Below are 57478 nucleotides of genomic sequence, written 5' to 3' on the forward strand. Positions count from 1 at the left end.
CCAGCTTATCAGATGTTTTCCGTGCCGTTCCCGGCGCTTCCTTCATCCAACTCGCTGGCGTCTTCTGCGGCTTGACGCCCCGTCCGACGTTTCAAGCTCTAGCCGATCTCCGCTCCGAAAAGCGAATCCGGCCGCAATCCCCAAAAATGCACACGCCAAATAAACCCCGTGCCGGGGAGGCGTTGGCATTTCCAGAGGATTGGCCGCTCCGGGACCGTCCGCGCCGATGCGTGTCCGGTGCTCCCTGCCGAGCGACTAGGAAACACTACGCCGGTTCTCGGCCGAAGGCAAACGCCGGGCAAACTCCCGGACACGCCGCAGGCCGGCCCGCGTACCCGCGGACCGGCCTGCGTTGCTCCGGACTCAGCTGTTGGTCGGGAAGCCGAGGTTGATGCCGCCGTGGGACGGGTCCAGCCAGCGCTGGGTGACCGCCTTGCCGCGGGTGAAGAACTGCACGCCGTCCTGGCCGTACGCGTGGGCGTCGCCGAACAGCGAGGCCTTCCAGCCGCCGAAGGAGTAGTAGGCGACCGGCACCGGGATCGGCACGTTGATGCCGACCATGCCGACCTCGACCTCGAACTGGAAGCGCCGGGCGGCGCCGCCGTCGTTGGTGAAGATGGCGGTGCCGTTGCCGTACGGGTTGGCGTTGATGAGGGCGAGGCCCTCCTCGTAGGAGGAGACGCGCACCACCGAGAGGACCGGGCCGAAGATCTCGTCCGTGTAGACGGACATGCCGGGCTTCACGTGGTCGAAGAGCGTGGGGCCGAGCCAGAAGCCGTCCGCGGTCGGCGTGCCGTCGCGGTCCTCGGCGGTGACCGGGTGCTTGCGGCCGTCGACGGCCAGCTCGGCGCCGTCGGCGAGGCCGGACTCCACGTAGGAGGTGACCTTGTCCCGGTGCTGGCCGGTGACCAGCGGACCCATCTCGGACTCGCCGTTGCAGCCGGGGCCGACGGTGAGGGTGGCCATCCGCTGCTTGATCTTCTCGACCAGCTCGTCGCCGATCGGGTCGACGGCGACCAGGACGGAGACGGCCATGCAGCGCTCGCCGGCCGCGCCGAAGCCCGCGTTGACGGCGGCGTCGGCGCTCAGGTCGAGGTCGGCGTCCGGCAGGACCAGCATGTGGTTCTTGGCACCGCCGAGGGCCTGCACGCGCTTGCCGTAGCGGGTGCCGGTCTCGTAGACGTAGCGGGCGATCGGGGTGGAGCCGACGAAGCTGACCGACTTGACGTCGGGGTGCTCCAGCAGGCGGTCCACCGCGACCTTGTCGCCGTGCACGACGTTGAAGACGCCGTCCGGCAGCCCGGCCTCCTTCCACAGCCCGGCGAGGAAGTCGGCGGCGGACGGGTCCTTCTCCGACGGCTTGACGACGACGGTGTTGCCGGCCGCGATGGCGATCGGGAAGAACCACATCGGCACCATGGCCGGGAAGTTGAACGGCGAGATGATCGCGACCGGGCCGAGCGGCTGGCGGATCGAGTAGACGTCGACACCGGTCGAGGCCTGCTCGGTGAAGCCGCCCTTGAGCAGTTGCGGGATGCCGCAGGCGTACTCGACGACCTCCAGACCGCGGGCGATCTCACCGAGCGCGTCCGAGTGCACCTTGCCGTGCTCGGAGACGATGATCGAGGCCAGCTCGTCCTTGCGGGCGTTGAGCAGCTCGCGGAAGGAGAAGAGCACCGTGGCGCGCTTGGCGACCGAGGCGGTGCGCCACTCGGTGAAGGCCGAGGCGGCGGCGGCGACCGCCTGGTCGACCTCCGCGACCTCGGCGAAGTCGACCTGGCCCGTGACCCGGCCGGTGGCCGGGTCGAAGATGTCACCGCGGCGGGGCGCGGCGCCGGCGGTGGCGACCGGCCGGCCGCCGATCCAGTGGGTGATGTGCTTGCTCAAGGTCCGTCTGCCTCCGAAGTCCGGGCGGCCTGGCGCCACCGGTCCCTGGTGTGGCGCCGCCCGTGCGGGACGGGCGGCGGGGTCACGGGGCTACCGCGCTACCCGTCCAGTCTGCTGGCCGGTCCGGGCGGTCTCAACGAACAGGCTGACGGGGATCGGCGATTCAGCCTTACAGGTCGTCGGCCGCGTCCTCCTGGTCCTCCAGATAGGGGTCGTGCAGCCCGTCGGCGGCCTCCTGGGTCTCCAGCAGGTCCAGCCGGAGGTCCTGGGCCCAGGCCAGGGCCCACCGCTTCAGCCCGTCGACCTCCTCCGCCGGCAGGCCGCGGGCCCGGAACCGGCCGTCGGCGGCCTCGGCCAGCGTCTCCAGCCGCTCGGCGAGCGCGGTGGGCTGGAACTCGGCGTCCAGCGCGGCAGCGAGGGCGAGCAGTTCGCCCTCCCGGTAGCAGGCGGTGAGGGCGTGCACGTCGATCAGGTCCCGGGGCAGGGCGCGGTCGACGAGCAGGGCGGTGGTGAGGGCGGCCGCGTCCTCCAGGGCGACCACGGTCACCGTCAGCGGGGTGCCGTCCGGCCCGTCGAGGTCGACCCGGACGGGGTGGTGGCCGAGCGGTTCCTTGCGCAGCTCGACGGTGTGCGCGCGCCCGCCGAGGAGGAGCCGGACGGAGAGCTGCTCCAGCCGGGGTGTGCCGGGCCGCTCGGCGACACCGGCGCCCGCCGCACGGTAGGCGGCCGCCAGCTCGGCGGCGGCCCGCGGCAGGTCGGTGGCCCCGGCGGCCACCAGGGTGAGTCCGTCCTGGTCGCAGGCCGGGACGCCGTGGGCGCGCAGCCCGTGCCCGCCGGCGAGGGCGAGGCCGTGCCGGTCGCCCACGGGCCGGGCCAGTTCGACGAGGCGCAGCTGGGCCGGGCCCGGGTGGAGGGAGGGGCCGACGGCGCCCGGGGCGGTGGTCACCCCTCCAGTCTGGCGCGCCGCGGACGGCGGCGCGCCCGGCGGACCGGCGCGGGCCGGCCGCTCACCAGTCGCCGAGTCCGGCGGCCGCCTCGTGCAGGGCGAGTTCCAGGAGGACCGGGTCGTTGAGCCGTCCGGTGCCGTCGGGCGGGACGAGCCAGCGCACGCCCCGGCCGCGGCGGTCGGGGTGGGGGACGACGATCCAGGTGCCCTCCCCCGCGCAGCGCACGCCGGTGCCGATCCAGCGGGCGGCGGTGCCGGCGGGCACCAGGAAGCCGATGTGCTCGTCGCCGAAGTCGGCGAGCACCGGTCCCCGGGAGGCGGTGCCGATCAGGTCGGCGGCCGGGCGGCCGAGCCGGCCGGGGACGGAGAGGACGTCCCAGTGCCGTCCGGCGGGGAGCAGCACCAGGCCGAGGCCGCTGCGTTCCCACTGCTCCCGGAAGGCCGCCGGGTCGGGTGCGGCCTGGGCGAGCCAGTCGAGTCCGGTGATCTCCATGTGGTGTCCCCGCTCTGCGCGTCGGTGCGTTCGGTGGCGGCGGGACATGCCGGGACCCGCCGTCACCAACGAGAGGGGGACGGCGGGTCTCTCTTACACGGTTCGCGCGATCGGCGTCCTCGGGGTGGTGCCGGGGTCAGCTGTCGAAGCCGAGCCCCATCCGGTCGAGGGTGCGCAGCCAGAGGTTGCGCCGGCCGCCGGTGCGGTCGGCGAGCTCCAGCGAGCGGGTGGTGATCCCGATGCCGGCCCAGCGGACCGGCTCGGGCGGGAACGGCAGCGGCTTGCGGCGGACCATCTCCAGTTCGGTGCGCTCGGTGCGCTCGCCGGCGAGCAGGTCGAGCATGACCTCGGCACCGAACCGGGTGGCGCCGACGCCGAGGCCGGTGAAGCCGGCGGCGTACGCGACCCGGCCCCGGTGGGCGGTGTCGAAGAAGGCGGAGAACCGGCTGCAGGTGTCGATCGCGCCGCCCCAGGCGTTGGTGAAGCGGAGGCCTTCCAGCTGGGGGAAGCAGTGGAAGAAGTTCCGCGCGAGGGTGCGGAAGGTCTCCGGGCGCTGGTCGTACTCGTGCCGCAGGTGTCCGCCGAAGCGGTAGACGGCGTCGTAGCCGCCCCAGAGGATCCGGTTGTCGGCGGAGAGCCGGAAGTAGTGGAACTTGTTGGCGCTGTCGCTGAGCCCCTGGCGGCCGTGCCAGCCGATGGCCGCGAGCTGCTCGGCGGTGAGCGGCTCGGTCATCAGCGCGTAGTCGTAGACCGGGACGATGTACGGGCGGACCCGTTTGAGCAGGGACGGGAAGGCGTTGGTGCCGAGTGCCACCTTGCCGGCCAGGACCCGGCCGTAGGGGGTGCGCACGGCCATGCCGGCGCCGTGTTCGCGCAGGTCGGTCGCCGGGGTGTGCTCGAAGATCCGCACGCCCTGGGCCAGGCAGGCCTCCTTGAGGCCCCAGGCCAGCTTGGCGGGGTGGACCATGGCCACGCCGTCCTTGTCCCAGATCCCGCCGAGGAAGGTGGGCGAGTCGACCTGGGCGCGCAGTTCGTCGCGGTCGAGCACGGTGACGTCGAGGCCGTACCGGCCGACGGCCTCGGCGACCTCGTGCAGTTCGTCGAGCTGGTGCGGCTGGGTGGCGATGTCGATCTCGCCGGTGCGCTCCCACTCGGCGTCGATGCCGTAGCGCTCCAGGGTGGACCCGATGGCGTCCAGGTTGGCGGCGCCGAGGCGTTCCAGCTGTCCGAGTTCGGAGGGCCAGCGCTGCAGGCCGTTGCCGAAGCCGTGGGTCAGGCTGGCCGCGCAGAATCCGCCGTTGCGCCCGGACGCGGCCCACCCCGTCTCCTTGCCCTCGACCAGGACGACGTCCAGCGAGGGGTCGCGCTCCTTGGCGACGAGGGCGGTCCAGAGGCCGGAGTAGCCGCCGCCGACGACCAGCAGGTCGCAGTCGGTGTCGCCGACCAGGACGGGCAGGGCCGCCGGCCGGCCGGGGTCCTCCAGCCAGAAGGGGGTGGGCCTGGCGTCACTGAGCGCGCGGGCGGAGTCCATGCATTATCAGCCACTTTCTGCACATTGGTGATGGTGGTCGGCCGCCTCCCGACGGTACGCCGGGCGGGCGGCCGGACGGGTCAGGCGGTGGCCTTGCGGCGGTTGCCGAGCCACTGGCCGGCGACGGTGAGGACGACGGCGGCGATGAACATCGCGGTCCCGATGACGTTGACCTGGACCGGGATGCCGCGCTGCGAGGCGCCCCAGACGAACATCGGGAAGGTGACCGTGGTCGGGCCCGAGTTGAACTGGGTGATGATGAAGTCGTCGAAGGAGAGCGCGAAGCTGAGCAGCGCGCCGGCCGCGATGCCGGGGGCGGCGAGCGGCAGGGTGACCCTCAGGAAGGTCTGGGCGGGGGTGGCGTAGAGGTCCTGGGCGGCCTGTTCGAGCCTCGGGTCCATGCTCATCACGCGGGCCTTGACCGCCGTCACCACGAAGCTGAGGCAGAACATGATGTGCGCGATGAGGATGGTGGTGAAGCCGAACGGGATGCGCATGTTGAGGAAGAGGGTGCCCAGCGAGGCGGCCATCACGACCTCGGGCATCGCCATCGGCAGGAAGATCATCGCACTGGTGGCGGCCTTGCCGCGGAAGCGGTAGCGGGCCAGCGCGAAGGCGACCATGGTGCCGAGGACGGTGGCGCCGATGGTGGCGGCGACCGCGATCTGCAGGCTGAGCGAGAGCGACTGGCACATGTCGGCCACGCCGCAGGGGTCGGTCCAGGCGTCGGTGGAGAACTCGTTCCACTCGTAGTTGAACTTGCCGACCGGCTTGTTGAAGGAGAAGGCGAGCACGACGAGGTTGGGGAGCACCAGGTAGGCGAGGGCCAGCAGGCCGGCCAGCACCACCAGGTTGCGGCGGATCCAGGCGGTCACTCGGGACATCAGACCAGTTCCTCCGTCCCGGCCTTGCGCATGTAGACCGTCACGATGCCCAGGATCAGGGCCATCAGGATGAAGCTCAGCGCGGCCGCGGTGGGGTAGTCGAGCACGTTCAGGAACTGCTTCTGGATGCCGTTGCCGACCATCTGCTCGCTCGGCGATCCCAGCAGCTGGGCGTTGATGTAGTCGCCGGAGGCGGGGATGAAGGTGAGCAGGGTGCCGGCGACCACGCCGGGCAGCGAGATCGGGAAGGTCACCTTGCGGAAGGTGGTGAACGGGCGGGCGTAGAGGTCGCCGGAGGCCTCGTGCAGGCGCGGGTCGATCCGCTCCAGCGAGGTGTACAGCGGAAGGATCATGAAGGGCAGGAAGTTGTAGGTGAGGCCGCAGACCACCGCGAGCGGGGTGGCGAGCACCCGGTCCCCCTCGGTGAGGCCGAGGGCGGCGGTGACGTCGAGGACGTGCAGGGCGTCGAGCGCGCCGACCACCGGGCCGCCGTCCGAGAGGATGGTCTTCCAGGCGAGGGTGCGGATCAGGAAGCTGGTGAAGAACGGCGCGATGACCAGGATCAGCATGACGTTGCGCCAGCGCCGGTTCACCTTGAACGCGATGGTGTAGGCGAGCGGGTAGCCGATGGCGAGGCAGAGCCCGGTGGCGGTGGCGGCGTAGCCGAACGAGCGGACGAAGTGCCACTTGTACTCGACCAGGGCGTCCCAGTAGGTGGCGAGGTGCCAGGTGACGCGGAAGCCGTCCTCCAGCGAGCCGGTCTGCAGCGAGGTGGAGGCCTGGTAGACCATCGGCACCGCGAAGAAGACGACCAGCCAGGCGATGCCGGGCAGCAGCAGCCAGTACGGGGTGAGCCGGCGCCGGGCCCGGGGGGCCGGTTCGGGGAGGGGGACGACCTGGGGTGGCGCCGCCGGGGTGGTGGTGGTCATGCCGCGGCCTCCCCGGTGCCCGCGTCGATCGCCTGGGCGGCGTCCAGGGCGAAGGAGTGGGCCGGGTTCCAGTGCAGGACGACGGGGGCGCCGGGGACGATCCGGGCGTCGCGCTCCATGTTCTGCTCGAAGACGGTGACCTCCTGGCCGCCGTCGGTGCGCACCAGGTACTGGGTGGAGACGCCGATGAAGCTGGAGTCGACGACGGTGCCGGCGAGCCGGTTGCGGCCGTCGGCGACCTCGGCGGAGCCGTGCTCGATGGTGATCTTCTCGGGCCGCACGCCGAGGTGGACCCGGGTGGCGCCGGTGGCGCAGCGGGCCCTGGGGACGGTGAGCCGGGTGCCGGCGGCGGTGAGCAGCAGGTCCTCGCCGGCGCCGCCGGTGACCTCGGCGGCCAGCAGGTTGGACTGGCCGAGGAAGTTGGCCACGAAGGTGGTGGCGGGGTGCTCGTAGAGCTCGGCGGGGGCGCCGAGCTGTTCGACCCGGCCGCCGTTCATCACCGCGATGGTGTCGGCCATGGTCATGGCCTCCTCCTGGTCGTGGGTGACGTGCACGAAGGTGATGCCGACCTCGGTCTGGATCCGCTTGAGCTCCAGCTGCATCTGCCGGCGGAGCTTGAGGTCGAGGGCGCCGAGCGGCTCGTCGAGGAGCAGCACCCGGGGGTGGTTGATGAGCGCGCGGGCGACGGCGACGCGCTGCTGCTGGCCGCCGGAGAGCTGGTGCGGCTTGCGGCGGGCGTACGGGCCGAGCTCGACCAGTTCGAGCATCTCGTCGACCTGCTTCTTGACGTCCTTCCGGCCGCGGCGGCGCAGGCCGAAGGCGACGTTCTCGAAGATGTCGAGGTGGGGGAAGAGCGCGTAGCTCTGGAAGACGGTGTTCACCGGCCGCTTGTACGGCGGGAGCCCGGTGACGTCCTGGTCGCCGATCAGGACGGTTCCGGTGCTGGGCTCCTCCAGGCCGGCGATCATCCGCAGGGTGGTGGTCTTGCCGCAGCCGGAGGCGCCGAGCAGGGCGAAGAAGGAGCCCTGGGGAACGGTCAGGTCCAGCGGGTGCACGGCGGTGAAGGAGCCGTAGGTCTTGCCGATGCCGGTGAGGCGGACGTCGCCGCCGGCGGCCGCGGAGCTCTGCTGCTCTGTCATGGGTGGGGTCTCTCTGGTTCTCTCTGCCGTCGGTGGGGGGTCAGGCGCCGATGAGCTTGGAGAACTTCTCCTCGAAGTCGCTCTCCTCGGTCTCGGTGAGGGTCCGGAAGACGTGCGCCTTGGCCGCCATCCCGGGGGTGGGGACGACCAGCGGGTTGGCCGCGCTCTCGGGGGCGAGGGCGGCCAGTTCCTCCGGCATGCCGGCGACGGCGGAGACGAAGCCGATGCCCGCGGTCAGCTGCGCCGCGATCTTCGGCCGGTAGTAGAAGTCGATCAGCTTCTCGGCGTTCGTCTTGTGCTGGGCCTTGGCCGGGACGAGCAGGTTGTCGGTGCTGCTCACGAAGCCCTTCTCGGGGATGGCGAACTCGATGTCGGGGTTGTCGGCGCGCAGCTGGATCAGGTCGCCGCCCCAGGCGACGCAGGCGGCGATGTCGCCGGAGGAGAGCTCCTGGCCGTAGTCGTTGCCGGTGAAGCGGCGGATCTGCTTGTTGTCGACGGCCTTCTGCAGCCGGGCGACGGCGGCCGCGTAGTCGTCGGCGGTGAACGTCGCCGGGTCCTTGCCCATGTCCAGCAGGGTGATGCCGATGCTGTCGCGCATCTCGGAGAGGAAGGTCACCCGCCCCTTGAGGTCGGGGTCCTCCAGCAGCTGGGCGACGCTGGTGACCTCCTTCCCCTTGGTGGCCTTCTTGTTGTAGGCGACGACCACCTGGATGCCGGCCCACGGGTAGCTGTAGAGCCGGCCCGGGTCCCAGTCCGGGGCGCGGAAGCGGGAGTCGACGTTGGTGATGGCGGTGGTGACGTTGGCGGGGTTGAGCTTCTGCGCCCAGCCGAGGCGGATCATCCGGGCCGCCATCCAGTCGGTGAGCACCATCAGGTCGCGGCCGGTGTCCTGGCCGGCCGCGAGCTGGGGCTTGACCTTGCCGAAGAACTCGACGTTGTCGTTGACGTCCTCGGTGTACCTGACCTTGATCCCGGTGGCGGCCGTGAAGGCCTCCAGGGTGCCGTGCTTCTCCTTGTCGTTCTCGTCGGTGTCGATGTAGAGCGGCCAGTTGGAGAAGTTCACCTCCCGCTCGCTCTCGGAGAGGTCCGGGGCGGCGTTGGCGGTGGAGTCGCCGGTCCCGTTGACGGTCCTGGCCGGCGGGATGCCGCAGGCGGCCAGCGAGCCCGCGCCGGCGGTGAGGGCGGCGGCGCGCAGCACGGTGCGCCGGCTGAGGGCGGCCCGGCCACTGGTCAGACTGCGTTCCCAGGCCTTGCGGACCGGTTCCGACAGTCCGTCGGTGAGCTCGTTGAACGCCATGGGACGGGCCTCCTGGGGGGGCGAAGGGGGGTGTGGGGGACCACCCGGGTCCGTTATCTGTCTCCGAAGACGGTGCGGTGCCAGTCCTTGCGGGCGACCGCGGTGGTGTCGAACATGACGTGCTTGACCTGGGTGTACTCGTCCAGCGAGTACTGCGACATGTCCTTGCCGTAGCCGGAGGACTTGTAGCCGCCGTGCGGCATCTCGCTGATGATCGGGATGTGGTCGTTGACCCAGACGCAGCCCGCCGCGATCTCGCGGGTGGCGCGCAGCGAGCGGTGCACGTTGCCGGTCCAGGCCGAGGCGGCGAGGCCGTAGGGGGTGTCGTTGGCCAGCCGCAGGCCTTCGTCGTCGCCGTCGAAGGGGAGCACGACCAGGACGGGGCCGAAGATCTCGCCCTGGACGACCTCGCTGTCCTGGGCGGCGCCGGTGATCAGGGTGGGGCGGTAGTAGGCGCCGCGAGTGAGGTCGCTGCCGTCGTGGCCCCGGTCGGGGGCGGCGCCGCCGGTGACCACGGTCGCGTAGCCGCGGGCGCGCTCGACGAAGCCGGCCACCCGGTCGCGGTGGGTGAAGGAGACCAGCGGGCCGAGGTCGGTGCGCGGGTCGAGCGGGTCGCCCAGCCGGATCGCGCCGTACAGCTCGGCGACGCCGGCCACGAAGGCGTCGTAGAGCGGCCGCTGCACGTAGGCGCGGGTGGCCGCGGTGCAGTCCTGGCCGCCGTTGATCAGCGAGGCGGCGACCGCGCCGTGCACGGCGGCGTCCAGGTCGGCGTCGTCGAAGACCACGAACGGGGCCTTGCCGCCGAGTTCCAGGTGGGTGCGCTTGACGGTCGCGGTGGCGAGTTCGGCGACCCGCCTGCCGACCGCGGTGGAGCCGGTGAAGGAGACCATCGCGACGTCCGGGTGGGCGACCAGATGCTCCCCCGCGACCCGGCCCGCGCCGGTGACGACGTTGACCACGCCGTCCGGGATGCCGGCCAGGGTGCAGGCCCGGGCGAACATCAGCGAGGTCAGCGGGGTCAGCTCGGCCGGCTTGAGGACGACGGTGTTGCCGGCCGCGATCGCCGGCAGGACCTTCCAGGCGGCCATCTGCAGCGGGTAGTTCCACGGCGAGACGGAGCCGACCACGCCGATCGCCTCGCGCCGCACGTAGGAGGTGTGGTCGCCGGAGTACTCACCGGCCGCCTTGCCCTCCAGGTGGCGGGCGGCCCCGGCGAAGAAGGCGGTGTTGTCGATGGTGCCGGGGACGTCGAACTCGGTGGAGAGCTTGATCGGCTTGCCGGTCTGCGCGGTCTCGACCCGGGCGAGGTCGGCGGCCGCGTCGGTGAGGACCGCGGCCAGCCGGGTCAGCGCCTCGGAGCGGGCGCCGGGGGTGGCGCCGGACCACTGCGGCAGCGCGGCCCGGGCGGCGGCCACGGCTTCGTCGACCTGTCCGGTGGAGGCCAGCGCGACCTCCTCGACGACGCTGCCGTCGGCCGGGTTGACGACCTGGAAGGGATCGCCGTCCCCCCGGCTGCACCGGCCCGCGATGTACTGCGCGCCCGCGCCGAAGTCGGTCAGGTCCATTGCTTCCTCCAAGTCCGGGTGGTTCGTGTGCGGCACGGACGGCCGCGCCGGTCCCGCCGTGCCGCACCGGTCGGCGGGCCGAGGGCCGCACCGGCACCGTCCGACCGGTCGGGCCGGGCGTGGGGGGCCGCGGGGTGCGGGGTCCGGTGCGGGGCATCAAACCGGCTGACCACCGGGGATGTCCAGGTCTCGGCATTGCCGACCCGCTGACCATGCCCGCTGCCGCCGGGGCGTGACAAGGGTCACTGCGACAACCTCGGCGCGAAGCGCCTTACAGGGTGCAAGGCTTCGGGGAGGGCAACAGTTCGTCGCCGCGATGGATGATTGCCTGACACTCTGAACCCTGGAGGCCGCGATGCTCCCCACCGTCGCCCACGTGCTCGACCTTGAGGTGATGCGCCGCGGCCTGCCCCAGGTGGTGGCCGGCGCCGACCACCTGGAACGCCCGGTCCGCTGGGTGCACGTCAGCGAGCTTCCCGACGTGGCGGGCGTGCTGCAGGGCGGTGAGCTGGTGCTGAGCACCGGCATCGCCCTGCCCGAGGACCGCGAGGGACTGGCCCGGTACGTGCGCGAGCTCGCCGACATCGGGGTGGCCGGACTGGTCATCGAGTTCGGCCGGCGCTACTTCGACACCCTTCCGCGCGCCCTGGTGCACGCCGCCGAGCAGCGCGGGCTGCCGCTGGTCGTGCTCCGCCGCGAGCTGCGCTTCGTCGCCGTCACCGAGGCGGTGCACGCCCTGGTCGTCAACGCCCAGCTGGAGCAGCTGCGCACCTCCGAGGCGATCCACCAGGTCTTCAACGAACTGGTCGTGGAGGGCGCCGAGCCGGCCGAGGTGGTCCGCCAGGTGGCCCGGATCGCGGGCGCCCCGGTGGTCCTGGAGAACCTCGCCCACCAGGTGCTCACCCACGACCCCGCCGGACGGCCCGAGGCCGAGCTGCTGGAGGACTGGGAGCGCCGCTCGCGCGGGGTCCGCCCGCCCGGGCGCACCGGTCACGACCCGCGCAGCGGCTGGCTGGTCACCACGGTCGGCGCCCGCGGCCAGGACTGGGGACGGCTGGTGCTGGTGCAGGAGCCGGGGCCGCTGCCGGAGGGCGGCCCGCACCCGTTCACCATGCTGCTGGAACGCGGCGCCTCCGCGCTGGCGCTCAACCGGCTGGTGGTCCGCGACCGGGAGAGCCTGGAGCGCCAGACCCACCGCACGCTGCTCTCCGGCATCCTCACCCACGCGCTGACCGTCTCCGAGGTGGCGCTGCGCGCCCAGGCGCTCGGCGTCCCGCTGGAGGGCCGGCGGCTGGTCGGCGCGGTGCTGCGCCAGCGGCGCGGCCCGATCCACGCCGCGCTGGAGGCGCAGGCCCGGCTGCGCGACTTCACCGAACTGGCGGCCGGCGCCGTCCGCTCCTGCCGGCTCCCGGCGCTGGTCGGCGCGCTGGACGACGAGGGCGTCGGGGTGCTGATCGCGCTCGGCCCCCAGCAGGACGAGCACGCGGCGCTGGACGCCTTCGCCGCGGCGCTGCGCCGGCTGGCCGCCGAGGCGGCCCGGGACCAGCCGGTGCCGGCCCCGGTGGTCGCGGTCGGCTCCTCGGTCGGCTCGGTGCGCGACGCCCGGCGCACCCTGCTGGAGGCCGCCCAGGTCGCCGACGCCGCGCTGCACGACGTGCCCGGCGGGCGGACGGCGTCCTACTACCGGCTGCCCGACGTGCGGCTGCGCGGCCTGCTGCACCTGCTGCGCGACGACGCCCGGCTGCAGACCTACGTCGAGCGGGAGCTGGGCCCGCTGCTCGCCTTCGACGCCGAGCACAACGGCCAGCTGGTGCGGATGCTGCGGATCTACCTGGAGCAGGGCCGCAACAAGTCCGCCGCCGCGGACGCCGCGCACCTGTCCCGGCCGTCCTTCTACGACCGGCTGCACAAGGTCGAGCGGATCCTCGGGGTCGACCTCGACCAGGTCGAGTCCTGCCTCTCCCTGCACGTGGCGCTGCTGGCGCTGGACGCGGTGCGCCGGTAGCGGGCCTCAGGCCCCGGTGATGCGGGTCCACACCTTGTGCAGGCCGGGCCGCTCGGCGGAGGTGACGTCGCGCATGGTGTGCAGCCGGGCCCGCATGTCATCGGTCGGGAAGACCAGCGGGTGCTCCGCCAGTTCCGCCCGCTCCCGGTCCCCGCTGGCCGCCAGCACCTCGCGGGCGGCCGGCACCGGGCAGATGTACTGTACGGCGGCGGCCAGTTCGGCGGCCACCTCGGGCCGGTAGTAGTGGTCGATCAGCAGCTCGGCGTTGCGCTTGTGCCCGGCCCGGTTGGGGATCAGCAGGCTCTCGGCCCAGAGTTCGCCGCCCTCCTCGGGCACCACGAAGGCGAGGTCCGGGTTCTCGGCCGTGAGCTGCACGGCGTCGCCGGAGTACGCCTGGCAGGCCAGCGCGGCGCCGGAGGCCAGGTCACCGGTGTAGTCGTTGCCGGTGAAGCGGCGCACGTGCCGGCTGTCGACCATCCGCTGCACCAGGTCCATCGCCCGGTGCGCGTCGTCCTCGGTGAAGGCCGTGACGTCGGCGCCCTGGGAGAGCATCAGCAGGCCGAGCGCCTCGTCCAGGCCGGCGAACAGGGTGACCCGGCCCTTGAGGTCGGGTGCCCAGAGGTCGGAGACGGACTTCAGCTCGCGGCCGAGCTCCTTGCGGTTGTAGGCGATGCCGGTGATGCCGGACTGCCAGGGCACGCTGTGCCGGCGCCCGGGGTCGACCGCCGGGTCGGCCAGCTGCGGGTCCAGCTGCGCGGTGACGTGGGGCAGGTTGGCCCGGTCCAGGGCCTGCACCCAGCCGAGCCCGATGTAGCGGCCGACCATCCAGTCGCTGACCACCATCAGGTCCCGCCCGGGGTCGGTGCCCTGGGTGAGCACCGGCCCCATCTTGCCGAAGAACTCGTCGTTGTCGTTGATGTCCTCGGTGTAGGTGACCTTGATCCCGGTCCGCTCGGTGAAGTCGTCCAGGGTGGGGCGCCCGCCGTCGTCGTCGACGTCGATGTACTGGGTCCAGTTGGAGAAGCCCAGCCGCCGGTCGCCCTCCGAGCGGTCGGGGGCGGAGCGGCGGTCCTCGTCCACGTACGCGGAGGGGATGCCGCAGCCGGTCAGGGCGGCGGTCCCGAACAGTCCGGCGGTGGCGCCGAGCACCCGGCGGCGGGTCGGACGGCGGGACCCGCTCGGGCGGCGGGACGTGGTGGTGCTGGGCATGGTGGGGCCTCCGGGGCGTGGCACGGCCCCGGGCGCACGGGGGGAGCGCCCGGGGCCGTCCGGTCGGGGTGTCAGACGGTGTGCGCGTCGGTCAGCGACAGCACCTCGTCGAGGACGGCGAGGCCGGTCTTCGCCTCCTCCTCGGTGACGGTGCACGGCGGGACGACGTGGAAGCGGTTCATGTTGACGAACGGCCACAGTCCGCGCTGCTTGCAGGCGGCGGCCAGCTCGGCCATCGGCGCGTTGGCGGCGCCGGCCGCGTTGTACGGCACCAGCGGCTCGCGGGTGGCGCGGTCGCGGACCAGGTCGAGCGCCCAGAAGACGCCGAGCCCGCGCACCTCGCCGACGGACGGGTGACGCTCGGCCAGCTCGCGCAGGCCGGGGCCGAGCACGCTCTCGCCGATGTGCTTGGCGTTCTCGACGATGCCCTCCTCGGCCATCGTGGTGATGGTCGCCACCGCGGAGGCGCAGGCCAGCGGGTGACCCGAGTAGGTGAGGCCGCCGGGGAACGCCCGCTCCGCGAAGGTGGCGGCGATCTCCGCGCTGATCGCCACGCCGCCGAGCGGGACGTAGCCCGAGTTGACGCCCTTGGCGAAGGTGAGCAGGTCGGGGGTGACGCCCCAGTGGTCGGCGGCGAACCACTCGCCGGTGCGGCCGAAGCCGGCCATCACCTCGTCGAGGATGAGGACGATGCCGTGGCGGTCGCAGATCTCCCGGACGCCGGCCAGGTAGCCGGGCGGCGGGACGAGGATGCCGGCGGTGCCGACCACGGTCTCCAGGATGACCGCCGCGACGGTGCCGGGGCCCTCGAAGGCGATGACCTGCTCCAGGTGGGCCAGCGCGCGCTCGCACTCCTGCGCCTCGTTCTCGGCGTGGAAGTTGGAGCGGTAGGCGTACGGGCCCCAGAAGTGCACGACGCCGGAGACGCCGGTCTCGTTGGCCCAGCGGCGCGGGTCGCCGGTCAGGGCGATCGCGTTGGCGGTGGCGCCGTGGTACGAGCGGTAGGTGGAGAGCACCTTCTGCCGGCCGGTGTGCAGCCGGGCCAGCCGGATGGCGTTCTCGTTGGCCTCGGCACCGCCGTTGGTGAAGAAGATCTTGTCGAGGTCGCCCGGGGTGCGCTCGGCGATCAGCCGGGCGGCCTCGCTGCGGGACTCGACCGCGAAGCCGGGGGCGATGGTGCAGAGCTTCGCCGCCTGCTCCTGGATCGCCGCGACCACCTTCGGGTGCTGGTGACCGATGTTGGTGTTGACCAGCTGGGAGGAGAAGTCGAGGTAGCGGTTGCCGTCGTAGTCCCAGAAGTACGAGCCCTCGGCGCCGGCCACCGCGAGGGGGTCGATCAGCGCCTGGGCGGACCACGAGTGGAAGACGTGCGCGCGGTCGGCGGCCTTGACGGCCTGGCCGGCGGCTGAGTCAGCGGTGGGGATGCTCATGCGGCAAGGCTAGGGACTCGCCGGGCCGAAGTGGAGCTCCATCCTGTCAGCCGGTCGTGCCGCCCGCCGACAGGGTGCAAAGCGCAGGGCCCGGGTCGGCACGACCCGGGCCCAATGCCCGATCACATGATCAACAGCTCATCAGATCGCGGTCATGACGTGCTTGACGCGGGTGTAGTCCTCGAAGCCGTAGGAGGAGAGGTCCTTGCCGTAGCCGGACTTCTTGAAGCCACCGTGCGGCATCTCGGCGACCAGCGGGATGTGGGTGTTGATCCAGACGCAACCGAAGTCCAGGCGGCGCGACATCCGCATGGCGCGGGCGTGGTCCTTGGTCCACACCGAGGAGGCGAGCGCGAACTCGACGCCGTTGGCGTAGCCGACGGCCTGCTCCTCGTCGGAGAACTTCTGCACGGTGATGACCGGGCCGAAGACCTCGTTCTGGATGATCTCGTCGTCCTGCTGCAGGCCCGAGACGACGGTCGGGGCGTAGAAGAAGCCCTTGTCGCCGACCCGGTGGCCGCCGGCCTCGACCTTGGCGTGCTCCGGCAGGCGCTCGATGAAGCCGGAGACCTGCTTCAGCTGGTTGGCGTTGTTCAGCGGGCCGTACAGCACGTCCTCGTCGTCCACGCCACCGGTCCTGGTCTCGGCGGCGGCCTTGGCCAGCGCCTCGACGAAGGCGTCGTGGATCGACTCGTGGACCAGCACGCGGGTGGCCGCGGTGCAGTCCTGGCCGGCGTTGAAGAAGCCCGCCACCGAGATGCCCTCGACGGCCTCGGCGATGTCGGCGTCCTCGAAGACCACGACCGGGGCCTTGCCGCCCAGCTCCAGGTGGACGCGCTTGACGTCCTTGGAGGCGGACTCGGCGACCTGGATGCCGGCGCGCACCGAACCGGTGATGGAGGCCATCGCCGGGGTCTTGTGCTCGACCATCAGGCGGCCGGTCTCGCGGTCGCCGCAGATGACGTTGAAGACGCCGGCCGGCAGCTCCAGCTCGGCGAGCACGCCGCCGATGATCTCGGCCAGCAGCACGGTGGAGGCGGGGGTGGTGTCGGACGGCTTCAGCACCACGGTGTTGCCGGCGGCGATGGCCGGGGCGAACTTCCAGACCGCCATCATCATCGGGTAGTTCCACGGCGCGACCTGGGCGCAGACGCCGACCGGCTCGCGGCGGACGATCGAGGTCATGCCGTCCATGTACTCACCGGCGGCCTTGCCCTCCAGCAGGCGGGCGGCACCGGCGAAGAACCGGATCTGGTCGACCATCGGGCCGATCTCCTCGGAGAGGGTCAGCGCCCGCGGCTTGCCGGTGTTGCGACACTCGGCGTCCACCAGCTCGTCGGCGCGGGCCTCGACCGCGTCGGCGATCTTGAGCAGCACCTTCTGCCGGGTGCTCGGGGTGGCGTCCCGCCAGGCCGGGAACGCGGCCGAGGCGGCGTCCATGGCGGCGTCCACGTCGGAGGCGCCGGACAACGGGGACGTCGCGTAGACCTCGCCGGTGGTGGGGTCGACGATGTCGAGGGTGCGGCCGTCGGCCGCATCGACGAACTCACCGTTGATGTAGTTGCGCAGCGTGCGAAGGTCGCTCACGGGTCTCTCCTCGGTCTCGGCCTGCGGCGTTGCAGAATCCGGCGCCATGGTACGTCGGCCGGAGCGGCCGACGAAGGGCGCCGAGTGGCCGCGCCGCAAGTGCCGCGGTCCACTGGTTCGGGGGAATGCGCACGGCGCTGCGGGGCCGCGCGCGTACCGTGGCCAGGTTAGCCCGACGACTGCCGGTATCGACAGGCTGGCAACGCAGAGACGATGAAATCCGCATGCGTTTTCCAAGATCGCGACGAAATCAGCAGCTCTTGCGCTTGCGAACGGGGGAACGATCGGGCACAGTGGCGGCGTGGCCAACCGCGACCGGAACGCCAGCGTTCCCCTCGACGCCGCCTCCAAGGCGATCATCGAGCAGCTCCAGGAGGACGGGCGCCGCCCGTACGCCGCCATCGGCAAGGCCGTCGGCCTGTCCGAGGCGGCCGTGCGGCAGCGCGTCCAGAAGCTGCTCGACCAGGGCGTGATGCAGATCGTCGCCGTCACGGACCCGCTCACCGTCGGCTTCACCCGCCAGGCGATGGTCGGAATCCGGGTCGAGGGCGACATCGAACCCGTCGCCGACGCGCTGGCCGCCCTCGACGAGGTCGACTACGTCGTCTGCACCGCTGGCTCGTTCGACCTCCTGGCCGAACTGGTCTGCGAGGACGACGAGCACCTGCTCGAACTGATCAACAAGCGCATCCGCGCGCTTCCCGGCGTGCGGAGCACCGAGAGCTTCGTTTACCTGAAGCTCCGGAAACAGACCTACACCTGGGGCACCCGATGACAGCCGACCCGGCGCAGAAGGACCTTTCCAAGACCGCCTACGACCACCTGTGGATGCACTTCACCCGCATGTCGTCGTACGAGAACTCTCCCGTGCCGACGATCGTCAAGGGCGAGGGCACCTACGTCTGGGACGACAAGGGACGCAAGTACCTCGACGGCCTCGCCGGCCTGTTCGTCGTCCAGGCCGGCCACGGCCGTGAGGAGCTCGCCGAGGCCGCCGCCAAGCAGGCCAAGGAGCTCGCCTTCTTCCCGGTGTGGAGCTACGCCCACCCGAAGGCCGTCGAGCTGGCCGAGCGCCTGGCCAACTACGCCCCGGGCGACCTGAACAAGGTCTTCTTCTCCACCGGTGGCGGCGAGGCCGTCGAGACCGCCTGGAAGCTCGCCAAGCAGTACTTCAAGCTGACCGGCAAGCCGACCAAGTACAAGGTCATCTCGCGCGCCGTCGCCTACCACGGCACCCCGCAGGGCGCCCTGTCCATCACCGGCCTGCCGGGCCTGAAGGCCCCGTTCGAGCCGCTGGTGCCGGGCACCCACAAGGCGCCGAACACCAACATCTACCGCGCCCCGGCCTTCCTGGAGGGCCCCGACGGCACGGTCGACCCCGAGGCCTACGGCCGCTGGTGCGCCGACGAGATCGAGGTGGCCATCCTCAACGAGGGCGCCGAGACCGTCGCCGCCGTCTTCGTCGAGCCGGTGCAGAACGCCGGTGGCTGCTTCCCGCCGCCGCCCGGGTACTTCCAGCGCCTGCGCGAGATCTGCGACCGCCACGACGTGCTGCTGGTCTCGGACGAGGTCATCTGCGCCTTCGGCCGCCTGGGCACCATGTTCGGCGCCGACAAGTTCGGCTACCAGCCCGACATGATCACCTGCGCCAAGGGCATGACCTCGGGCTACTCCCCGATCGGCGCCACGATCATCTCGGACCGCCTCGCCGAGCCGTTCTACAAGGGTGACAACACCTTCCTGCACGGCTACACCTTCGGCGGTCACCCGGTGTCCTCCGCGGTGGCGCTGGCCAACCTCGACATCTTCGAGCGCGAGGGCCTGAACCAGCACGTGCTCGACAACGAGTCGGCGTTCCTGAACACCCTGAGCAAGCTGCGCGACCTGCCGATCGTCGGCGACGTCCGCGGCAACGGGTACTTCTACGGCATCGAGCTCGTCAAGGACAAGGTCACCAAGGAGTCCTTCAACGACGAAGAGGTCGAGCGCGTCCTCTACGGCTTCCTGTCGAAGGCCCTCTTCGACAACGGCCTGTACTGCCGCGCCGACGACCGTGGCGACCCGGTCATCCAGCTGGCCCCGCCGCTGATCTCCGACCAGTCGACCTTCGACGAGATCGAGCAGATCCTGCGGACCAGCCTGACCGACGCGTGGGCGAAGCTCTGATCCCCCTGCTTTCCTCCCCACCCTCAGTCACAGGGCGGTCCCGCTTCGGCGGGGCCGCCCTGCGGCGTTCCCGGTCCGTTCATCGGACCGCACTTCGGATCAAACACGCCTGATTGCGGGTGATTTGCCCCGGATGGAGCAGTGTGCCGCGCCCGCGCCCGGGTCCGATCGTTCTAATCTGACGACTGTCATATCCCTGCGGCCCCCAGGACGGAACCTCATGGCAGCGGCCCCTCCTGACAACGACGTGCTGTGGGCCCGGGGGATCGTCAAGTCCCATCACGGCACCCCCGCGCTGCGCGGCGTCTCGCTCGGGGTCCGGGAGGGCGAGGTCCTCGCCGTCACCGGCCCGCGCGGCTCCGGCAAGAGCACCCTGCTCGGCTGCCTCTCCGCGCTGCTCCCCGTCGACGAGGGCGAGGTCTGGTTCAACAGCGCCCCGGTGCACACCCTCGGACGGGCCGGACGGGAACGGCTGCGCCGCGACCGCTTCGGCTTCGTCGGCTCCGAACCGCACCTGGTGCCCGAACTGACCGCCCGGGAGAACGTCGCCCTGCCGCTGCTGCTGGCCGGCGCCGGCGGCAAGGCCGCCCACACCGCCGCCGACGAGTGGCTGGAGCGCCTGGACATCGGCGACCTCGCCAAGGTCCGGCCCGACCGGCTGGTGCAGGGCCAGCGCCAGCGGATCGCCGTCGCCCGCGCCCTCGCCCCGCTCCCGCCGGTCGTCTTCGCCGACGACCCCACCGCGCCGCTGCACCACGAGACCGCCGAGCAGGTCATGCGGATACTGACCAGCGCGGCCCGCTCCCACCAGCTCACCCTCGTGCTGGCCACCCACGACCGCGAGCTCGTCCGGTACGCCGACCGCGCCGTCGCCCTCGTCGACGGACGCCTGACCGGCCCCGTCACGCCCGTGCCGCGGGTCGCCCCGGCCCCCGGCACGACCGGGGTCACCGCCGTCCCGGCCGCCGGCCGCTGAGAGGGCCGCCGTGTTCTACCTCCGCCTGGCCCGCGGCTACCGGGCCCTCGACCTCGGCCGCTGGCTGCTCACCGCCCTCGCCGGCGCCGTCGTCGCCGGCTTCCTGCTGCGCGCCCTCGGCCGCGCGATGAGCGACCCGGCCGCCGGTCCCGACGCGCTCGTCCGGCTGCTCTGGTGCCTGCCGCCGCTGGCCGCGGTCGCCTGGTTCGCCGCCGTCGCCGCCCGCGCCCTGCCCGCCCGGCGGGCCGAACGGATCACCGGGCTCACCACCGCCGGGGCCGGGGCCGGCCGGATCCGCGCCCTGATCGCCGGCGAGGTCGCGCTCGCCTGCGGCACCGGCGCCGGCCTCACCCTGCTGCTCTTCCTGGTCCTGCGCAACGACATCGCCGGGCCCGCGCTCGCCGACGAACTCGGCATGGGCGTGGCCCTGCCGGCCGCCGCACCGGTCGCCCTGCTGACGCTCGTGCCGCTCACCGCGGGCCTCGCCGCGGCCGGCGCCGTCCCGCACGCCGAGACGCTGCCCGGCCGCTCCCGGCCCGAACCGACCGGCTTCGGCCCGTGGCGGCTCGCCCTGCCGATCGGCCTCGCCGTCCTCGGCCTCGCCCTGGAACTCATCGCGCTGCGCCCCGGCGCCGCGGCCGACGGCCGCCCGATCCACCTGCCCGCCGGGCTCGGCACCACCAGCACCGCCGCGCTCGGCGGCTGGGCCGCCTCCGCGCTCGGCCTCGCCCTGCTCACCGGCCCGCTGCTCGCCCTGGCCGGCCGGCTGCTGGCGCTCGGTCGGCCCACCCCGCTGCGGCTGCTCGCCGGACGCGGCCTGACCGCGCAGGCCCGCCGGCTCGGGGCGCCGCTGGCCGTGCTCACCCTGGCGCTCGCCATGGTGCTCACCACGGTCCGCTACTGGCTCGGCGAGCCCGGCAGCGCCGATGTGCTGCCCGCCGTCGAGGCCGGCCTGATCCTGGGCTGCACGGCCGGTGCGGTGGCCGTCCGGCTCGCCGAGCTGCGCACCGCCCGCCGGGGCGTCGCCGCGGCGCTGCTGAGGCTCGGCGCGGCGCCCCGGCTGCTGTTCGGCGCCGTGGTGCTGCGGACCCTGATGGCCGGGACCGTCCTGCTGGTCACCGGCGGGGCGACCGCGGCCCTGGCGGCCGCCGGACTGCGCTGACCGGCGCGCGGCCAGAGCCGCGCGCCGGTCGGTCCGGCCGTCCGTCGGTCCGGCCGTCCGGTCAGCCGGCCGCCGCGAGCTGGCCGCAGGCGCCGTCGATCTCCTGGCCGCGGGTGTCGCGGACCGTGGTCGGCACACCGTGCGACTGGAGGCGCCGGACGAACTCGCGCTCGTCCTCGGGGCGGGAGGCGGTCCACTTGGAGCCCGGGGTGGGGTTCAGCGGGATCAGGTTGACGTGCACCCGGTGGTTCTTGATCAGCCGGCCGAGCAGGTCCGCCCGCCACGCCTGGTCGTTGATATCCTTGATCAGCGCGTACTCGATGGAGATCCGGCGGCCGGACTTCTCGGCGTAGTTCCACGCCGCGTCCAGCACCTCGGCGACCTTCCAGCGGGTGTTGACGGGCACCAGCTCGTCGCGCAGCTCGTCGTCCGGCGCGTGCAGCGACAGCGCCAGGCGGCAGCTGAGGCCCTCGTCCGCCAACCGGTTCATCGCCGGGACCAGGCCGACGGTGGAGACGGTGATGCCGCGCTGGGAGAGGCCGAAGCCGTCCGGCGCCGGGTCGGTCAGCCGGCGGATCGCGGCCAGCACCCGGTTGTAGTTCGCCAGCGGCTCGCCCATGCCCATGAAGACCACGTTGGACAGACGCGCCTCGCCGCCCGGGATCTCGCCGGCCTTGAGCGCGCGCATCCCGGCGGCGATCTGCTCGACGATCTCGCCGGTGGACAGGTTGCGGGTCAGCCCCGCCTGGCCGGTGGCGCAGAACGGGCAGTTCATGCCGCAGCCGGCCTGCGAGCTGATGCACATGGTGACCCGGTCCGGGTAGCGCATCAGCACCGACTCGACGAGCGTGCCGTCGAACAGCTTCCAGAGCGTCTTGCGGGTGGTGTCGTCGTCGCAGGACACGTGCCGCACCACCGACATCAGCTCGGGCAGCAGACTGCCGGTGAGCTTCTCCCGGCTGGCGGCGGGGATGTCCGTCCAGCTCGCCGGGTCGTCCGACATCCGGCCGAAGTAGTGGTTGGAGAGCTGCTTGGCGCGGAACGGCTGCTCGCCCAGCTCGGCGACGGCCTCCTTGCGCTCGGCGGGGCTCAGGTCGGCGAGGTGTCGCGGGGGCTTGGCGCCGCGCGGCGCGACAAAGGTGAGTTCTCCGGGCTTAGGCATGGTCCGTCCAGTGTCGCAGACGCGCGGGGGCCCCGGACGCCGTGCGTCCGGGGCCCCTGTGCGCGAGGGCTGCGGCTCAGCTGCCGACGAAGGCCACCAGCAGCAGCCAGACCACCGGGGCGGTCGGCAGCAGCGAGTCCAGCCGGTCCATGATGCCGCCGTGGCCGGGCAGCAGCGTGCCCATGTCCTTGATGCCGAGGTCGCGCTTGATCATCGACTCACCGAGGTCGCCCAGGGTCGCGGTGACCGCCGCGCAGCCGCCCAGGATCAGGCCCTGCCACCAGCTGCCGCCGTCGATGATCAGCTCCATCAGCAGCGCGCCCGCCAGCATCGACAGGCCGATGCCGCCGGCCAGGCCCTCGCGGGTCTTGCCCGGGCTGATCGTCGGCGCCAGCTTGGTGCGGCCGAACTTGTAGCCCACCGCGTAGGCCCCGGTGTCGCTGCACACCGTGACGATGAGGAAGAGCACGATCCGCTGCGGGCCGTCGTCGGCCGCCAGCATCATCGCCACGAAGGTGGCGAGGAACGGGACGTAGAAGGCGGTGAAGATGCCCGCCGTTATGTCCCGCAGGTAGTTCTCGGGCGGCTCGGTCATCCGCCAGACCATCACCGCGAGCCCGGTGAGCGCGAGCGAGGCCGCCGCCCACTGGATCCCCGACCAGTAGCCGGTGGCGACCATCGCGATGCCGCCCGCGACCAGCGGGACCAGCGGCGCCTTGATCTCCTTGCGCTCGGCCAGCCGGCTGGTCAGCTCCCAGACGCCGACCGACACCGCCGCGATCACCACGACCAGGAACAGGGCCTTGACGACGAACAGCGAGGCGACGATCACCGCGCCGAGGCCGACGCCCACGCCTATCGCGGCCTGGAGGTTGCGGCCGCCGCGCTGTTTGCGCTGCGGCGGCTGAGGCTGCGGATCGGCCTGGGCCACGGGTGTCTCCTGCCCTGGGTGGGACGACGGCACGAGGAAGGGCTGCCCCGCCGCCGGTCCGCCCGGCGGGCCGGGGTGCGGCCCGCCCGCGGGGGCGGGGGGCGGGGTGTCGTCGGTGATCGCGCGCAGCACGACCGTCTCCGACGCACCCGGCTCCGGCGTCCCGGGCTGCTCGTCGCGGAACAGCGGTCCGCTCAGCCGGCCGGACTCCCGGGCCGGCCCCTCGGCGGGGTCGGCCCCGGGCGGGGGCACGGGCTGCGGGCCCGGGTCGGCCGGTACGGGAGGCATGACCTGAGTCTCCTCCGCGTCCGGGTCCCAGTACACCGGGGGCTGCTGGGAGTGACCCGTTCGGTGGCCGGGGTCGTTCGTGCCGTACGGCCCGTACGGCCCGGGCGGGCCGGCCTGCTGCGCCGGGTGCCCGGGTATGCCGCGAGCCTGCGCAGGTGCGGCTGGTGCCTGCGCAGGCTGGTGCGGCCGGTACGGCTGGTACTGCTGGTCGGACGGGCCCCAGTAGCCAGGGGCGTCAGGGGCGTCGTTCATCAGACCTCGAGCAGCTCGGCTTCCTTGTGCTTCAGCAGCTCGTCGACGGAGGCCACGTACTTGGCCGTGGTGTCGTCGAGCTCCTTCTCGGCGCGGCGGCCGTCGTCCTCGCCGACCTCGCCGTCCTTCACCAGCTTGTCGATCGCGTCCTTGGCCTTGCGGCGCACGGCGCGGATCGAGACCTTGGCGTCCTCGCCCTTGCCCCGGGCGATCTTGATGAACTCACGGCGGCGCTCCTCGGTCAGCTCGGGGAGCACGACCCGGATGATGGAACCGTCGTTCGACGGGTTGACGCCCAGGTCGGAGTCACGGATCGCCTGCTCGATGGCCTTCAGCGCGGTCTTGTCGAACGGCGAGACGACCGCCATCCGGGGCTCCGGGACGGAGAAGGACGCCAGCTGGTTGATCGGCGTCACGGCGCCGTAGTACTCCGCGACGATCTTGGCGAACATCGCCGGGTGCGCGCGGCCGGTGCGGATGGCGGCGAAGTCGTCCTTGGCGTGGGCGACGGCCTTCTCCATCTTCTCCTCGGCGTCGAGGAGGGTCTCTTCGATCACTGTGATCTCCCTGTCCGGTTCATCTGCTGTTGTCCCGACCGGAGTCGGCGGCGGGGCCTCGCGGCGGCGGCGCCGTCCGGTGCGGCTGGTTGCTGCTCAGGCCCGGACAGAATCCTGGCTGATGAGTGTGCCGATCTTCTCACTCTTCACCGCCCGCGCGATATTGCCCTCCGCGAGCAGCTCGAAGACCAGCATCGGCAGGTTGTTGTCCTTGCAGAGCGTGATCGCGGTGAGGTCGGCGACCTTGAGATCACGTGCGATGACCTCGGAGTACTCCAGCGCGTCGAACTTGACCGCGTCCGGGTTGGTCCGGGGGTCCGCGTCGTAGACGCCGTCCACCCCGTTCTTGCCCATCAGCAGGATGTCGGCGTGGATCTCCAGGGCGCGCTGCACGGCCGTGGTGTCGGTGGAGAAGTACGGCATGCCCATACCGGCGCCGAAGATCACCACACGGCCCTTCTCCAGGTGCCGGACGGCGCGCAGCGGCAGGTACGGCTCGGCGACCTGGCCCATCGTGATGGCGGTCTGGACCCGGGTCTCGATGCCCTCCTTCACCAGGAAGTCCTGGAGCGCGAGGCAGTTCATCACCGTGCCGAGCATGCCCATGTAGTCCGAGCGGGCCCGGTCCATGCCGCGGACCTGGAGCTCGGCGCCGCGGAAGAAGTTCCCGCCGCCGATCACCACGGCGACCTCGGTGCCCGCGCGGACGACCGTGGCGATCTCGCGGGCGATCGCGTGCACGACGTCCGGATCGACGCCGAGCCCGCCGCCGCCGGCGAAGGCCTCACCGGACAGCTTCAGCAGAACCCGGCGGCGCGTGCCGCCGTGGGTGTCCTGCGCGGTCTCCTGCGTCTCCTGCATGGACTTCTCCTTCTACACCTACTGGTTCACAGGCGCGGACGTGCGGATGACCGGCCTGCGCGTACACGCGAGGAGGCCACTGCCGCGGGAACCGGTTCGGTGTCCTGCACGGCAATGGCCTCCTCGTCGTTCATGCTGCCGACGCGGCTCGCCCATGGACGGATGGCGCTGGGTGAGCCCGTACGGCGCGTTCCCCACCGCCCTGGTCAGCGGGCGGGGGCGGTTTCCAGCCTACGGCCGGAAGCCCGGGTGGAACGTGGCTCAGGCGCCGACGCGGAAGCGGGCGAAGCGCTTGAGGGCGACGCCGTTCTCCTCGAGGACCTTGGCGACGGTCTTCTTGGTGTCCTTCGCGAAGGCCTGCTCCAGGACGGAGTTCTCCTTCACGAAGCCGGTGACGCGGCCCTCGACGATCTTCGGCAGGGCGGCCTCCGGCTTGCCCTCCTCGCGAGCGGTGGCCTCGGCGACGCGGCGCTCGTTCTCCAGGTCCTCGGCCGGGATGTCCTCGCGGGACAGGAACTTCGGCGCGAAGGCGGCGATGTGCTGCGCGACGTCCTTGGCGACCTCGGCGTTCTCCTTGTCCAGCTCGACCAGGACGCCGACGGCCGGCGGCAGGTCGGGGCTGGTCTTGTGCAGGTAGACCGCGACGAAGCCGTCGCCGTCGAACTGCGCGAAGCGGCGGAAGACGATCTTCTCGCCCAGGGTCGCGTTGGCCTCGTCGACGAACTGCTGGACGGTCTTGCCGGCCTCGATCTCGGAGGCGAGGGCGGCGTCCAGGTCGGCCGGGGCGGTGGCGGCGACGTGGGCGGCGATCGCGTCGGCGACCTGGACGAAGTTGTCACCCTTGGCGACGAAGTCGGTCTCGCAGTTCAGCTCGACCAGGACGCCGGACTTCTTGTCCTCGGCGATGAGCGCGGCGACGGCACCGTTGGAGGCGTCGCGGCCCTCGCGCTTGGCAACGCCCTTCTGGCCCTTGATGCGAAGGATCTCGACGGCCTTCTCGACGTTGCCCTCGGCCTCGTCCAGGGCCTTCTTGCAGTCCATCATGCCGGCGCCGGTGAGCTCACGGAGCTTCTTGACGTCCGCGGCGGTGAAGTTCGCCATGGTGTGAATCTCTTCTCGCGTCTCGCGTGTCTGCGTGGGGTAGCACCGGGGCCGGTGGTTCGGCCCAGGCACGGGAGAGAGGGGCACCGACCGGTGTCGTACCGGCGGGTGCCCCTCACCCTTGGTACGTCAGGCCTGCTCGGCCGGAGCCTCGGCCTCGGCGGCGGGCGCCTCGGCGGCGGCGGGGGCCTCCTCGGCCTTCTTCTCACCCTCCAGGAGGTCCTTCTCCCAGTCGGCGAGCGGCTGGTCGGCGCCCGGCTCGGCCTTGACGTCGCCCTTGGCGACACCCGCGCGGGCCTTGAGGCCCTCGGCGACGGCGTCGGCGATCACACGGGTCAGCAGGGTGACGGAGCGGATCGCGTCGTCGTTGCCCGGGATCTTGTAGTCGACCTCGTCGGGGTCGCAGTTGGTGTCGAGGATGGCGACGACCGGGATGTTGAGCTTCCGGGCCTCGCCGACCGCGATGTGCTCCTTCTTGGTGTCCACGATCCAGACGGCGCTGGGAACGCGCTGCATGTCGCGGATACCGCCGAGGGTCTTCTCCAGCTTGTCGTGCTCGCGCTGGAGGACCAGGAGCTCCTTCTTGGTGAGGCCGGAGCCGGCCACGTCCGAGAAGTCCAGCTCGCCGAGCTCCTTGAGGCGCTGCAGGCGCTTGTAGACGGTCGAGAAGTTGGTCAGCATGCCGCCGAGCCAGCGCTGGTTCACGTAGGGCATGCCCACGCGGGTGGCCTGCTCGGCGATGGCCTCCTGGGCCTGCTTCTTCGTGCCGACGAAGAGGACGCTGCCGCCGTGGGCAACGGTCTCCTTGATGAACTCGAAGGCGCGGTCGATGTAGTTCAGCGACTGCAGGAGGTCGATGATGTAGATGCCGTTGCGCTCGGTGATGATGAAGCGCTTCATCTTCGGGTTCCAGCGGCGGGTCTGGTGACCGAAGTGGACGCCGCTCTCCAGCAGCTCCCGCATCGTGACGACGGCCATGGCCGTGCTCCTCAGGTGTTACGCCCGGCTCCGGCGCACGCGTCGCGGTCGGCGCACGGTGGCGCTCCCCGCTCGGCACGTGCGAACGGCCGGGTCAGGCTCGGTTTGTCCGTGGCGGCCAGGTGACAGCCACGCCTGACGCCCCGAACGTGCCGAGCCGCTTCCACCCGGCGGTCCGGGGACCGGCCGGGCTCGGCGGACCGAGCGGCACTCGCACCTGGCGGGGGCGGCGGCGGAGCCGCTTGCGTCCACCGGTGGCGGGGCGTGCGAAGTCGACCCGGCGGACCGGGTCGCGTGTGAAGTGTACGGGAAGCGCCGAGCGCGGGGCGACTCCGCACGGGGCGGGCGGCCGGGGACGCGCCTGGTCCGGAGCGCCCGGACGGCGCCGCCGGGCCCCCGTGAACCCCGCGGAGTACACCCGTTGGAGGGACGTCCGTGATCCACAGGGTGTGGTTGTCCACAGGTTCCGGGGCGGGGGTGGCCGGGCCCGCGCGGGGCGGGGAGCCTCGGCGGCATGACTGCTGCTGCTCGGGTTCCAGCCGGCCCTGCGGGGCCGGGTGCTTCGGACGGTACGGCGGGCGGGCCGGGGGACGGGCCGGGGGACGGCGCGGCGGGCGGGGCGCCGCGGTGCGGCCGGCGGGTGCCGGTGATCGTGCTGGGGGTTCTGGGGGTGGTGTTGGGGGTGGTGGCGGGGGTGCTGCTGCCCGCGGGGTGGGCTGGTGCGGCTGGGCGCGCGGCGGCGGGCGAGGGTGGCCGTGGTGGGCGGGCGTGGCCGGTGGACGGGCCGGACGGCGGGCCGTCCGCCGTGGTCCGCCGCTTCGAGGCGCCGGCGCGGCCGTGGGGTGCGGGGCACCGGGGCGTCGACCTGGCCGCCGCTCCCGGCGCGGAGGTCCGGGCGGCGGCTCCCGGGGTGGTGACGTTCGCCGGGCCGGTGGCGGGGCGGCCGGTGGTCACGGTCACCCTCACGACGGCGGGGGTTCCCCCGGCTTCTGCTGCCTCTGCGGCCTCCGGCGCATCTCCGGCTTCCGGGGCTTCTCCGGCTTCCGCCGCCTCGCCGTTGCGGACCACGTATCTCCCGGTGGCCGGCAGCGTCCCGGTGGGCACCGCCGTGGCCGCGGGCCAGGTGATCGGGCGGCTCGCCGACGGGGCCGGCCACTGCTCCGGCGGCGCCTGCCTGCACTGGGGACTGCTGCGCGGACGGCACTACCTCGATCCGCTGGCCCTGTTCGGCACCGGCCGGGCGCGGCTGCTGCCGCTCGCGGACCCACTCCCCCGGGACCGCGCGCGGCCGATCAGCTCGGTCCGAGACCGTGCAGGGCGAGGGCGACGGCGGCGTCCGCGATCACCTCGGGACTCTCCCCTCGGCCCCCGGCCGCCCGCTGCTCCGACTGGCGCACGGCCGCCTCGACGATGCCCTGCAGCAGCGCGGCGGCCAGCCGGGGCTGTTCGTGGCCGAGGTCCTCCAGGGCCTGGACCACCAGCCCCACCAGGGTCCCGTGCGCCGCCCGGATGCGCTCACGCGCCGCGTCGTCCAGCTCCAGCGCGGAGATCGCGGCGACCGCCCGGTGGCGCGGGTCGGCCGCCAGCGCGAGCTGGCCCCGGACGTAGGCCTCGATCCGCTCGGCGGCGGTGTCCCGGCTCGCCATCCCGGCCTCGATCTCGGCGGCCCAGAGCGGGAAGTCGCTCTCGCAGAGCGCCTCGACCACGGCCGCCCGCGAACGGAAGTACTCGTACACCGAGGACCGCGCCAGCCCCGTGCGCGCCGCGAGCGCGGGGAAGGTCAGGGCTTCCATGCCTCCCTCGGTGAGGAGACTGCGGGCAGCGTCGAGGAGGGCTGCCCGCTGCATCTGACGGTGCTCGGCCACACTGGCTGCTCGGATCTTCGGCACGCACTCCACTGTACGGAGCCCTACATCCCGCCGGTACGGTGCCGCGCGTCCGTGCGATGCGGAGGGATGCGTACCGGGGCGCAGGGCGTGGAACGGGCGTGCGCGGCGCACCCTGCGGCGGGCGACCGCGCCGCCCGCTAGCGGATGTCCGACAGCTTGGCGCGCAACTGGAGCACCGACTTGGTGTGGATCTGGCTGACCCGGCTCTCCGTCACCCCGAGCACCTGGCCGATCTCGGCGAGGGTCAGGCCCTCGTAGTAGTAGAGGGTCACCACGGTCTTCTCCCGTTCGGGGAGCGTGTTCACGGCCTGCGCCAGCAGCCGCCGCAGCTCGCGGTCCTCGGCCACCTCCACCGGGTTGTCGGCACCGTGGTCCTCCAGGGTGTCCATCAGGCTGAGCCGGTCGCCGCCCTCGCCGACGGGGTGCAGCAGTTCGTCGAGCGCCACCACGTTGGCGAGCGAGAGCTGGCTGAAGATGGCGTGCAGGTCCTCGATGGCGATGCCCATCTCGGCCGCCACCTCGGGCTCGCTCGGCGTCCGCCGCAGCCGGGCCTCCAGCGTCGCGTACGTCCGCTCGACCGCCTTCGCCTTCTGCCGCACCGAGCGCGGGATCCAGTCCAGCGCCCGCAGCTCGTCGATGATCGCGCCGCGGATCCGGCTGATGGCGTAGGTCTCGAACTTGATGGCGCGTTCGATGTCGAACTTCTCGATCGCGTCGATCAGCCCGAAGACGCCCGAGGAGACGAAGTCGGCCTGCTCGACGTTGGAGGGCAGGCCGACCCCGACCCGGCCGGCCACGTACTTGACGAGCGGTGAGTAGTGCAGGATCAGCTGCTCCCGCAGCCGCTGGTCGGCCGTCTCCTTGTAGGCGCGCCAGAGCTCTTCGAGCGCCGTGCGCTCGCGCCCGCCCGCCTCCCGGCGGGCGGCCGGCGCCTCGGTCGACGCGAGGGCGGCCGGGTCGGCGGAAGCGCCGGGCGCGTCCGGACGGTCGTCGTGCGCCCCGGGGTGCGCCGGGCGACCGCCCTGCCGTGCGAGGGCCCCCATCCCGCCCGTGGCCTTGGACGGGAACTCGGTCACGGTGCGCCGCTCGGTACGCGGCCCTCCCGAGGACCGGGCGCCACCGGTCACTCGGTGTCCGGGAATGTGTGTGGGCATACGTTGGTCTGCGCCGTTCTGCCGAGTCATGTGCTGATAGGGAAGGCATGGCGAGCGTAGCGTGACCGACTCGCTGCGCAGTGCTACCGCCACTCGGTCGTCCCCCGATCCGGTGGCGTTCGTGTCACCGCCCCGGGGTACCGGGGATCGACGAACCGGAGGCCGGGCCCCGCCGCACCGGGCCGGTCCGTCAATCCCCCTCCCTTCTCGCACTCGTCCGTGTGGTCGTCCCGCAGTGGTCCGTCCGGCCGTGCCCGCGCTGCGCCCGCCCGGACCCGCCGTCACCTCCTCCGCACCAGGCGCCAGTGCGCGCCGTGCCGCTCGACGTGGCCGAGCGAGCCCAGCTCGTAGAGCCGCTGGAGCACCTCGTCCGGCGGGAGCCCGGACTGCCGGGCCAGCCGCTCCACCGGCGCGCCGTCCGGGTCGGCGGGCACCGCTTCCAGGACCCGGGCCGCCGCCGGCTCCAGGAGGTCCCTCGGCAGGACCGGTCCGCCGCGCTGCGGCGCGAGGTCGTCGCCGATCGCGCCGATCAGCTCGACCACCTCGGCGGCGTCGGTGACCACGGTGGCGGCGCCGCTGCGAATCAGGGCGTGCACCCCGGCGGACAGCTCCGAGGTCACCGGGCCCGGCACGCCCATGGTGTGCCGGTTGAGGTCCCGGGCGCGCCTGGCGGTGCTGAGCGCCCCGCTGCGCAGCGCCGCCTCGACCACCACGGTGCCGCGGGTCAGCGCCGCGATCACCCGGTTGCGCAGCACGAACCGGAACCTGGTCGGGTGCTCCCCCGGCGGGAGTTCGCTCAGCAACAGCCCCTGCTCGGCCATCCGGCGGATCAGCCCGGTGTTGCCCCTCGGGTAGGCCACGTCCACTCCGCAGGCGAGGACGCCGACGGTCGGCCCGCCGACCGCCAGGGCGCCCCGGTGGGCGGCCGCGTCGATGCCGTAGGCCCCGCCGGAGACGACCACCCAGCCGCGTTCGGCGAGCTGGGCGGCGAAGTCCCCGGCGACGTGCGCGCCGTACGCCGTGCAGGCCCGGGCGCCCACCATCGCCACCGACCGCAGCGCGAGCAGGCGGAGCGAGCCGGTGCCGACCACCCAGAGGCCGGTGGGTCTGCTCTCGCCGAGGTCGTCCAACTGGCTCGGCCACTCGCTGTCGCCCGGAATGATGAAGCGTCCGCCGGCCGCCCGCACCCGTTCCAGGTCGGCGACCGGGTCGAGGCCGGGCAGCCTGGCCCGGTAGGCCGCCAGCCGGGAGCCGTCCGAACCTGGCCGGCCGGGTGCTGCGCCGTCCTGGATGGCCCGGACGACGTCGAGGGCGTCGGCATGGGCGAGCCAGCGGCCGAGCGCCGCGTCCCCGGGTTCGCCGAGCCGGCTGAGCGCCGCGCGGGCGAGGCGCTCGGGCTCGGGTGCGGGCCGCGGCCGGGGCGCCGGTTCGGCGGACGGGCCGTGACCGGGATCGTTCGTGGTGGGGTTCACGGGCCGGCCTCCTCGGGCTCGGGTCGCGGATCGGCGGTGCGGCGCGCGGAGCGGGCACGGGGGCGGGAGGGTCGGCGCTCGGCCTTGTCGCCGGTTCCGTCGTGGGTGTCCGCACCAGGGGTGTCTCCGGTTCGGCCGCCCGTCCGGTCCCGGGCCGGATCCGGCCGGCCGAGGAAGCGCTCCGTCAGCGGGAGGCCCTGTTCGACCCCGGTGCGCAGCACGAGGGCGGTCCGGAGGTCGCGCTGTTCCGGGCGGTCCCGGCCGGCCAGGTCGGCGACCGTCCAGGCGACCCGCAGCACCCGGTCCAGGCCGCGGGCGGTCAGCAGGCCCCGCTCCAGCTGGCGCGCGGCGTCGTTCAGCGCCCCCGGCGCCAGCTGCCAGCGGGTGCGCAGCTCGTGGCCGGGGACCTCGGCGTTGGTCCGCCACGGCGTGCCGGCCAGCCGGGCCGCCGCGCGCTCGCGGGCCGCCAGCACCCGGGCCGCGACGACCTCGGTGGTCTCCGCCGAGGTGTCGCGCTGCATCAGCTCGGCCCTGGTCACCGGGGCCACCTGGACCTGGAGGTCGACCCGGTCGAGCAGCGGTCCGGACAGCCGCCCCTGGTACCGGCTGACCATCGCGGGCGTGCACTCGCAGCCCTCGCCCCGCCGGGAGTGGCGCCCGCACGGGCAGGGGTTGGCGGCCAGGCAGAGCAGGAACCTGGCCGGCAGCCGCATCGATCCGGCCGACCGGGCGATCACCACCTCGCCCGATTCGAGCGGTTGGCGCAGCGCGTCCAGCACCCGGACGGGGAACTCCGGCGCCTCGTCGAGGAACAGGACGCCCCGGTGGGCCAGCGAGACCGCACCCGGTCTCGGCAGCCCGCTGCCGCCGCCGACGATCGCCGGCATGGTGGTCGAGTGGTGCGGGGCGCAGTAGGGCGCGCGGTCGACCAGCGGCCGCCCGGCCGGGAGCAGCCCCGCCACCGAGTGGACCGCGGTGACCTCCAGGGCCTCCTTCTGGGTGAGCGGCGGGAGCAGCGCCGGCAGCCGCTCCGCCAGCATGGTCTTGCCCGCGCCGGGCGGCCCCTTGAGGTAGAGGTGGTGACCGCCGGCGGCGGCGATCTCCAGCGCCCGGCGGGCCTCGTACTGGCCGGCCACGTCGGCGAGGTCCATCCGGGCGGCCGCCTCGTCGGGCAGGCCGCGCACCCCCGCGCTGGGGAGCATCAGGCCCGCCATCAGCGGGTCGGGGTGCCCGACGGTGCGGTCGGCGGGCTCCTCCGGTTCGGGGGCGCCGGTCAGGACGGCCACCAGCTGACGCAGGCTGCGCACCCCGACGACGGTCACCCCGGGGACCAGCTCGGCCTCGGCGGCGGTCTGTTCGGCGACCACGACGCGCCGGTAGCCGGCGTCGGCGGCGGCCAGCACCGACGGCAGCACCCCGCGCACCGGGCGCACCCGCCCGTCCAGCCCGAGCTCGCCGATGAGCAGCAGGTCGGCGATCGCGCCCGGGTCGAGCCGTTCGGCGGCGGCCAGCACGGCGCAGGCCACCGCGAGGTCGAAGCCGCTGCCGCTCTTGGGCACCGAGGCCGGGCTCAGCCCGACGGTCAGCTTCCGCTGCGGCCAGGCCTCGCCGCTGTTGACGACCGCCGCGCGTACCCGGTCACGGGCCTCGGAGAGCGCCTTGTCGGGCAGGCCGACCAGGGTGAACGCCGCCACCCCGGGCTCCAGGTCGGCCTGGACCTCGACGATCACCCCGTCCACGCCGACCAGGGCCACGGAGCACGTCCGGGCGAAGGCCATCTCAGACCACCCCCCGCAGGTGGTCGACGGAGGCGGCGCCACGGGTCCGGTTGATGACGGCGACCAGGTCGATCCGGACGCCGCCGGGCGGTACCGGCGCCCACGGCGGGTCGGTGCCGGCGGGCCGGTACTCGGCGCCGGCCAGCCGGGCGAAGTGACCGGGCCAGCGCTCGGCCATCCAGCGTTCGGCCAGTCGGCGCAGCCGGTCCGCCTTGCTCGGGCCGATGGCCTCGCTGGGCTGCTGGAAGCTCCGCTCGGAGCGGGTCTTGACCTCGCAGACCGCGACCGTGTCGCCGTCGAGCGCGACGATGTCCAGCTCGCCCTCGACGCAGCGCCAGTTGCGGTCGAGGATGCGCAGCCCGTCCTCGGCGAGGCGGCGGGCCGCGACCTGCTCGCCGTAGCGGCCCAGGCCGGTGTTGGTCGCCCGCTCCGTTCCCGGCGCGGCCGGCGGGGGCGGGCCGCCCTCCGGGGCCCGCGTCGTCCTCCGGCGCGGCTGCCCGGCCTGCCGGGCCTTCGCGGTCTGCTTGCGCGTGGCGCGCTCGATCTCCTGCACGGTGACCACCTCCGCCGGGGAGGTTGCCGTGCGGTCCGGGTACGGACCAGAGAGTTCTTTTTACCTGTGGACAACTCGGACCTGTGGATAACTCCTGTCACCCTCGGGAGTGATTATCCCGGAATACCCGGAATTCCCCTGGACATCCGGGGGCCGGGCGGTCCACCGTCAGTTCCCGAAGCCGGACTCGTCCGAGGGCAGCTCCAGGTCGCTCTTCGCGAGTTCCTCGATGTTCACGTCCTTGAAGGTCAGCACCCGGACCTTGCGGACGAACCGGGCCGGCCGGTACATGTCCCAGACCCACGCATCCGCCATCGACACCTCGAAGAACACCTCGCCCTGCACCGAGTGCACCTGCAGCTCGTAGTCATTGGTGAGGTAGAACCGTCGCTCGGTCTCGATCACGTACTTGAACAGGCCGACGACGTCCCGGTACTCCCGGTAGAGCTTGAGCTCCATCTCGGTCTCGTACTTCTCGAGATCTTCGGCACTCATCCAGGCGTCCCCTCAACTTGTCACGTCCACCCATTGTGGACCACAGCACTCACCCTCAGAGCCTCACCGGAGCGGCCGGCGGCCCCTCGGTCAACAGCCGCTCCAGAAAGTCCACCAGCCCGGCCGGATAGACCGTCTCGGCGGTGGCCCGCAATTCCCCGACCGTCCACCAGCGCGCCGCGAGCAGCTGGGCGTGTTCGTCCTCGCCCATGCCCGAGTGGTCCAGCACGGTCTCGGCCGTGCGGGCCAGGTGGAACCACTGTTCCTGCTGGTAGCGCAGCCCCCGATAGGAGAACGAAGCCTTGCCGTACGCCACCACCGGTCCCAGCTCCACGCCGCGCAAGCCGGTCTCCTCCCGCAGCTCGCGCTCGGCGGCGTCCCGGGTGTCCTCGCCCGGCTCCAAGCCCCCGCCGGGGGTGAACCACCAGGTCACGCCGGGGACCGCCGGGTCCGAGCCGTGGAAGAGCAGCAGCCGGTCCTGGCCGTCGAGCAACAGGATCCGTGAAGCCCTGCGCCGCTGTGCCGCCATGACGAGCCTCCACGCTCCCTTCGTCCGCCCCGGTCGCTCCCCCGATCCTGCCACCCGGCGCGGTCGTCCGGGGCGAGGTTCGGCAGAGCGGTCCCGGCCCGGACCGCGCCGGGCGGGGTCAGGCCGTGCGGCGGCGACGGCGCGCCAGGCCCGCCACTGCGCCCACCGCCGAGGTCACGAGGATCGTCGCCGCGCCTACAACGCTCGCCCAGAACGCGGGCTCCAGCGGTCCCGGGCCCGCCGGCCGCTGCCCGTCGACCGCCTCGAACGCCGAGGTGCCGGCCAGCAGGGCCGTCCGGCCGAGCGGAACCACGGTGGCCTCGACCCGGGCCTCCACCTCGGTGGCCGGGACGGTCCCGCCGTCGGTCTCCAGGTGGACGCGGGAGTCGAGCGAGCCGAGCCGGTTGTCGCCGAGCAGGAACAGCCGGCCCTGCGGCACCTCGACGCTGAAGGCGGCGCCCTGGGCGCCCTGATCCGCGAGGTAGGGCTCGTCCACCGGCTTGCCGTTGACGGTCAGCCGCGCGTCACCGGTGCCGACCGCGACGGTGTCGCCGCCGACCGCGACCACGCGCTTGACCATGAGCCGGCCGCCCCAGAGCTGGTCGCGGAAGACCACCACGTCACCCCGCCGGACGTCCGCGCCGTTGGTCTTCCGGGCCAGGACGGTGTCCCCGGCCATGAGGGTGGGGGCCATCGAGGCGGTCGGGATGCTGTACGGCCGGTACATCGCGGCGATCACCGCGAAGCCGCCGATCAGCAGGACCAGCCCGAGACCGAGCAGCACCCCCTGAGCCACGGCCCCGGGGCCGCGCCGGCGGCGGGGGGCGACCGGAGGACCGCCGGCCGGTCGTTCCACGACACTGCTCATCGACACCGTCCAACCCCTGACCGACCCGGAAACGCGCACGGCGGCGCACCGGCGCCACGGGCGGAGAACCCGGCGGGCCGTGGCACGTCCGAGCAGATTACTCGTCGGTACCACGGCCCGCGCAAGACCCGGGAGCCCCCGGCCGGTGTCAGGACCGCCCGTCGCGGTCCGGCCGGTTCCGCAGTCGGCGGACCAGCGGGAGCAGGGCGACGGCGCCCACGGCACCGGCCGCGGCCGGCACCGCGGGCACGGCCGCCGCCAGACCCTTCTGGTCGAAGGTGTCCGGCACCGACAGCGTCGACCAGTGGTTGACCGGCCAGGCCACCACGAAGGCCCGCCCGATCACGTCGTCCACCGGAACGGTGCCACCGCCCGGCTGGTCCATGTGGAAGCGCGAGTCGAGCGAGTCCGCGCGGTGGTCGCCCATCACCCAGATCCGGCCGTCGGGGACCTTCACCGGACCGAACGGCTTCGTCCCGCACGGGGTGTTGCCGGCGTAGACGTACGGCTCGTCGAGCGCGATCCCGTTGACCTTCACCGGGCCCTCGCCCTCGCACTCGACGGTGTCCCCGCCGACCGCGATGACCCGCTTGATGAGGTCCTTCTCGTTGTCGGAGGGCATCAGGCCGACGAAGCTCAGCACCTCCTGGACGCCCCGGACGAAGGAGTTGCTGCTCTGCTTGGTCGGCTCGTCGCCCAGCCAGCCGCCCGGGTCGTGGAACACCACGACCTCGCCGCGCTCGGGCTCGGAGCCGAACCACGGGGTGAGCTTGTCCACCAGGACCCGGTCACCGACCTGCAGCGTGTTCTGCATCGATTCCGACGGAATGGAGAACGCCTGGACGAAGAAGGTCTTGATCACCAACGCCAGGACGAGGGCGATGCCGATGAGGATCGGCAGTTCCTTCCAGAACGAACGCGGCTTGCGCTCGTTGCGCGGCGGCTGCTCCTCGGCACCGTCCGTGGGCCCTGAGTCTCCCGGGAGGGGCTGCGGGGTGTCACCCGTGCCGTCGCCGTGCCCGTCCGCGGACTGGGCCGCCGCCTCCTCGGCCGGGGCCGAGGACGCCGCCGCCTCCGTGGACCGGGCCGCCCGGCCGCCGGAGCCCTCGGGCTCGCCGGCGCCTGAGCGGGCGCCGATCACCAAATCCCCCACAACGTCTCCTCCCTGCTGTGCGGACGCCCGTGCGTCCGCGCTCACAGTGCCGCACAGCGGGCACCACGCTCCACCACCGGCCGGGCCCGCCAGGTCCGGCCCCGGACGGGTCCGCCTGACACCGGCACAGCCTTCGGACACGACCTCTCGACCCGAGCCGGCCGCATCCAGCACTTCTCTATCACTCCCGGGCATCCGGCTCCCGGTCCCACACGCGCGGTCCGCCCGGCGACCGGCCTGCCCGGGCCTACGACCGGGCCTGTCCCACCCGGCGCCCGATGAGCGGAAGGATGCCCAACACACCCATAACGAGCGGAGGTTCCTCAGGAACCGGCCCGCCGTCCGTCGAATCCGGCGCGGCTCCCCCGCCCGCCGGGGCACGCGCCACCGAGGAGAGTGAAACCGGCACCTCAAGTTGATGAACCCGCCCCGGCGGCCAGGCGATCATGAACGCCCGTCCGAGCACACCGCTCACCGGGATGGTGCCCTGCCCCGGATTTCCCATGTGGAAACGGGAGTCGGCGGACACGTCCCGGTGGTCGCCCATCACCCAGAGCCGCCCCTGCGGCACCTTCACCTTGAACGGCTGCCGGGACGGCGGATTGCCCGACGCCAGGTAGGGCTCGTCCAAGGGCTTGCCGTTGAGGCTGACCCTGCCCTGCTCGTCGCAGCACTCGACGGTGTCGCCGCCGACCCCGATCACCCGCTTGATGAGGTCCTGCTCGCTGTCGGAGGGCAGCAGCCCGACGAAGGTCAGCACCTGCTTGGCCGCGCGCAGGACCGGCCCGTCCGTCGAGGGCCCGTGCGCGCTCTCCAGCCAGCCGCCCGGATCCTTGAACACCACCACCTCGCCGCGCTCCGGCTCGGCACCGAACCAGGGGGTGAGCTTGTCCACCAGCACCCGGTCGCCGACCTGGATGGTCTGCTCCATCGAGCCGGAGGGGATCACGAAGACCTGCACCAGGAAGGTCTTCATCACCAGCGCCACGACCAGCGCCACCACGACGACCAGCGGTATCTCGCGCAGCCGCGAGCGCCTGCGGCGGCGGGCGGCCCGGCGGGCGCTGCGCCGACGCTCGGCGCGCCCGCGCACCACGGGGCCGGGAGCGGAGTCCGGACCGGGGCCGGCGGGACCGGAGGCGGGATCCGGTGCCTCCCCCGCCCCGGCCGGGGGATCGGGAGTGGGATCGGAATCGGGACCGGATACGGGTGCCGGGCCGGCGGTCGGCCCCTCGGAGGTCGGCCCGTCGGCGAGCCGCCCCCTACCTCTGGTCCCCATGGCCACCGGTCCCCCCTGTCCCGGCGAAGGCCGCCGGCCGCTCCACGGTGGCCCAGTGCCCGACCGGGTAGACGACCCAGGCGGCCCGGCCGATCACCTTGGACTCGGGGACGAACCCGCCACCGGGATCGCCGAGGTGGTCACGGGAGTCCCGGGAGGCGCTGCGGTGGTCGCCCATCACGAAGAGCTTGCCGGCCGGTACCACCACGTCGAAGGCCACGGCGGACGGCTCGTCCCCGGGGAAGAGGTAGCCGGACTCGTCGACCGGCACGCCGTTGACGGTGAGCGGGCGGCCCGGTCCGGTGCTGGTGACCCGGTCGCCGCCGACGCCGATCACCCGCTTCACGTAGACCGAGTCACCTGCCGGGACCAGCCCGACGTCGCGGCCGAAGGAACGCAGCGAGGTCCAGAGGCCGTCGCGCTCCAGCGGCTTGCGCAGGAAGGAGCCCGTACCGTCGAACACCACCACGTCGCCGCGCTGCGGATGACCGCCGAAGGCGTAGGACAGCTGGTTGACGACCAGCCGGTCGCCCGGGCGCAGGGTGTTCTCCATCGACCCCGAGGGCACCGAGAACGGGCGTGCCACGAAGGCGTTCACCAGCAGCAGCGCGAGCAGGCAGATCCCGACGAGCAGCAGCAGGTCCCGCGAGCGCGAGCGCCCGCCCGCGAGGTCCTCGGCGGGGTCACCCGCGGAGTCGGCGGCGCTGCCGTCGGCGGCCTCGTCGGCGCCGTCCGGCGGCGGGCACGCGGAATCCTCCGCGGAAACGACCGCGGACCGCGTCGGCGAGTCCGCACCGGTGGGTGCGGGACGGCCGTCGCGGTCCGCGGGTGGTTCGTGCGTGCTCATCGGGGGCTGAGCTTACCGTGCGGCAGCCCGGCCCCCCAGAGCGATCCGATCCCCCGGCAGTGCCGGGGGCCGGTGGATCAGCGGTCGCGCTTCTCCTTGATCTTCGCGGCCTTGCCGCGGAGGTCACGCAGGTAGTACAGCTTGGCGCGGCGGACCGCACCGCGGGTCACGACCTCGATCTTCTCGACGACCGGGGTGTGCACCGGGAAGGTGCGCTCGACACCGACGTTGAAGCTGACCTTGCGAACGGTGAAGGTCTCACCGATGCCGGCGCCGTGACGGCGGATGACGACGCCCTGGAAGACCTGGACACGGGAGCGGTTGCCCTCGATGACCCGGACGTGCACCTTCAGGGTGTCACCGGCGCGGAAGGCCGGGATGTCGCTACGCAGCGAAGCCGCGTCGACAGCAGCGAGCTTGTTGCTCATGTTGCTCTCCATCGCAGGCGCCACGGGCCGCCCACGGAAGTCGTCAGAAATGGGGTCTGCTGCGGGCCGCACCGGCTACCGGCGATCCCCCCGTGGCGGGGGCGCCGAACCACGTGACCCCTACGGGAGGAGCCCAGCGACAGACAGCAGCGGCCTATTCTTCCACACCACCGGCCGCGGACCGAAATCGGCCGAGCTCCTCGTCCCAGGCGAGGCCGAGCACGCCGAGCGCCGCGCGGTCCTTCTTGTCGAAGTCCGCGTGCCGCCAGCGGGCCACCAGGTCCGGCCGGTTGGCCAGGGTGCGGGCGAAGGCCTGCTCGCGGCGCCAGCGGGCGATCCTGCCGTGGTTCCCGCTCAGCAGGACGTCCGGCACCGTACGACCGCGCCACTCGGCGGGCTTGGTGTAGACCGGGCCCTCCAGCAGGTCGGCCATCGCACCGGGCGCGAAGGAGTCGTCCCGGTGGGACTCGGCGTTGCCGAGCACCCCGGGCAGCAGCCGGGCGATCGCCTCGACCATGACCAGCACCGCGACCTCGCCGCCGGCCAGCACGTAGTCACCGATCGACACCTCGACCACCGGCATCCGGGTGGCCGCCTCCTCGATCACCCGCCGGTCGATGCCCTCGTACCGGGCCGGGGTGAACGCCAGCCACGACCGGCCGGCCAGCTCCTGCGCGAGCTCCTGGGTGAACGGCCGGCCGCTGGGGGTGGGCACCACCAGGGTCGGCAGCTCCCCCTCCGGACCGCGGGCGAGCACCGCGTCGAGCGCCTCGCCCCAGGGCTCGGGCTTCATCACCATGCCCGGGCCGCCGCCGTACGGGCTGTCGTCGACGGTCCGGTGCACGTCGTACGTCCAGTCGCGCAGGTCGTGGACGTGCACGTCGAGCTGGCCGCGGGCGCGGGCCTTGCCGACCAGCGAGATGTTCAGCGGCTCCAGGTACTCGGGGAAGATCGACACGACGTCGATCCGCATCCCGTGCCGCTCGGCCTCCCGGGCCTCCGGCGCCTCAGTGACCTCGGAAACCTCTGAGACCTCCAAGACCTCCGAGGCCTCAGGAGCCCCGGCAGCCTCCGGGGCCTGCGGCGCGGCCGGCGTCTCCACGCCCTCCCCGGAGCTCACCGCGACTCCTCCGAGCCCTCGGCCCCGCCCGCCGCCTCCGCCGCCTCCGCCTCCGCGGCGCCCGCGACCTCGGCGCGCTCCGGGTCGATCAGCCCGCCCGGCGGGTCGATGACGGCGCGCTGGTTCTCCAGGTCGATGGTCGGCACGATCTTGGCGACGAAGGGCACCAGCACCTCCGTGCCGTCCGCCTTCTTCACGGTCAGCAGGTCCTGGTAGGGCAGGTGGACCACCTCGGTGAGCTCGCCCACCGGGGTGCCGTCGAGCAGCACCACGTCCAGCCCGATCAGCTGGTGGTCGTAGTACTCCTCCGGGTCCTCCGGGTTCTCCTCCGGGTCGACCTCGGCGATCAGGATCGTGCCGCGCAGCGCCTCGGCGCCGTTGCGGTCCTTGACGCCGGCGAACCGCAGCAGCAGCCGCCCGCTGTGCACCTTGCCGGACTCGACGGTCAGCGGACCGGCCGAGGCCGGGTCGGTCAGCAGGACGGCGCCGGGTCCGAGCCGGAGCTCCGGCTCGTCGGTGCGGACCTCGACGCTGACGTCCCCCCTGATGCCGTGGGCGCGGCCGATCTTGCCGACGACGAGCTGCACGGTGATCGTTCTCCTGGATGAGTGCTGCGGGTGCTCTGGAGTGCTGCGGAAACGCTGCGGAACTGCTGCGGGATGCGAGGGCGCCGGCGAGAACGGCGAAGGCCGGCCGGGACGACATGCGTCCCGGCCGGCCTCGAAAACCCTGACGGCTGAACGAGCAGCCCGGTCAGCGAATGTTGTCCACGTCGACGAGGTCGACCCGGACGTTGCGACCGCCGAGGGCGCCGACCACGGTGCGCAGGGCGCGCGCCGTGCGGCCACCCCGGCCGATCACCTTGCCAAGGTCATCGGGGTGCACCCGCACCTCGATGGTGTTGCCCCGGCGCAGGTTGCGCGAGCGCACCTGCACCTCGTCGGGGTGCTCGACGATGCCCTTCACCAGGTGGTCGAGGGCGTCCTCGATCACGCTCAGGCCTCGGCAGCGGCGTCGGCCTCGGCCTCGGCCTTGTCCGACTTCTTGGCCTTCGGGGTGATGGCGACACCGGTGGTGGCGTCCTCGAAGCCGGCGACGGCCTTGGCGAACAGGTGCGAGAAGTCCTCGACCTTCGGCTCGGCGACCTTCAGCGGCTCCGGAGCCGGCAGGCCCTTGAACTTCTGCCAGTCGCCGGTCAGCTTGAGGATGGCGAGCACCGGCTCGGTCGGCTGGGCGCCGACGGACAGCCAGTACTGGGCGCGGTCGCCGTCGACCTCGATCTTCGAGGGGTTGTAGGTCGGCTGGTAGATGCCGATCTCCTCGATCGCGCGACCGTCACGCTTGGTGCGGGCGTCGGCGACGATGATGCGGTAGTGCGGGGAGCGAATCTTGCCGAGACGCTTCAGCTTGATCTTGACTGCCACGGGAGTGGAATCTCCTGGAGTTGACGTGGGTGAGCGGCCCCGCCCTCGCGTGGGGTTGCGCGGTGGGCCGTTCAAGGGACACGCCAGCCGAAGGAGAGAGGGGTCCTGCCCGGCTGCCGAGTACTCAGCGGTCCATTCTGCCACACGGGCGCCCACCCCCGAAAACAGGTCGACCGGGAGCCCCCGCTCCCGGTCAGCCCAACATGCGCACCTGCGCGGTGCACCTCACTGGCGAATCATCGGTGGATCAGTGGATCAGTGGATCAGTGGTGCCTGGATCGATGCCGCCTGGATCGGCGTGCGTCGACCGTTGACCGATCGCTCCGGCCGGGCCACTGCCCGCACAGCCGCCCGCCGGTTCCCCTCGGTTCCCCGAGCCGTGAGGCTCCCCGAGTCGTGCGACGGGTCGCGAGCCGAGCTACGCGATCTTGAACGGCTGCTGGCACGCACCGCAGACGATGGACGCCTGGGCGAGCACCGACGGAACGACCCGGACGTTGCGCCCGCACCCGCAGACCGCCTTGACCCGGACGCCGCCCCCGGAGGAGCCGTGCCGGGCGGCCGGACCGCGGAAGGCGCGCGAGGCCCCTTCACCGGCCACCGCCTCCTGGTGCGCGCCGAGGGCGCGGTCCAGGCGCTCGATGGTCTCGGCGTACCGCTCGCGGGTCTCCTTGAGCATGGTCACCTGGGAGAAGCCGCTACTGGCGTGCGGCTCGACCGGGTGCGCCAGGCCCAGCTCGGAGGCCAGGAGCAGGAAGCGCCGGTTGTGGTAGCGGCCGGCCCGCGAGGTGTCCCGGATGTCCCGGGCCGCGGCCAGACCATGGGCAGCCTCGTGGAGGAGCCGCTCGAAACCGAGCCGGGTACCACAGGCCGAGGAGGACTCGCCGATCAGCGCCTCGGGCGAGGCGAGGTCGGGGAGGTCCTGGTGGTAGGCCTGGATGTCACTCCAGGCGGCGGCCAGTTCGGCCGCGAGAACGAGGGGCTGTGTCGTGCTCACGCTAGACCAACGATGGAGTAGCAGCCGATGTTCCGCGTGTTCGAGATCCCCGGGAATTCCCAGGAAACTCTCAGGAATGTGTGACCACGCGCGAAATGCGCGTTCCGGATCTGACGCAAGACCAACCCCCTGCAGGTTTGGGCCCGCCGGCTCGGCGGGCGCCTCGTCATTTCCGTCCGGGAGCGGGCTGTCGCCCCCAGGACGTACGGCCCGTGGTCCTGTCGAGTTGACAGGGCCACGGGCCGTACACCGTACCGCTATTCCGTTAATACCGGCAGTTGACCGGCCAGTAGGGATGTCGGCATGTGAGACATGCGCGGAACAACGCCGGTCATCGGACGTCCGAATTTCCCGCCGGACAGGACAACAAGCGTCAGAACGCGGCCCCGGACATCGTTTTCCGGTGACATCCTTCGTGATCGTCCACTATCCGGAGAACGACCGAACGGTCAGTAGGCACGCGCGACGAGCGCGACGTTGCCCTCCTGGTCGTCCGTCTGCGGCACCGAACCGTCGGCGGCCACGATGCAGCGCACCGAGACGCCCTGCTCGGCCAGCTTGGCCTCGCCCTCCGGGCCCAGCTCGGCCCAGGAGATCCGGCCCCAGCCGGTGGCGGCGGCCTCGGCGGCCTCGTCGATGGTCTTCACGTCGACCGTGCGGGCCTCGCGGCGCTCGCGCGACTGACGGAGCAGCAGGGCCTGGTCCTCCTCCAGGATGCCCGGGAGGGTGGCCGCCAGGGAGTCGATCGAGACCGGCTCCTTGCCGCCCGGGATCCGGCGCGCCAGCATCGCGGTGCCGTTCTCCAGGTCGCGCGGGCCGACCTCGATCCGCACCGGCACGCCCTTGAGCTCCCAGTCGACGGCCCGGCGGCCGAACGGGGTGTCCGTGCGGTCGTCGACGACCACGCGGACGCCGGCGGCCTCCAGCGCGGCACCGATCTCACGGACCTTGGCGATCACCGCGTCGTCGCCCTTGATGGCGAGCACGACGGCCTGGACGGCGGCCAGCCGCGGCGGGACGCGCAGGCCGCTGTCGTCGCCGTGGGACATGATCAGGCCGCCGACCATGCGGGTCGAGACGCCCCAGGAGGTCTGCCAGACGTACTCGCGCTCGGCGCCCTGCAGCTGGTAGGTGGTGTTGAACGCCTTGGCGAAGTTCTGGCCCAGCTCGTGGCTGGTGCCCATCTGCAGCGCCTTGCCGTCGCCCATCATGCCTTCGAGCGTGAGGGTGTTGATGGCGCCGGCGAAACGCTCCTTGGCGGTCTTGCGGCCGAGCACGACGTCGATGCCGAGCACGTTGGTCATGAAGTCGCCGTAGACCTGGGTGTGGATCATCGAGGCGTAGTCACGCGCGTCCTCGTACGTGGCGTGGGCGGTGTGGCCCTCCTGCCAGAGGAACTCGGTGGTGCGCAGGAAGACGCGCGGGCGCAGCTCCCAGCGGACCACGTTGGCCCACTGGTTGATCAGCAGGGGCAGGTCGCGGTGGCTCTGCACCCACTTCGAGAAGTACTCGTTGATGATCGTCTCGGAGGTCGGCCGCACCACGACCGGCTCGTCCAGCTGCTTGCCGCCGCCGTGGGTGACCACCGCGAGCTCGGGGGCGAAGCCCTCGACGTGCTCCGCCTCCTTGGTCAGGTAGGACTGCGGGATGAACATCGGGAAGTAGGCGTTCTGGGCGCCGGCCTTCTTGATCCGGGCGTCCATCTCCTGCTGCATCCGCTCCCACAGACCGTAGCCGTACGGTCGGATGACCATGGTGCCGCGCACCGGACCGTTGTCGGCCAGCTCGGCCTTGTTGATGAGGTCCTGGTACCAGCGCGGGAAGTCTTCCGCCTGGGGGGTGAGAACGGGTGCCTTAGCCATGGGCGAATCGTACGGGGAGCAAGCCCCCGACTTCGAATCCGTTCTCCGCGACGACCCGCCCGGGGGCGCACGACCCCGACACGCGCGCACCACCCCGCACCCCTCTGGACGCCGCGCCCGAGCCGCTGTTCGCTGGAGTGGGGGCGGGACGTCGAGGGGGGCCGGAGCAGCACACCGATGGACCGGATGGGAGGCCGCGATGGCTTCAGCGCGGGTGACCGGCACGACCCCAGCACCCCCCGGCACGGAGCGGCCCGCCGCCCGGGCCCGGGACTGGGCGGAGATCCAGGAGCGGATGCTGGTGCCGCTCTACGAGGCCGTCCACGACCGCCTGGAGGTCGGTCCGGCGACGAGCGTGCTGGGCCTGGGCTGCGGCTCCGGCCTCGCCCTGCTGCTGGCCGCCGGCCGGGGCGCGCAGGTGGCCGGGCTGGAGCCCGACGACGACCTGCGCGCCCTGGCCCGGGAGCGCCGGCTGCGGGTCGACGCGGACCGCCGGACGGGGGCGGACGTCGCCCGCTCGGCCTATTCGCTGGTCACCGTTTTCGAGCAGCCCCCGCCGGGCGGCGAACCGCGCCGCCCGGTCGCCGCGGCGGGCCGGCTGGTCCTGCCCGGCGGGCACGTGGTGCTGGCCGCCTGGGGGCCCCGGGAGCGCTGCGAGAGCGCGGCCGTGCTGGACGTCGCCCGGCGGATGGCCCGGCGCAGCCGGGCGCGCGACCCGTTCGAGCTGAGCCCGCCCGGCGCGCTGGAGGACCTGCTCTCCGGGACGGGTCTGCGCCCGGCCGGCGGGGGCCGGGTGGGCTGCCCGTTCGCCTACCCCGATCCGGCGAGCGCGGTGCGCGGACTGCTCTCCACCGGCCTGTACGACGCGGCGGAGGAGTTCTCCGGGCCGGCGCTGGTGGCGAAGGAGCTGGAGGAGGCGCTGCAGCCGTACCTGCGGCCGGACGGCACGGTGCGGATGACGAACGTCTTCCGCTACCTGATCGCCGAACGGCCCCGCTGAGCCCCGCCGGGGTTCAGCGGGCCCCGGCGGGCCCTGCCGGGGTCAGCGGGGCGGACGGTCCGCAGAAGCGGCGCGGTACGACGCGCGGACCGACGCGCGGACCGACGAAGGGGCGCGCACCAGCACGGCGCGCGCCCCTCACCCCAGCCCCCGCTCACCCCGGCCCCCGCTCACGGGTGCTCAGGCCTGGTCGAGCGCCTTCCGGGGCACCCCCGCCGCCCGGTAGGCCTGCTCCTCGTCCAGCGTCTCCGCCTCCAGCAGCGCCGCCGCCAGCGCGTCCAGCCGGGCCCGCTGCTCGGTCAGCAGCCGCACCGCCTCCTCGTAGCACTCCGCGACGATCCGCCGGGCCTCCTCGTCCACCGCGTCCAGCGTGGTCGGCGCCGCGGAGAGCCCGTAGGCGCCCTGCGGGTCGGACGGGACGGCGGTGAGCCGGCCGACCCGCTCGCTCATGCCCCACCGCCCGGCCATGCCGCGGGCGATGTTGGTGACCTGCTCCAGGTCGCTCTCCGCGCCGGTGGTGATGACCCCGTAGACCACCTGCTCGGCGGCCATCCCGCCGAGCGCGCCGATGATCCGGCCGCGCAGGTAGGGCTCGGTGTAGGAGTAGCGGTCGGTCTCCGGGGTGGAGAGGGTGACGCCGAGGGCGCGGCCGCGCGGCACGATGGTGATCTTGCGGACCGGGTCGGCGCCCGGCTGCAGCATGCCCAGCAGGGCGTGGCCGCTCTCGTGGTACGCGGTCCGCTCCCGTTCGGCCTGCGGCATCACCAGCGGCCGGACGGCGCCGAGCTGCACCTTCTCCAGCGCGTCCGAGAGGTCCCGGTCGTTCACCGCGTCCTGGCGGCGCTTGACCGCGAGCAGCGCGGCCTCGTTGACCAGGTTGGCCAGCTCGGCGCCGGTCATCCCGGGGGTGACCTTGGCGAGCCGGTTCAGGTCGGCGTCGCCGGCCAGCGGGACGTCCCGGGAGTGGATGCGCAGGATGGCCGCGCGGCCGTCGCGGTCCGGCGGGCTGACGGTGATCCGCCGGTCGAAGCGGCCGGGGCGCAGCAGCGCCGGGTCGAGCACGTCGGCCCGGTTGGTGGCGGCGATGACGATGACGCCCTCGGAGCCGGTGAAGCCGTCCATCTCGGTCAGGATCTGGTTGAGCGTCTGCTCGCGCTCGTCGTGACCGCCCATGCCGCCGCCGCTGCCGCGCTGGCGGCCGATGGTGTCGATCTCGTCGATGAAGATGATCGCCGGGGCGACCTTGCGGGCCTCGGCGAACAGCTCGCGCACCCGGCTGGCGCCGACGCCGACGATCATCTCGATGAACTCGGAGGCGGAGGCGGAGAAGAACGGCACGTCCGCCTCGCCGGCGACGGCCCGGGCCAGCAGGGTCTTCCCGGTGCCGGGCGGGCCGCTGAGCAGGACGCCGCGCGGCATCTTGGCGCCGAGCCGGCGGTACTGCTGCGGGTTCTTCAGGAAGTCGACGACCTCGGTGAGCTCGGCCTCGACCTCGTCGATGCCGGCCACGTCGGCGAAGGTGGTGCGCCGGCCGGCCTCCGCGGTGACCGGCTTGGGCGGGGCCTTGCGGCCGAGCGCCCCGCCGCCGAGCCCGCCGGCCATCCGCCGGGCGAGCAGCACCCAGATCACGATCAGCAGCAGCATCGGGGCCAGCGAGATGAGCAGGTTGGCGAGGAAGCTGCGCTGCTGGACCACCGGTTCGGCGGTGACCTCGACGCCCTGCTGCTGGAGGGTGGTCCAGAGGTCGTCCCCGGCGAAGACCGGGCGCTGGGTCTCGAACTCGGTGTAGGTCCCCTTGCCGCCGTCCGGTTTCGGCTCGGCGTTCTTGAGGGTGCCCTCGATCGAGTCGCCCTTGGAGTAGATCTTGGTGATGTTGCCCTTGTTCAGCTGGGTGTTGAACTCGGTGTAGGAGATCGTGGTCGCGCCGCCGGGGCCGAAGAAGGACAGCAGCACATCGCTGATCAGGAACACCACGAGGGCGGTGAGGATGAGGCCCGTCCAGCCGCCGGGCATCTTGCGCCGCGGGGGCGGCGGGGGCGGGGCGCCCTCGGACCGCCACGGCTGGTCGGGGGTCTGGCGCGGTGGTACGGGATCAGTCACCCATCGGACAATACGGACATCAGCTCGGCTCCTCCAACCGCAACGCCGCCCCGCCCGTCAGCCCCGCTCCTCCACGGCGGCCGACCCCGGCCACTCCTCGACGGTCAGCGCGAACCGCTCGTGGTCCCGCCAGGCCCCCTGGAGGAACAGCATCCGCGGGGTGAACCCCTCGTGCCGGAAGCCGAGCCGCTTGGCCAGGGCGATCGACCGGTCGTTGTCCGGCTGGACGTTGATCTCCAGCCGGTGCAGGCCGAGCCCGCCCTCCGACCGCGGGGCGAAGCAGCGGTCCAGCACCAGCCGCATGCCCTCGGTCATCCGCCCGGTGCCGGCGAACGGCAGGAAGGAGTCGTAGCCGAGCGCGCCGTTGCAGAACCGGCCCATCACGATGTTGGCCACGTTGACCTTGCCGACCAGCCCGCCGGTCTCCCGGTCGAGGATCAGGAAGGTCCGCAGCGAGGGGCCCTGGCGCGAGATCAGGTCCGCCAGCGCGTCCGGCTCCACCGGGTTCCACCGGCCGATGTGCTCGACGGACCTCCGGACCGCCTCGGCGTACGCCACCTCGTCCCCGGACCTCGGGGCCCTGATCGTCACTCGCATCGGACCATCATCGCGGACGGCCACCGGGCAGGCGAACGGCCCTCCGCCCGGGGGAACCGGGCGGAGGGCCGTTCAATGGCGCCTCCCCGTGCGCGCCGGACCGGCGCGCACCGGACTACAGCAGGTCCTTGAACTCCTTGGGCAGCTCGAAGTCGGCCGGGCCCTTGCCCGCGCCGAGGCCGAACGCGCCGCCCTCGGCGGGCGGCTGGCCGGGGCCGAGCGCGCGGCGCTCGGCGGCCGCGGCCTCCTCCTGCGCGCGCTTCAGCGGGTTGCCGCTCTTGCGCTTGCCCTTGGCGACCGGGGCCTTCTTGGCGGACTTCTTGCCGCCGCCGCCCATGCCGGGGATGCCCGGCATCCCGGGCACGCCCTTGCCGGAGGCCATCGCGGACATCATCTTGCGGGCCTCGAAGAACCGCTCGACCAGGTTCTTCACCTCGCCGACCTGGACGCCCGAACCCTTGGCGATGCGGGCCCGGCGCGAGCCGTTGATCAGCTCCGGCTCGGCGCGCTCGGTCGGGGTCATCGACTTGATGATCGCGCCGACGCGGTTGACGTCCTTGTCGTCGATGTTGTTGATCTGCTCGCGGATCTGGCCCATCCCCGGCAGCATGCCCAGCAGCTTGGAGATCGAGCCCATCTTCTGGACCTGCTCCAGCTGGGACAGGAAGTCGTCCAGGGTGAACTGCTTCGGGCCGCCGCGCAGCTTGGCGGCGATCTTCTCGGCCTCGGCCTGCGAGAAGGTCTGCTCGGCCTTCTCGATCAGCGAGAGGACGTCACCCATGCCCAGGATGCGCGAGGCCATCCGGTCCGGGTGGAAGGCGTCGAAGTCGTCGACCTTCTCGCCGTTGGAGGCGAACATGATCTGCCGGCCGGTGACGTGCGCGACCGACAGGGCGGCACCGCCGCGGGCGTCGCCGTCGAGCTTGGAGAGCACCACGCCGGTGAAGTCGACGCCTTCGAGGAAGGCCTGCGCGGTGGTGACCGCGTCCTGGCCGATCATCGCGTCGACGACGAACAGGACCTCGTCCGGGTCGACGGCGGCCCGGATGTCGGCGGCCTGCTGCATCAGCTCGGCGTCGATGCCGAGGCGGCCGGCGGTGTCGACGATGACGACGTCGTGCTGCTTCTGCTTGGCGTACTCGATCGAGTCCCGGGCCACCTGGACCGGGTCGCCGACGCCGTTGCCCGGCTGGGGCCCGTAGAACGCGACGCCCGCGCGGTCGGCGACGACCTGCAGCTGGTTGACGGCGTTGGGGCGCTGGAGGTCGCAGGCGACCAGCAGCGGGGTGTGCTTCTGCTGCTTCAGCCAGTGGCCGAGCTTGCCGGCGAGGGTGGTCTTACCGGCACCCTGCAGACCGGCGAGCATGATCACCGTCGGGCCGTTCTTGGCGAACCGCACCCGTCGGGTCTCGCCGCCGAGGATGGCGATGAGCTCCTCGTTGACGATCTTGATGATCTGCTGGGCCGGGTTCAGCGCGCCGGAGACCTCGGCGCCGAGCGCACGCTCCTTCACCTGCTTGATGAAGGCCCGGACGACCGGCAGCGCGACGTCCGCCTCCAACAGCGCGATGCGGATCTCGCGGGCGGTGGCGTCGATGTCCGCCTCGCTCAGGCGGCCCTTGCCCCGGAGGTTCTTGAACGTCGCTGCGAGGCGATCGGAAAGGGTGTCGAACACGTCGTCGCGGGTCCTCTGCGGCATCGGTGTGAGTACGGTCGTCGCCCCCAAGGGTATCCGGCCGCCCCGGGGACGGTCTCCACCCGGGTTCGACCGGACCTCGACGGGTTCCGGGAACGGCCCCGCGACGGCCCTGCGGGCGGCCCCGCGGCAGCCCCGCGGCAGCCCGGAGGGCGCCTCGCCGGACGGCCCGGCGGACGCCTCGGCCGACGGCCTCAGCCCAGCGCCGCCCGGACCGCCGCCGCCACCTCCCCGGCCCGCCGCGCACCGAGCGGACGCCCCGCCCCGTCGGTCAGGTAGAAGGCGTCCACGGCGTCCGCGCCGAGCGTCGAGACGTGCGCGGTCCGCACCCGCACCCCCGCGCCGTCCAGCGCCCGGCCGATCCGGTGCAGCAGCCCGGGGGCGTCGTGCGCGCGCACCTCCAGCACCGTCGCGCTCGCCGAGGCCACCGGCGGCGCCACCGCGACCACCGGCGGCGGGGCGGGGACCCCGCGCCGGCGCGGCGCCGCGGCGTCCCGCTCGGCCAGCCGGCGGGCGACGTCCAGCGAGCCGTCCAGCGCCCGGCGCAGGTCCGCCCGGAGCCGGGCCGCCTCCGGCAGCTCCCCGAACGCCGCGGCCACCCGCCAGGAGAGCACCAGCACCGGCCCGGCGCCGACCGGGTCCAGCTCGCGCAGGTGCGCCGAGCGGACCGCCAGCCGGTGCAGGGCCAGCACCCCGGCGACGGTGCCCAGCAGGCCCGGCCGGTCCGGGACGGCCAGCAGCAGCCGCGCGCCCATCGGCCCGGCGCCGTCGCCGTCGGCCCGGGGCGCGGCGGCCGACAGCGACAGCGCCGGTCCGCCGGTCCTGGCCGCCTCCACCGCCAGCCGTTCCTGCTCGGCCGTCGGCCCGGCCTCGACCGGACCGGGCCACCCGCCGCCCGCCCCGCTCAGCCGGGCGGCGGCCCGGGCGGTCAGGCCGTCCACCAGCGAGGCCCGCCAGGCGCTCCACGCGGCCGGACCGGTGGCCAGCGCGTCCGCCTCGGTCAGCGCCCGCAGCAGCTCCAGGCGCGCCGCCGTGCCGACCGCCCCGGTGACGGCCTCCACGGTGGCCGGGTCGTCCGGGTCCCGCCGGGTCGCGGTCTCCACCAGGGTCAGGTGGTGGCGCACCAGCACCGCCAGGGTCTCCACCGACTCCGGATCGAAGCCCATCCGGGCGGCCAGACCCCGGACGAGCGCCTCGCCCGCCTCGCTGTGGTCGCCCGGCCGCCCCTTGCCGAGGTCGTGCAGCAGGGCGGCGACCAGCAGGAGGTCCGGCCGCGCCACCCGGCGGGTCATCGCGGCGGCCCGCACCGCGGTCTCCACCAGGTGCCGGTCCACCGTCCAGCGGTGCACCGCGTTGCGCTGGGGCCGGCAGCGCACCCACTCCCAGTCCGGCAGCAGCCGGGTGACCAGCCCCTGCGCCTCCAGCGCCTCCCAGACCGGCAGGCAGGCCTCGCCCGCGCCGAGCAGGGTGACCAGCTGCTCGCGCGCCTCGTCCGGCCAGGGCACCGGCAGCGGCCGGCACTCCGCCGCCAGCCGGCGCACCGTCGCGTACGCGAGGGGCAGGCCGTTCTGCGCGGCGGCGGCCGCGGCGCGCAGCGGCAGCACCGGATCCGCGGCCGGGCGGGCGCCCAGCGCGAGGACCGCCTCGCCGTCCTGCTCGACCACGCCCTCGGCGAGCGGCCGGCGCTCCACCGCGCCCCGGGCCGCCGCGCCGCGCCCGGCGGCGGTGAACGGGGCGAACGGGACGCGCCGGGGCGGGCGCCGGCCCCGGCCCGAGCGGGCGGCCAGCACCCGCTCCACCGACCGCCAGGCGACGTCGGAGGCGTAGGCGACGGTCCGCGCCGCCTCGTAGACCCGGCGCAGCAGGGCGTCGGCGTCCGGCACGCCCAGCCGCGCGGCGACCTGGTCCTGGTCCTGCAGCGCGAGCCGCTCGGTGGCCCGGCCGGTCACCAGGTGGACGGCGTCGCGGACGTCCGCCAGCCGGAGCGCGGCGGCGTCCAGCCCCTCCCGGGGTGCGTCGGCCAGCCAGCTCGCGGCGACCGCGCGCAGCGCGACGACGTCCCGCAGTCCGCCGCGGGCCTCCTTGAGGTCGGGCTCCAGCAGGAAGGACAGCTCGCCGTGCCGCTCGGCCCGCTCCCGGCCCAGCTCGCGCAGCTCGGGCAGCCGGCGCGCGGCGCCCGCCCGCCAGTCGGCGAGGACGGCGGAGCGCAGCGCGGCGGTGAGCGCCGGGTCGCCGGCCACGTGCCGGGCGTCCAGCAGGCCGAGCTGCGCCTTCAGGTCGGCGGCGGCCACCGCCCGGGCCTCGGCCGGGGTGCGGACCGCGTGGTCGAGCGGGACCCCGGAGTCCCACACCGGGTACCAGAGGCGCTCGGGCAGGGCGGCGTCCAGCCGGCCCTCGTGCAGCAGCAGGACGTCGAGGTCGCTGCGCGGGGAGAGCTCGCCGCGCCCGTAGCCGCCGACCGCGACCACGGCGGCCCCGGCGGGGGCGCCGGCCGCCGCGAACAGGCCGGCCAGCCAGTCGTCGGTGAGCGCGGACAGGGCGGTGCGCCGCTCCCGGCCGCCGGGGCCGGGAGCGGCGAGCAGCCGGGCCCGGTCGGCGGCGTGGCCGTCGGGACCGGGGCCCGGGGCGGCGTCGGGGGCGGTGGCCATCCGGTCGGGCCCTCAGAGGGCGTCGGGGCCGCGTTCGCCCGTGCGGACCCGGACGGCCGTCTCGACCGGGACCGCCCACACCTTGCCGTCGCCGATCTTGCCGGTCCGGGCCGCGTTGACCAGGACGTCGATCAGCGGCTCGGCGTCCTCGTCCTCGACCAGGACCTCGACTCTGACCTTGGGCACCAGGTCCACGGTGTACTCCGCGCCCCGGTAGACCTCGGTGTGACCGCGCTGGCGGCCGTAGCCGCTGGCCTCGGAGACGGTCAGGCCGTGCACGCCGAAGGCCTGCAGGGCGGCCTTCACCTCGTCCAGGCGGTAGGGCTTGATGACGGCGGTGATGAGCTTCATCGGGCGTCCACCTCGGTCTTCTCGATGCTGTCGGGTGCGGTTGCGGCTGGGGCCGCGGTCGCGGTCCTGGCTGCGGTCGCGGTCGCCGGGGCGGGTGCGGTCGCGGCCGCCGCGGCGACCGGCACCGCGGCCGGGGCGGCCGTGCGGCCGAGGCCCGACCCCAGCGCGCCGAAGTCGTACGCGGACTCGGCGTGCTCGGCCTGGTCGATACCGGCCAGCTCGACCTCCTCGGCGACCCGGAACCCGATCACCCGGTCGACCGCCTTGGCCAGCAGCCAGGAGAGCACGAAGGAGTAGGCGCCGACCACCGCCACGCCCATCGCCTGCTTGCCCAGCTGCGCCGCCCCGCCGCCGTAGAACAGCCCCTTGGCGCTCTGGCCGACCGTCCCGGTGGCGAACAGGCCGACCAGCAGCGAGCCGATCGCCCCGCCGAGGGCGTGCACGCCGACCACGTCGAGCGAGTCGTCGAAGCCCCAGCGGTACTTCAGGCCGATCGCGGCCGAACAGGCGGCACCGGCGACCAGGCCGATCGCCACCGCGCCGAGCGGGGAGACCGAGCCGCAGGCCGGGGTGATCGCCACAAGGCCCGCCACCGCGCCGGAGGCGGCGCCCAGCGTGGTGAACGCGCCGTGCCGCAGCTTCTCGTAGAGCAGCCAGCCGACCAGCGCGGCACCGGTGGCGACCTGGGTGTTGAGCAGGGCCGTCGCCGCCACGCCGTTGGCGGCCAGCGCCGAGCCGGCGTTGAAGCCGAACCAGCCGAACCAGAGCAGCCCGGAGCCGAGCATCACCAGCGGCAGCGAGTGCGGGCGCATCGGATCCTTGCGGAAGCCGATCCGCTTGCCGAGCACCAGGCAGAGCGCCAGGCCCGCGACCCCGGCGTTGATGTGGACGGCCGTCCCGCCGGCGAAGTCGATCACCCCGCTGCGGTCGCCGAGCCAGCCGCCGTGCCCGCCGTCGAAGAAGAACACCCAGTGGGCGACCGGGAAGTACACCACGGTCACCCAGAGCGCCACGAACAGGCCCCAGGCCGCGAACTTCGCGCGGTCCGCGATCGCGCCGCTGATCAGCGCCGGGGTGATGACCGCGAACATCAGCTGGAAGGCGGAGAACGCCGTCACCGGGATCGTCCCGGTGAGGTCGGCCACGCCGACGCCGCGCATCCCGAGGAAGTCCAGGTTGCCGATCAGTCCGGCGCCCGCGTCGGGACCGAAGCTGAGCGAGTAGCCGTAGAGGACCCACAGCACGCTGACGATGCCCAGCGACAGGAAGCTCATCGCCAGCATGTTCAGGATGCTCTTGGCCCGGACCATCCCCCCGTAGAAGAAGGCCAGCCCCGGGGTCATCACCATGACCAGGGCCGCACAGATGAGTACGAAGGCGGTGTCACCCGCGCTGAAGCCGTCCGGCATCGGCGTCTCCTCCTGACTGGAAGCCGATCCGACCCGGGTCCCTGTCCCGTGGCCCGGGGCGTCGGCGTTGAGCAGGAGCGTGCCGAAGGCTGGTTTCGGCCGATGCGGCCGGGTGTTTCACCGCCGTGACGAGGGCGACCGCGGGGTTACGCCCGCGTGAACGCGGCACCGGCCGTGCCGTCGGCGGACGGCACGGCCGGTGAGGGGGTCACGGTGGCGGCTCAGACCACCGAGACGTATTCGGGGATGTCCTGGACCACCCGCTCCTTGAGCCGGCTGACCGCGTCGACGCCCTTGAACCGGGAGACGGCGGCCTCGGTGGTCTTGCGGACCCGCGAGTTGAGCCGCTCGGAGCGGACCTTGGTGGCGATGTCCACGGCCTGCTCGGCGAAGACCGCCGCCTCCTCCGGCTCCCGCTGCAGCAGGTGCACGCTGGCCATGCCGACCAGGTTGAAGGCGTAGGAGCGGACGTGGTCGCCGTCCTGCCGGAACAGGTCGACCGCGCGCTCCATCACGGGCGCCGACATCGAGGCGTACAGCTCGGCGTTGTCCGAGTGGTAGGCGAGGTCGCGGAAGGAGTGCGCGTTCTCCGCGTTCAGCTCGGCCGGGGAGAAGAACTTCAGCCAGTCCGGGTCGCCGTCGCCCTCGCGGATGTCGGTGAAGGTGTCCTCGGCCAGCCGGATCGCCCGGGCGCACCGGTTCACCTCGCCGATCGTGGCGTACGCGCGCGCCTCCATCGCGTACAGCAGGGACTGCTGGCGCGGGGTGGCGGTGTCGCGGCTGCCGTACTGGGCGAGGTGGATCAGCTCCAGCGCGTCCTCGCCCCGGTTGAGGTGGATCATCTGCCGGCTCATGTCGGTCAGGATCAGCGCGCCGAACGGACGGTCCCCGGCCTCCTTGGCGGCGTGCAGCGCCAGTACGTAGTACTTCTGCGCGCTGGGGTGCATGCCGACGTCGTAGGACATCCAGCCGGCCAGGTGGGCCAGCTCGGCGGTGAGCCGGAACAGCCGCTTGGTGGTCTGCTCGGGGTAGGTCTCCTGGAGCAGGTCGGTGACCTCGTGGAGCTGGCCCACGACGGCCTTGCGGCGCAGCCCGCCGCCGTTCTGGGCGTCCCACTGCCGGAACATGACGGTGGTCTGCTCCAGCAGTTCCAGCTCGGGCTCGGAGAGCCGGCCGGTGAACGGCTCTCCGCCGTTGGCGGCGGTCAGGATCGGGGTCGGGGCGCCGTTCGGGCCGGGCGCCAGCCAGCGCTGCATCGGCTCGATCAGCGCGGCACCGGCGGTCAGGGCGAGCGAGGTGCCCAGGAAGCCGCGCCGGTTGAGCATGAGGTCGCTGCGCGAGTAGTCACTGATCAGCTGGACGGTCTGCGGCGCGCTCCAGGGCAGGTCGACGCCGCCGCCGACGGTGGAGACCGGCACGGCGGCGCGCAGCCCGAGGTCCTCGATGGAGACCACCGACCCGAAGCGCTCGGAGAACAGCTCGGACATGATCTTCGGAATAGGCTCGCGCGGCTGCTCGCCGTCGAGCCATCGTCGCACCCGCGAGGTGTCCGTGGAGACGTGGTGGGCCCCGATCTGCCGGGCCCGGCGGTTGACCTGACGGGCCAACTCCCCCTTGGACCAGCCGCTGCGGGCGAACCACGTGGTCAGCTTCTCGTTGGGTTGCTTCTCTGCCATGGGTCCGTCCCCATCCCGCCCGGGCCCCGGGGCCCCGATCGTGATCGCCCGACGGTTGCGGGCTCTTGCCAGACGTGTCGTACCGGACTGCGGCGCCACAGCCGCAGACGAACCGTCAGTTCCCCAACTCCCGGCCCGCCATGGCCCGGAGCGGACTCCCCGACGAGGTCCGTGTGCTGAACGTAACGCCCCGCGCACCGCCCCGGGGAGCGGCCCTGGCGAAACGCCACCTTTCGCCACCCCCAGGAGTGAACCGAAGCGTGCCGGCAGGCGGTTCACTAGGAAGTCCCGGCGGTCCGGCATATGCGGGCCGCCAAGTCCCCGACAGCACCCGGCTCTTCAGGCGAACCGCCGCCGCCACGGGCGGACTTCGCACCCGCACCGACCGACGGCCCTCCCGCGCACCGACGATCCGGCATCGGCACCGCCGACCACAAGGCGGCGCACGAGGCGCATCAGGGCAACTGGCGCACACCGCGCGCTGTGCGCCGCCACCGCACCACGCACCACGCACAGGAAAAACAACACACAGTCACCGTCCCGTAACCATCGGCAACGAGATCCTGTTGGGGGAGGCATGGACAACCTGTTCGGCGTACTTCGACTGGGGCACCTGCGGCTGGCACCGCTGGGCGCGCGCCACCGCACCCGCGCCACCGCGAGCCAGGCGGCCGCGGAGTACACCGGCCGGTGGGGCTGGTCCGTCGTCGTCGGCGAGCCGGCCCGCACCACCGCCGCCCCGCGCCGCTGCCACTGCGGTGCGCCGCGCTGCGCCGCGCCCGGGCTGCACCCCGTCCCCGGTGCCGGGCCGGCCGCC

50 protein-coding genes (1 of these 50 cut by a window edge) are annotated in these 57478 nt (G+C 73.1%); 7 read left to right on the plus strand and 43 right to left on the minus strand.

Annotated features, from left to right (window positions below; translation table 11 throughout):
- Positions 1-363: 363 nt before the first annotated feature.
- From ACFXAM_RS11470 to ACFXAM_RS11510, 9 genes are all read right to left on the minus strand, one after another.
- Positions 364-1887 (minus strand): CoA-acylating methylmalonate-semialdehyde dehydrogenase, encoded by a 1524-nt coding sequence (locus ACFXAM_RS11470; RefSeq protein ID WP_380289866.1) that lies wholly within the window; start codon positions 1885-1887, stop codon positions 364-366.
- Positions 1888-2056: 169 nt separating this feature from the next.
- A complete protein-coding gene (locus tag ACFXAM_RS11475) occupies positions 2057-2833 on the minus strand; it encodes a nucleotidyl transferase AbiEii/AbiGii toxin family protein (RefSeq protein WP_380289868.1) in 777 nt (258 codons plus the stop codon).
- 61 nt (positions 2834-2894) lie between these two features.
- The gene (locus tag ACFXAM_RS11480; protein WP_380289870.1) at positions 2895-3326 is read right to left on the minus strand and encodes a hypothetical protein; all 432 of its coding nucleotides are present in this window, start codon (positions 3324-3326) and stop codon (positions 2895-2897) included.
- A 136-nt stretch (positions 3327-3462) separates the two neighbouring features.
- Positions 3463-4857: an NAD(P)/FAD-dependent oxidoreductase gene (locus ACFXAM_RS11485; protein WP_380289872.1), complete on the minus strand. Its 1395-nt coding sequence runs from the start codon at positions 4855-4857 to the stop codon at positions 3463-3465.
- 80 nt (positions 4858-4937) lie between these two features.
- Positions 4938-5741: an ABC transporter permease gene (locus tag ACFXAM_RS11490; protein ID WP_380289874.1), complete on the minus strand. Its 804-nt coding sequence runs from the start codon at positions 5739-5741 to the stop codon at positions 4938-4940.
- Positions 5741-6670: an ABC transporter permease gene (locus ACFXAM_RS11495; protein ID WP_380289875.1), complete on the minus strand. Its 930-nt coding sequence runs from the start codon at positions 6668-6670 to the stop codon at positions 5741-5743. The genes ACFXAM_RS11490 and ACFXAM_RS11495 overlap by 1 nt, the downstream gene beginning before the upstream one ends.
- Positions 6667-7809 (minus strand): ABC transporter ATP-binding protein, encoded by a 1143-nt coding sequence (locus ACFXAM_RS11500; protein ID WP_380289877.1) that lies wholly within the window; start codon positions 7807-7809, stop codon positions 6667-6669. The genes ACFXAM_RS11495 and ACFXAM_RS11500 overlap by 4 nt, the downstream gene beginning before the upstream one ends.
- Positions 7810-7849: 40 nt before the next feature.
- Positions 7850-9106 carry a spermidine/putrescine ABC transporter substrate-binding protein gene (locus ACFXAM_RS11505; protein WP_380289879.1) on the minus strand — a complete coding sequence of 419 codons (1257 nt, stop codon included), beginning with the start codon at positions 9104-9106 and terminating at the stop codon, positions 7850-7852.
- A gap of 53 nt (positions 9107-9159) precedes the next feature.
- Entirely contained in the window at positions 9160-10671 is a 1512-nt protein-coding gene (locus tag ACFXAM_RS11510; protein ID WP_380289881.1) for a gamma-aminobutyraldehyde dehydrogenase, read from the minus strand.
- A 355-nt stretch (positions 10672-11026) separates the two neighbouring features.
- Here ACFXAM_RS11510 and ACFXAM_RS11515 point away from each other — a divergent pair, with 355 nt between their 5' ends.
- Positions 11027-12676, plus strand: a complete 1650-nt coding sequence (locus ACFXAM_RS11515) for a PucR family transcriptional regulator (RefSeq protein WP_380289883.1) — start codon at positions 11027-11029, stop codon at positions 12674-12676.
- Between the two features lie 6 nt (positions 12677-12682).
- On the opposite strand, the gene ACFXAM_RS11520 is transcribed toward ACFXAM_RS11515, so the two are convergent.
- The 3 genes from ACFXAM_RS11520 to ACFXAM_RS11530 all read right to left on the minus strand — a co-directional run bounded on the left by ACFXAM_RS11520 (position 12683) and on the right by ACFXAM_RS11530 (position 16950).
- Entirely contained in the window at positions 12683-13885 is a 1203-nt protein-coding gene (locus tag ACFXAM_RS11520; RefSeq protein WP_380289885.1) for a spermidine/putrescine ABC transporter substrate-binding protein, read from the minus strand.
- A gap of 71 nt (positions 13886-13956) precedes the next feature.
- Positions 13957-15315 carry an aspartate aminotransferase family protein gene (locus tag ACFXAM_RS11525; protein ID WP_380289887.1) on the minus strand — a complete coding sequence of 453 codons (1359 nt, stop codon included), beginning with the start codon at positions 15313-15315 and terminating at the stop codon, positions 13957-13959.
- 141 nt (positions 15316-15456) lie between these two features.
- Positions 15457-16950 carry a gamma-aminobutyraldehyde dehydrogenase gene (locus ACFXAM_RS11530; protein ID WP_380289889.1) on the minus strand — a complete coding sequence of 498 codons (1494 nt, stop codon included), beginning with the start codon at positions 16948-16950 and terminating at the stop codon, positions 15457-15459.
- A gap of 253 nt (positions 16951-17203) precedes the next feature.
- Here ACFXAM_RS11530 and ACFXAM_RS11535 point away from each other — a divergent pair, with 253 nt between their 5' ends.
- The 4 genes from ACFXAM_RS11535 to ACFXAM_RS11550 all read left to right on the plus strand — a co-directional run bounded on the left by ACFXAM_RS11535 (position 17204) and on the right by ACFXAM_RS11550 (position 21206).
- On the plus strand, positions 17204-17677 hold the full coding sequence (locus ACFXAM_RS11535; protein WP_030243538.1) for an Lrp/AsnC family transcriptional regulator: 474 nt from the start codon (positions 17204-17206) through the stop codon (positions 17675-17677).
- Entirely contained in the window at positions 17674-19068 is a 1395-nt protein-coding gene (locus tag ACFXAM_RS11540) for an aspartate aminotransferase family protein (protein ID WP_380289891.1), read from the plus strand. Before ACFXAM_RS11535 ends, ACFXAM_RS11540 begins: the two co-directional genes overlap by 4 nt.
- 220 nt (positions 19069-19288) lie before the next feature.
- Positions 19289-20044: an ABC transporter ATP-binding protein gene (locus tag ACFXAM_RS11545; RefSeq protein ID WP_380289893.1), complete on the plus strand. Its 756-nt coding sequence runs from the start codon at positions 19289-19291 to the stop codon at positions 20042-20044.
- A gap of 10 nt (positions 20045-20054) precedes the next feature.
- Positions 20055-21206 (plus strand): hypothetical protein, encoded by a 1152-nt coding sequence (locus tag ACFXAM_RS11550; RefSeq protein WP_380289895.1) that lies wholly within the window; start codon positions 20055-20057, stop codon positions 21204-21206.
- A gap of 61 nt (positions 21207-21267) precedes the next feature.
- Here the strand turns inward: ACFXAM_RS11550 and rlmN are convergent, their stop codons facing one another.
- The 24 genes from rlmN to proS all read right to left on the minus strand — a co-directional run bounded on the left by rlmN (position 21268) and on the right by proS (position 45184).
- Entirely contained in the window at positions 21268-22368 is a 1101-nt protein-coding gene (rlmN, locus tag ACFXAM_RS11555) for a 23S rRNA (adenine(2503)-C(2))-methyltransferase RlmN (RefSeq protein ID WP_380289897.1), read from the minus strand.
- A gap of 76 nt (positions 22369-22444) precedes the next feature.
- Positions 22445-23587, minus strand: coding sequence for a phosphatidate cytidylyltransferase (locus ACFXAM_RS11560; protein WP_380289898.1), 1143 nt, complete (start codon positions 23585-23587; stop codon positions 22445-22447).
- A gap of 251 nt (positions 23588-23838) precedes the next feature.
- Positions 23839-24396, minus strand: coding sequence for a ribosome recycling factor (frr, locus tag ACFXAM_RS11565; RefSeq protein ID WP_350568693.1), 558 nt, complete (start codon positions 24394-24396; stop codon positions 23839-23841).
- Between the two features lie 96 nt (positions 24397-24492).
- Positions 24493-25257 (minus strand): UMP kinase, encoded by a 765-nt coding sequence (gene pyrH, locus ACFXAM_RS11570; protein WP_380289900.1) that lies wholly within the window; start codon positions 25255-25257, stop codon positions 24493-24495.
- A 261-nt stretch (positions 25258-25518) separates the two neighbouring features.
- A complete protein-coding gene (gene tsf / locus ACFXAM_RS11575; RefSeq protein WP_380289902.1) occupies positions 25519-26358 on the minus strand; it encodes a translation elongation factor Ts in 840 nt (279 codons plus the stop codon).
- A 129-nt stretch (positions 26359-26487) separates the two neighbouring features.
- Entirely contained in the window at positions 26488-27336 is an 849-nt protein-coding gene (gene rpsB, locus ACFXAM_RS11580) for a 30S ribosomal protein S2 (RefSeq protein WP_380289904.1), read from the minus strand.
- Between the two features lie 1292 nt (positions 27337-28628).
- Positions 28629-29201, minus strand: coding sequence for a TetR/AcrR family transcriptional regulator (locus ACFXAM_RS11585; RefSeq protein ID WP_380289946.1), 573 nt, complete (start codon positions 29199-29201; stop codon positions 28629-28631).
- A 161-nt stretch (positions 29202-29362) separates the two neighbouring features.
- Positions 29363-30301 (minus strand): RNA polymerase sigma factor WhiG, encoded by a 939-nt coding sequence (whiG, locus tag ACFXAM_RS11590; protein WP_380289906.1) that lies wholly within the window; start codon positions 30299-30301, stop codon positions 29363-29365.
- A 359-nt stretch (positions 30302-30660) separates the two neighbouring features.
- Positions 30661-31851, minus strand: a complete 1191-nt coding sequence (gene dprA, locus ACFXAM_RS11595) for a DNA-processing protein DprA (RefSeq protein WP_380289908.1) — start codon at positions 31849-31851, stop codon at positions 30661-30663.
- Positions 31848-33629 (minus strand): YifB family Mg chelatase-like AAA ATPase, encoded by a 1782-nt coding sequence (locus ACFXAM_RS11600; protein ID WP_380289910.1) that lies wholly within the window; start codon positions 33627-33629, stop codon positions 31848-31850. The genes dprA and ACFXAM_RS11600 overlap by 4 nt, the downstream gene beginning before the upstream one ends.
- A 1-nt stretch (position 33630) precedes the next feature.
- Positions 33631-34182 carry a YraN family protein gene (locus ACFXAM_RS11605; RefSeq protein WP_380289912.1) on the minus strand — a complete coding sequence of 184 codons (552 nt, stop codon included), beginning with the start codon at positions 34180-34182 and terminating at the stop codon, positions 33631-33633.
- Positions 34183-34350: 168 nt separating this feature from the next.
- The gene (locus ACFXAM_RS11610) at positions 34351-34677 is read right to left on the minus strand and encodes a DUF2469 domain-containing protein (protein WP_030056781.1); all 327 of its coding nucleotides are present in this window, start codon (positions 34675-34677) and stop codon (positions 34351-34353) included.
- A gap of 55 nt (positions 34678-34732) precedes the next feature.
- Positions 34733-35206 (minus strand): NUDIX hydrolase, encoded by a 474-nt coding sequence (locus ACFXAM_RS11615; RefSeq protein WP_380289914.1) that lies wholly within the window; start codon positions 35204-35206, stop codon positions 34733-34735.
- 118 nt (positions 35207-35324) lie between these two features.
- Complete coding sequence (gene lepB / locus ACFXAM_RS11620; RefSeq protein WP_380289916.1) at positions 35325-36074, minus strand: signal peptidase I; 750 nt, start codon at positions 36072-36074, stop codon at positions 35325-35327.
- Positions 36075-36222: 148 nt separating this feature from the next.
- Entirely contained in the window at positions 36223-37227 is a 1005-nt protein-coding gene (gene lepB / locus ACFXAM_RS11625) for a signal peptidase I (RefSeq protein WP_380289918.1), read from the minus strand.
- A 247-nt stretch (positions 37228-37474) separates the two neighbouring features.
- Complete coding sequence (gene lepB / locus ACFXAM_RS11630; RefSeq protein WP_380289920.1) at positions 37475-38323, minus strand: signal peptidase I; 849 nt, start codon at positions 38321-38323, stop codon at positions 37475-37477.
- 166 nt (positions 38324-38489) lie between these two features.
- Positions 38490-39353 carry a signal peptidase I gene (gene lepB, locus ACFXAM_RS11635; RefSeq protein WP_380289922.1) on the minus strand — a complete coding sequence of 288 codons (864 nt, stop codon included), beginning with the start codon at positions 39351-39353 and terminating at the stop codon, positions 38490-38492.
- Between the two features lie 77 nt (positions 39354-39430).
- Complete coding sequence (gene rplS, locus ACFXAM_RS11640) at positions 39431-39781, minus strand: 50S ribosomal protein L19 (RefSeq protein WP_030306736.1); 351 nt, start codon at positions 39779-39781, stop codon at positions 39431-39433.
- A gap of 154 nt (positions 39782-39935) precedes the next feature.
- On the minus strand, positions 39936-40754 hold the full coding sequence (trmD, locus tag ACFXAM_RS11645) for a tRNA (guanosine(37)-N1)-methyltransferase TrmD (protein WP_380289948.1): 819 nt from the start codon (positions 40752-40754) through the stop codon (positions 39936-39938).
- A gap of 143 nt (positions 40755-40897) precedes the next feature.
- Positions 40898-41488, minus strand: coding sequence for a ribosome maturation factor RimM (gene rimM / locus ACFXAM_RS11650; RefSeq protein WP_380289924.1), 591 nt, complete (start codon positions 41486-41488; stop codon positions 40898-40900).
- Positions 41489-41654: 166 nt separating this feature from the next.
- Positions 41655-41894, minus strand: coding sequence for an RNA-binding protein (locus ACFXAM_RS11655; protein ID WP_030056773.1), 240 nt, complete (start codon positions 41892-41894; stop codon positions 41655-41657).
- Between the two features lie 2 nt (positions 41895-41896).
- Positions 41897-42325 (minus strand): 30S ribosomal protein S16, encoded by a 429-nt coding sequence (rpsP, locus tag ACFXAM_RS11660; RefSeq protein ID WP_344337896.1) that lies wholly within the window; start codon positions 42323-42325, stop codon positions 41897-41899.
- Positions 42326-42743: 418 nt separating this feature from the next.
- Positions 42744-43322 carry a hypothetical protein gene (locus tag ACFXAM_RS11665; protein WP_030306744.1) on the minus strand — a complete coding sequence of 193 codons (579 nt, stop codon included), beginning with the start codon at positions 43320-43322 and terminating at the stop codon, positions 42744-42746.
- Between the two features lie 449 nt (positions 43323-43771).
- The gene (gene proS, locus ACFXAM_RS11670; protein ID WP_380289926.1) at positions 43772-45184 is read right to left on the minus strand and encodes a proline--tRNA ligase; all 1413 of its coding nucleotides are present in this window, start codon (positions 45182-45184) and stop codon (positions 43772-43774) included.
- Positions 45185-45383: 199 nt separating this feature from the next.
- On the opposite strand from proS, the gene ACFXAM_RS11675 reads away from it, so the two are divergent.
- Complete coding sequence (locus ACFXAM_RS11675; RefSeq protein ID WP_380289928.1) at positions 45384-46184, plus strand: SAM-dependent methyltransferase; 801 nt, start codon at positions 45384-45386, stop codon at positions 46182-46184.
- A 180-nt stretch (positions 46185-46364) separates the two neighbouring features.
- On the opposite strand, the gene ftsH is transcribed toward ACFXAM_RS11675, so the two are convergent.
- The 7 genes from ftsH to ACFXAM_RS11710 form a co-directional block, all read right to left on the minus strand.
- Complete coding sequence (gene ftsH, locus ACFXAM_RS11680) at positions 46365-48284, minus strand: ATP-dependent zinc metalloprotease FtsH (RefSeq protein ID WP_380289930.1); 1920 nt, start codon at positions 48282-48284, stop codon at positions 46365-46367.
- Positions 48285-48341: 57 nt separating this feature from the next.
- Complete coding sequence (locus tag ACFXAM_RS11685) at positions 48342-48881, minus strand: GNAT family N-acetyltransferase (RefSeq protein ID WP_380289932.1); 540 nt, start codon at positions 48879-48881, stop codon at positions 48342-48344.
- A gap of 115 nt (positions 48882-48996) precedes the next feature.
- Positions 48997-50556, minus strand: a complete 1560-nt coding sequence (gene ffh, locus ACFXAM_RS11690) for a signal recognition particle protein (RefSeq protein ID WP_380289950.1) — start codon at positions 50554-50556, stop codon at positions 48997-48999.
- Positions 50557-50771: 215 nt separating this feature from the next.
- On the minus strand, positions 50772-53225 hold the full coding sequence (locus tag ACFXAM_RS11695; protein WP_380289934.1) for a [protein-PII] uridylyltransferase: 2454 nt from the start codon (positions 53223-53225) through the stop codon (positions 50772-50774).
- Between the two features lie 12 nt (positions 53226-53237).
- Positions 53238-53576: a P-II family nitrogen regulator gene (locus ACFXAM_RS11700; RefSeq protein ID WP_380285260.1), complete on the minus strand. Its 339-nt coding sequence runs from the start codon at positions 53574-53576 to the stop codon at positions 53238-53240.
- Positions 53573-54985: an ammonium transporter gene (locus ACFXAM_RS11705; RefSeq protein ID WP_380289936.1), complete on the minus strand. Its 1413-nt coding sequence runs from the start codon at positions 54983-54985 to the stop codon at positions 53573-53575. Before ACFXAM_RS11705 ends, ACFXAM_RS11700 begins: the two co-directional genes overlap by 4 nt.
- Before the next feature lie 221 nt (positions 54986-55206).
- Positions 55207-56661: a hypothetical protein gene (locus tag ACFXAM_RS11710; RefSeq protein WP_380289938.1), complete on the minus strand. Its 1455-nt coding sequence runs from the start codon at positions 56659-56661 to the stop codon at positions 55207-55209.
- Between the two features lie 577 nt (positions 56662-57238).
- On the opposite strand from ACFXAM_RS11710, the gene ACFXAM_RS11715 reads away from it, so the two are divergent.
- On the plus strand, positions 57239-57478 hold the beginning of the coding sequence (locus ACFXAM_RS11715) for a bifunctional DNA primase/polymerase (protein WP_380289940.1). Its footprint extends 432 nt past the window's final position; the window shows 240 of its 672 coding nt (coding positions 1-240); the start codon lies at positions 57239-57241; its stop codon lies beyond the right edge, outside the window.

The organism is Kitasatospora sp. NPDC059462 (genome assembly GCF_042749955.1).
Taxonomy (GTDB): Bacteria; Actinomycetota; Actinomycetes; order Streptomycetales; family Streptomycetaceae; genus Kitasatospora.

Bases quoted from the DNA above. Each gene is read 5' to 3' on its own strand.
- trmD (WP_380289948.1), bottom strand. From the start codon at position 40,754: ATGCGGATCGACGTCGTGTCGATCTTCCCCGAGTACCTGGAGCCGCTG.
- tsf (WP_380289902.1), bottom strand. From the start codon at position 26,358: ATGGCGAACTTCACCGCCGCGGACGTCAAGAAGCTCCGTGAGCTCACC.
- lepB (WP_380289922.1), bottom strand. From the start codon at position 39,353: ATGAGCACGCACGAACCACCCGCGGACCGCGACGGCCGTCCCGCACCC.
- ACFXAM_RS11530 (WP_380289889.1), bottom strand. From the start codon at position 16,950: ATGGCGCCGGATTCTGCAACGCCGCAGGCCGAGACCGAGGAGAGACCC.
- ACFXAM_RS11525 (WP_380289887.1), bottom strand. From the start codon at position 15,315: ATGAGCATCCCCACCGCTGACTCAGCCGCCGGCCAGGCCGTCAAGGCC.
- ACFXAM_RS11705 (WP_380289936.1), bottom strand. From the start codon at position 54,985: ATGCCGGACGGCTTCAGCGCGGGTGACACCGCCTTCGTACTCATCTGT.
- ACFXAM_RS11540 (WP_380289891.1), top strand. From the start codon at position 17,674: ATGACAGCCGACCCGGCGCAGAAGGACCTTTCCAAGACCGCCTACGAC.
- proS (WP_380289926.1), bottom strand. From the start codon at position 45,184: ATGGCTAAGGCACCCGTTCTCACCCCCCAGGCGGAAGACTTCCCGCGC.
- ACFXAM_RS11495 (WP_380289875.1), bottom strand. From the start codon at position 6,670: ATGACCACCACCACCCCGGCGGCGCCACCCCAGGTCGTCCCCCTCCCC.
- rpsB (WP_380289904.1), bottom strand. From the start codon at position 27,336: ATGGCCGTCGTCACGATGCGGGAGCTGCTGGAGAGCGGCGTCCACTTC.
- ACFXAM_RS11600 (WP_380289910.1), bottom strand. From the start codon at position 33,629: ATGGCCTTCGCCCGGACGTGCTCCGTGGCCCTGGTCGGCGTGGACGGG.
- ACFXAM_RS11490 (WP_380289874.1), bottom strand. From the start codon at position 5,741: ATGTCCCGAGTGACCGCCTGGATCCGCCGCAACCTGGTGGTGCTGGCC.
- ACFXAM_RS11500 (WP_380289877.1), bottom strand. From the start codon at position 7,809: ATGACAGAGCAGCAGAGCTCCGCGGCCGCCGGCGGCGACGTCCGCCTC.
- ACFXAM_RS11710 (WP_380289938.1), bottom strand. From the start codon at position 56,661: ATGGCAGAGAAGCAACCCAACGAGAAGCTGACCACGTGGTTCGCCCGC.
- ACFXAM_RS11510 (WP_380289881.1), bottom strand. From the start codon at position 10,671: ATGGACCTGACCGACTTCGGCGCGGGCGCGCAGTACATCGCGGGCCGG.
- ACFXAM_RS11545 (WP_380289893.1), top strand. From the start codon at position 19,289: ATGGCAGCGGCCCCTCCTGACAACGACGTGCTGTGGGCCCGGGGGATC.
- pyrH (WP_380289900.1), bottom strand. From the start codon at position 25,257: ATGCAGGAGACGCAGGAGACCGCGCAGGACACCCACGGCGGCACGCGC.
- rlmN (WP_380289897.1), bottom strand. From the start codon at position 22,368: ATGCCTAAGCCCGGAGAACTCACCTTTGTCGCGCCGCGCGGCGCCAAG.
- ACFXAM_RS11675 (WP_380289928.1), top strand. From the start codon at position 45,384: ATGGCTTCAGCGCGGGTGACCGGCACGACCCCAGCACCCCCCGGCACG.
- ACFXAM_RS11610 (WP_030056781.1), bottom strand. From the start codon at position 34,677: ATGAGTGCCGAAGATCTCGAGAAGTACGAGACCGAGATGGAGCTCAAG.
- ACFXAM_RS11695 (WP_380289934.1), bottom strand. From the start codon at position 53,225: ATGGCCACCGCCCCCGACGCCGCCCCGGGCCCCGGTCCCGACGGCCAC.
- ACFXAM_RS11480 (WP_380289870.1), bottom strand. From the start codon at position 3,326: ATGGAGATCACCGGACTCGACTGGCTCGCCCAGGCCGCACCCGACCCG.
- ACFXAM_RS11700 (WP_380285260.1), bottom strand. From the start codon at position 53,576: ATGAAGCTCATCACCGCCGTCATCAAGCCCTACCGCCTGGACGAGGTG.
- ACFXAM_RS11520 (WP_380289885.1), bottom strand. From the start codon at position 13,885: ATGCCCAGCACCACCACGTCCCGCCGCCCGAGCGGGTCCCGCCGTCCG.
- ACFXAM_RS11485 (WP_380289872.1), bottom strand. From the start codon at position 4,857: ATGGACTCCGCCCGCGCGCTCAGTGACGCCAGGCCCACCCCCTTCTGG.
- lepB (WP_380289916.1), bottom strand. From the start codon at position 36,074: ATGAGCAGTGTCGTGGAACGACCGGCCGGCGGTCCTCCGGTCGCCCCC.
- ACFXAM_RS11560 (WP_380289898.1), bottom strand. From the start codon at position 23,587: ATGCCTCCCGTACCGGCCGACCCGGGCCCGCAGCCCGTGCCCCCGCCC.
- rplS (WP_030306736.1), bottom strand. From the start codon at position 39,781: ATGAGCAACAAGCTCGCTGCTGTCGACGCGGCTTCGCTGCGTAGCGAC.
- ACFXAM_RS11505 (WP_380289879.1), bottom strand. From the start codon at position 9,106: ATGGCGTTCAACGAGCTCACCGACGGACTGTCGGAACCGGTCCGCAAG.
- ACFXAM_RS11515 (WP_380289883.1), top strand. From the start codon at position 11,027: ATGCTCCCCACCGTCGCCCACGTGCTCGACCTTGAGGTGATGCGCCGC.
- ACFXAM_RS11685 (WP_380289932.1), bottom strand. From the start codon at position 48,881: ATGCGAGTGACGATCAGGGCCCCGAGGTCCGGGGACGAGGTGGCGTAC.
- ACFXAM_RS11615 (WP_380289914.1), bottom strand. From the start codon at position 35,206: ATGGCGGCACAGCGGCGCAGGGCTTCACGGATCCTGTTGCTCGACGGC.